This window comes from Polaromonas sp. AET17H-212, assembly GCF_002379085.1.
GTDB lineage: Bacteria > Pseudomonadota > Gammaproteobacteria > Burkholderiales > Burkholderiaceae_C > Polaromonas.
This window is the reverse complement of the sequence record NZ_NBZW01000002.1, coordinates 56,442-113,383: the sequence shown is the minus strand read 5'-3', so window position 1 is coordinate 113,383 and position 56,942 is coordinate 56,442. Positions and strand designations below refer to the sequence as shown.

49 protein-coding genes (1 of these 49 only partly in view) are annotated in these 56,942 nt (G+C 65.8%); 27 read left to right on the top strand and 22 right to left on the bottom strand.

Going from position 1 to position 56,942, the window contains the following annotated elements; translation table 11 throughout:
* The 5 genes from guaD to B7G53_RS02665 form a co-directional block, all read right to left on the bottom strand.
* Positions 1-732: the 5' portion of a guanine deaminase gene (gene guaD, locus B7G53_RS02685; protein WP_096663147.1), read on the bottom strand. The gene continues 561 nt to the left of window position 1, outside the view; only the first 732 of its 1,293 coding nucleotides appear in the window; the start codon lies at positions 730-732; its stop codon lies off the left edge, out of view.
* A 55-nt stretch (positions 733-787) separates the two neighbouring features.
* Complete coding sequence (locus B7G53_RS02680) at positions 788-1,150, bottom strand: 6-pyruvoyl trahydropterin synthase family protein (RefSeq protein ID WP_096663144.1); 363 nt, start codon at positions 1,148-1,150, stop codon at positions 788-790.
* Positions 1,147-1,779: a 7-carboxy-7-deazaguanine synthase gene (queE, locus tag B7G53_RS02675; RefSeq protein ID WP_096663141.1), complete on the bottom strand. Its 633-nt coding sequence runs from the start codon at positions 1,777-1,779 to the stop codon at positions 1,147-1,149. Before queE ends, B7G53_RS02680 begins: the two co-directional genes overlap by 4 nt.
* A complete protein-coding gene (locus B7G53_RS02670; protein WP_096663138.1) occupies positions 1,776-2,864 on the bottom strand; it encodes a BMP family ABC transporter substrate-binding protein in 1,089 nt (362 codons plus the stop codon). The genes queE and B7G53_RS02670 overlap by 4 nt, the downstream gene beginning before the upstream one ends.
* Positions 2,865-3,091: 227 nt before the next feature.
* A complete protein-coding gene (locus tag B7G53_RS02665) occupies positions 3,092-3,478 on the bottom strand; it encodes a surface-adhesin E family protein (protein WP_096663135.1) in 387 nt (128 codons plus the stop codon).
* A gap of 167 nt (positions 3,479-3,645) precedes the next feature.
* Between B7G53_RS02665 and B7G53_RS02660 the strand changes: the two genes are divergently transcribed.
* On the top strand, positions 3,646-4,458 hold the full coding sequence (locus tag B7G53_RS02660) for a response regulator transcription factor (RefSeq protein ID WP_096663132.1): 813 nt from the start codon (positions 3,646-3,648) through the stop codon (positions 4,456-4,458).
* Between the two features lie 21 nt (positions 4,459-4,479).
* Here the strand turns inward: B7G53_RS02660 and B7G53_RS02655 are convergent, their stop codons facing one another.
* The 6 genes from B7G53_RS02655 to B7G53_RS02630 form a co-directional block, all read right to left on the bottom strand.
* Positions 4,480-5,520 (bottom strand): adenosine deaminase, encoded by a 1,041-nt coding sequence (locus B7G53_RS02655; RefSeq protein WP_096663129.1) that lies wholly within the window; start codon positions 5,518-5,520, stop codon positions 4,480-4,482.
* A 96-nt stretch (positions 5,521-5,616) separates the two neighbouring features.
* Entirely contained in the window at positions 5,617-6,768 is a 1,152-nt protein-coding gene (locus B7G53_RS02650; protein ID WP_096663126.1) for a BMP family ABC transporter substrate-binding protein, read from the bottom strand.
* A 72-nt stretch (positions 6,769-6,840) separates the two neighbouring features.
* The gene (locus B7G53_RS02645; protein WP_096663123.1) at positions 6,841-7,761 is read right to left on the bottom strand and encodes an ABC transporter permease; all 921 of its coding nucleotides are present in this window, start codon (positions 7,759-7,761) and stop codon (positions 6,841-6,843) included.
* On the bottom strand, positions 7,761-8,846 hold the full coding sequence (locus B7G53_RS02640; RefSeq protein WP_096663120.1) for an ABC transporter permease: 1,086 nt from the start codon (positions 8,844-8,846) through the stop codon (positions 7,761-7,763). The genes B7G53_RS02645 and B7G53_RS02640 overlap by 1 nt, the downstream gene beginning before the upstream one ends.
* Positions 8,833-10,422, bottom strand: coding sequence for an ABC transporter ATP-binding protein (locus B7G53_RS02635; protein WP_096663117.1), 1,590 nt, complete (start codon positions 10,420-10,422; stop codon positions 8,833-8,835). Before B7G53_RS02635 ends, B7G53_RS02640 begins: the two co-directional genes overlap by 14 nt.
* 58 nt (positions 10,423-10,480) lie before the next feature.
* The gene (locus tag B7G53_RS02630) at positions 10,481-11,413 is read right to left on the bottom strand and encodes a LysR family transcriptional regulator (RefSeq protein WP_096663113.1); all 933 of its coding nucleotides are present in this window, start codon (positions 11,411-11,413) and stop codon (positions 10,481-10,483) included.
* A 237-nt stretch (positions 11,414-11,650) separates the two neighbouring features.
* On the opposite strand from B7G53_RS02630, the gene xdhA reads away from it, so the two are divergent.
* Together xdhA and xdhB are read left to right on the top strand one after the other, a co-directional pair.
* The gene (xdhA, locus tag B7G53_RS02625) at positions 11,651-13,129 is read left to right on the top strand and encodes a xanthine dehydrogenase small subunit (RefSeq protein ID WP_096663110.1); all 1,479 of its coding nucleotides are present in this window, start codon (positions 11,651-11,653) and stop codon (positions 13,127-13,129) included.
* A complete protein-coding gene (gene xdhB / locus B7G53_RS02620; protein WP_176491262.1) occupies positions 13,126-15,513 on the top strand; it encodes a xanthine dehydrogenase molybdopterin binding subunit in 2,388 nt (795 codons plus the stop codon). The genes xdhA and xdhB overlap by 4 nt, the downstream gene beginning before the upstream one ends.
* A gap of 48 nt (positions 15,514-15,561) precedes the next feature.
* Here the strand turns inward: xdhB and B7G53_RS02615 are convergent, their stop codons facing one another.
* Positions 15,562-16,728, bottom strand: coding sequence for a mandelate racemase/muconate lactonizing enzyme family protein (locus B7G53_RS02615; protein WP_096663107.1), 1,167 nt, complete (start codon positions 16,726-16,728; stop codon positions 15,562-15,564).
* Between the two features lie 103 nt (positions 16,729-16,831).
* On the opposite strand from B7G53_RS02615, the gene B7G53_RS02610 reads away from it, so the two are divergent.
* From B7G53_RS02610 to B7G53_RS02585, 6 genes are all read left to right on the top strand, one after another.
* Complete coding sequence (locus B7G53_RS02610; RefSeq protein ID WP_096663104.1) at positions 16,832-17,740, top strand: LysR family transcriptional regulator; 909 nt, start codon at positions 16,832-16,834, stop codon at positions 17,738-17,740.
* 228 nt (positions 17,741-17,968) lie between these two features.
* Entirely contained in the window at positions 17,969-19,465 is a 1,497-nt protein-coding gene (locus tag B7G53_RS02605) for a Do family serine endopeptidase (RefSeq protein ID WP_096663101.1), read from the top strand.
* A gap of 116 nt (positions 19,466-19,581) precedes the next feature.
* A complete protein-coding gene (locus B7G53_RS02600; protein ID WP_096663098.1) occupies positions 19,582-20,439 on the top strand; it encodes a hypothetical protein in 858 nt (285 codons plus the stop codon).
* Positions 20,440-20,444: 5 nt separating this feature from the next.
* A complete protein-coding gene (locus B7G53_RS02595; RefSeq protein WP_096663095.1) occupies positions 20,445-21,053 on the top strand; it encodes an isochorismatase family protein in 609 nt (202 codons plus the stop codon).
* Positions 21,050-22,387, top strand: a complete 1,338-nt coding sequence (locus tag B7G53_RS02590; protein ID WP_096663092.1) for a nicotinate phosphoribosyltransferase — start codon at positions 21,050-21,052, stop codon at positions 22,385-22,387. Before B7G53_RS02595 ends, B7G53_RS02590 begins: the two co-directional genes overlap by 4 nt.
* Positions 22,388-22,400: 13 nt before the next feature.
* Positions 22,401-22,856: a DUF1810 domain-containing protein gene (locus B7G53_RS02585; protein WP_096663089.1), complete on the top strand. Its 456-nt coding sequence runs from the start codon at positions 22,401-22,403 to the stop codon at positions 22,854-22,856.
* A gap of 17 nt (positions 22,857-22,873) precedes the next feature.
* On the opposite strand, the gene B7G53_RS02580 is transcribed toward B7G53_RS02585, so the two are convergent.
* Positions 22,874-23,773 (bottom strand): LysR family transcriptional regulator, encoded by a 900-nt coding sequence (locus B7G53_RS02580; protein WP_176491261.1) that lies wholly within the window; start codon positions 23,771-23,773, stop codon positions 22,874-22,876.
* Positions 23,774-23,869: 96 nt separating this feature from the next.
* Here B7G53_RS02580 and B7G53_RS02575 point away from each other — a divergent pair, with 96 nt between their 5' ends.
* The 4 genes from B7G53_RS02575 to B7G53_RS02560 all read left to right on the top strand — a co-directional run bounded on the left by B7G53_RS02575 (position 23,870) and on the right by B7G53_RS02560 (position 29,181).
* Positions 23,870-26,035, top strand: coding sequence for a thiamine pyrophosphate-dependent enzyme (locus tag B7G53_RS02575; protein ID WP_096663086.1), 2,166 nt, complete (start codon positions 23,870-23,872; stop codon positions 26,033-26,035).
* Between the two features lie 2 nt (positions 26,036-26,037).
* Positions 26,038-27,645: an indolepyruvate oxidoreductase subunit beta family protein gene (locus B7G53_RS02570; RefSeq protein WP_096663823.1), complete on the top strand. Its 1,608-nt coding sequence runs from the start codon at positions 26,038-26,040 to the stop codon at positions 27,643-27,645.
* A 29-nt stretch (positions 27,646-27,674) separates the two neighbouring features.
* On the top strand, positions 27,675-28,658 hold the full coding sequence (locus tag B7G53_RS02565) for a Bug family tripartite tricarboxylate transporter substrate binding protein (RefSeq protein WP_096663083.1): 984 nt from the start codon (positions 27,675-27,677) through the stop codon (positions 28,656-28,658).
* 103 nt (positions 28,659-28,761) lie between these two features.
* Positions 28,762-29,181 (top strand): acyl-CoA thioesterase, encoded by a 420-nt coding sequence (locus B7G53_RS02560; protein ID WP_096663080.1) that lies wholly within the window; start codon positions 28,762-28,764, stop codon positions 29,179-29,181.
* A gap of 47 nt (positions 29,182-29,228) precedes the next feature.
* Here B7G53_RS02560 and B7G53_RS02555 read toward each other — a convergent pair whose 3' ends face one another.
* The 3 genes from B7G53_RS02555 to B7G53_RS02545 form a co-directional block, all read right to left on the bottom strand.
* On the bottom strand, positions 29,229-30,545 hold the full coding sequence (locus B7G53_RS02555) for a glycerate kinase type-2 family protein (RefSeq protein ID WP_096663077.1): 1,317 nt from the start codon (positions 30,543-30,545) through the stop codon (positions 29,229-29,231).
* 88 nt (positions 30,546-30,633) lie between these two features.
* A complete protein-coding gene (locus B7G53_RS02550) occupies positions 30,634-31,590 on the bottom strand; it encodes a tripartite tricarboxylate transporter substrate binding protein (RefSeq protein WP_096663074.1) in 957 nt (318 codons plus the stop codon).
* 43 nt (positions 31,591-31,633) lie between these two features.
* Positions 31,634-32,725: a tartrate dehydrogenase gene (locus B7G53_RS02545; RefSeq protein ID WP_096663071.1), complete on the bottom strand. Its 1,092-nt coding sequence runs from the start codon at positions 32,723-32,725 to the stop codon at positions 31,634-31,636.
* Between the two features lie 101 nt (positions 32,726-32,826).
* Between B7G53_RS02545 and B7G53_RS02540 the strand changes: the two genes are divergently transcribed.
* Positions 32,827-33,762, top strand: coding sequence for a LysR family transcriptional regulator (locus B7G53_RS02540; protein ID WP_096663068.1), 936 nt, complete (start codon positions 32,827-32,829; stop codon positions 33,760-33,762).
* A gap of 31 nt (positions 33,763-33,793) precedes the next feature.
* On the opposite strand, the gene B7G53_RS02535 is transcribed toward B7G53_RS02540, so the two are convergent.
* Positions 33,794-35,035: a urate hydroxylase PuuD gene (locus tag B7G53_RS02535; protein ID WP_096663065.1), complete on the bottom strand. Its 1,242-nt coding sequence runs from the start codon at positions 35,033-35,035 to the stop codon at positions 33,794-33,796.
* A gap of 129 nt (positions 35,036-35,164) precedes the next feature.
* The gene (xdhC, locus tag B7G53_RS02530) at positions 35,165-35,971 is read right to left on the bottom strand and encodes a xanthine dehydrogenase accessory protein XdhC (protein ID WP_096663062.1); all 807 of its coding nucleotides are present in this window, start codon (positions 35,969-35,971) and stop codon (positions 35,165-35,167) included.
* Between the two features lie 151 nt (positions 35,972-36,122).
* On the opposite strand from xdhC, the gene B7G53_RS02525 reads away from it, so the two are divergent.
* Complete coding sequence (locus tag B7G53_RS02525) at positions 36,123-36,641, top strand: hypothetical protein (RefSeq protein WP_303621653.1); 519 nt, start codon at positions 36,123-36,125, stop codon at positions 36,639-36,641.
* 130 nt (positions 36,642-36,771) lie between these two features.
* On the opposite strand, the gene uraH is transcribed toward B7G53_RS02525, so the two are convergent.
* Positions 36,772-37,125, bottom strand: a complete 354-nt coding sequence (uraH, locus tag B7G53_RS02515; protein ID WP_096663059.1) for a hydroxyisourate hydrolase — start codon at positions 37,123-37,125, stop codon at positions 36,772-36,774.
* 88 nt (positions 37,126-37,213) lie between these two features.
* Here uraH and B7G53_RS02510 point away from each other — a divergent pair, with 88 nt between their 5' ends.
* The 7 genes from B7G53_RS02510 to B7G53_RS02480 all read left to right on the top strand — a co-directional run bounded on the left by B7G53_RS02510 (position 37,214) and on the right by B7G53_RS02480 (position 44,827).
* Positions 37,214-37,879: a GntR family transcriptional regulator gene (locus B7G53_RS02510; RefSeq protein WP_176491260.1), complete on the top strand. Its 666-nt coding sequence runs from the start codon at positions 37,214-37,216 to the stop codon at positions 37,877-37,879.
* An 8-nt stretch (positions 37,880-37,887) separates the two neighbouring features.
* Entirely contained in the window at positions 37,888-38,838 is a 951-nt protein-coding gene (puuE, locus tag B7G53_RS02505) for an allantoinase PuuE (protein WP_096663056.1), read from the top strand.
* A gap of 8 nt (positions 38,839-38,846) precedes the next feature.
* Positions 38,847-40,637, top strand: a complete 1,791-nt coding sequence (gene uraD, locus B7G53_RS02500; protein ID WP_096663813.1) for a 2-oxo-4-hydroxy-4-carboxy-5-ureidoimidazoline decarboxylase — start codon at positions 38,847-38,849, stop codon at positions 40,635-40,637.
* Positions 40,630-41,862 carry a M20 family metallopeptidase gene (locus tag B7G53_RS02495; protein ID WP_096663053.1) on the top strand — a complete coding sequence of 411 codons (1,233 nt, stop codon included), beginning with the start codon at positions 40,630-40,632 and terminating at the stop codon, positions 41,860-41,862. The genes uraD and B7G53_RS02495 overlap by 8 nt, the downstream gene beginning before the upstream one ends.
* 176 nt (positions 41,863-42,038) lie before the next feature.
* Complete coding sequence (locus B7G53_RS02490) at positions 42,039-43,082, top strand: ABC transporter substrate-binding protein (protein ID WP_096663050.1); 1,044 nt, start codon at positions 42,039-42,041, stop codon at positions 43,080-43,082.
* 133 nt (positions 43,083-43,215) lie between these two features.
* Positions 43,216-44,058: an ABC transporter ATP-binding protein gene (locus B7G53_RS02485; RefSeq protein ID WP_096663046.1), complete on the top strand. Its 843-nt coding sequence runs from the start codon at positions 43,216-43,218 to the stop codon at positions 44,056-44,058.
* A 1-nt stretch (position 44,059) separates the two neighbouring features.
* Positions 44,060-44,827: an ABC transporter permease gene (locus B7G53_RS02480; protein WP_096663043.1), complete on the top strand. Its 768-nt coding sequence runs from the start codon at positions 44,060-44,062 to the stop codon at positions 44,825-44,827.
* A 95-nt stretch (positions 44,828-44,922) separates the two neighbouring features.
* On the opposite strand, the gene B7G53_RS02475 is transcribed toward B7G53_RS02480, so the two are convergent.
* Positions 44,923-45,411, bottom strand: a complete 489-nt coding sequence (locus B7G53_RS02475; protein ID WP_255249888.1) for a cyanophycin metabolism-associated DUF1854 family protein — start codon at positions 45,409-45,411, stop codon at positions 44,923-44,925.
* 10 nt (positions 45,412-45,421) lie between these two features.
* Positions 45,422-47,758 carry a cyanophycin metabolism-associated ABC transporter gene (locus tag B7G53_RS02470; protein ID WP_096663037.1) on the bottom strand — a complete coding sequence of 779 codons (2,337 nt, stop codon included), beginning with the start codon at positions 47,756-47,758 and terminating at the stop codon, positions 45,422-45,424.
* Positions 47,759-47,959: 201 nt separating this feature from the next.
* Between B7G53_RS02470 and B7G53_RS02465 the strand changes: the two genes are divergently transcribed.
* From B7G53_RS02465 to B7G53_RS02445, 5 genes are all read left to right on the top strand, one after another.
* The gene (locus B7G53_RS02465) at positions 47,960-50,188 is read left to right on the top strand and encodes a cyanophycin synthetase (RefSeq protein WP_096663034.1); all 2,229 of its coding nucleotides are present in this window, start codon (positions 47,960-47,962) and stop codon (positions 50,186-50,188) included.
* A gap of 67 nt (positions 50,189-50,255) precedes the next feature.
* Positions 50,256-52,850, top strand: a complete 2,595-nt coding sequence (cphA, locus tag B7G53_RS02460) for a cyanophycin synthetase (RefSeq protein ID WP_096663031.1) — start codon at positions 50,256-50,258, stop codon at positions 52,848-52,850.
* Between the two features lie 180 nt (positions 52,851-53,030).
* Entirely contained in the window at positions 53,031-53,861 is an 831-nt protein-coding gene (locus tag B7G53_RS02455) for an urease accessory protein UreD (protein WP_096663028.1), read from the top strand.
* A gap of 126 nt (positions 53,862-53,987) precedes the next feature.
* Positions 53,988-54,791, top strand: a complete 804-nt coding sequence (locus B7G53_RS02450) for a M48 family metallopeptidase (RefSeq protein WP_096663810.1) — start codon at positions 53,988-53,990, stop codon at positions 54,789-54,791.
* 104 nt (positions 54,792-54,895) lie between these two features.
* Positions 54,896-56,107, top strand: coding sequence for a cation:proton antiporter (locus tag B7G53_RS02445; RefSeq protein ID WP_255249887.1), 1,212 nt, complete (start codon positions 54,896-54,898; stop codon positions 56,105-56,107).
* Between the two features lie 24 nt (positions 56,108-56,131).
* On the opposite strand, the gene urtE is transcribed toward B7G53_RS02445, so the two are convergent.
* The gene (gene urtE / locus B7G53_RS02440) at positions 56,132-56,824 is read right to left on the bottom strand and encodes an urea ABC transporter ATP-binding subunit UrtE (RefSeq protein WP_096663025.1); all 693 of its coding nucleotides are present in this window, start codon (positions 56,822-56,824) and stop codon (positions 56,132-56,134) included.
* Positions 56,825-56,942: the final 118 nt, after the last annotated feature.

Here is a 56,942-nt window from a genome sequence, read left to right as displayed (position 1 = left end):
CGCCTGCGGGTAGAGCTCGCGCACCCAGGCGATCTCGTCCTTGTTCTCGGCCACATGCGACTGGATCCAGACATCGGCGTATCGGGCGGCCAGCTCGCCGGCGCCGCGCAGCTGCGCTTCGCTGCAACTGGGCACAAAACGCGGCGTGATCGCGTAACCGATCCGGTCCACGCCGTGCCAGCGCGTGATCAGCGCCTCGGTGTCGAGCAGGCTTTGTTCGGTTTCATCACGCACGCCGTCAGGCGCGTTCTGGTCCATCAACACCTTGCCGGCCATCATGCGCAGGCTTTGCCGCTGCGCCTCGCCGAGCAGTGCATCCACCGATTCCGGGTGCGAGGTGGCAAAGGCCAGCGCCGTCGTGACCCCGTGGCGCAGCAACTCTGCTATAAAAAATGTAGCCGCCTCGGCACTGTAGGCGGGAGCGGAGAAACGCTTTTCATGCGGAAAGGTGTAGTTCTCCAGCCACGGCAACAGGCCTTCGGCGGGTGACCCGATCACGTCGAGCTGCGGGTAGTGAATGTGCATGTCCACAAAACCGGGCGCGATGATGCGGCCCGGCAGGTGGGTGATGTCCAGACCGGAAAAGCGTGGCGCCAGTGCGCTGTAGCTGCCCACAGCCTGCACCACCTGCCGGCCACCGGCGTCGGGGCCGACCACCAGCAAACCATCGGTCTCCAGCACGGCTTGCGCCGGCCCGGCAAAGTAGAAAATGGAGGCGCGATAGGCTTTCATGGCTGCAAGAATACTTCAGCGGCCCGCCCGGCCTATAAGCCGTATCCGATAAGGACTATAGGCTCAGCATGCAGCCGTCACCCACCGACTCGCGCCACACACGCACCGAGCTCAAGGCCGGCAGGCGCGGCTGCAGCTGGCCGGCGATGAAACGACACAGGTTTTCCAGCGTGGCCGGACCGAGGCCCGCCACATCGTCGAGCAGGCGATGGTCCAGCATCTGCCGCAGTTGCTCGAGTTCGCTCCGCACCCTGCCCAGATCCATCACCATCCCGGACTGCGGATCGGACGGGCCGCTCAGGAAGACTTCGGCGTTGTAGGTGTGGCCATGCACGCGCCGGCTGCTGTCGGCTTCGATCTCGCGCTTGAGCGTGTGCGCCGCATCGAAGAAAAACTTCTGACTGATGGTGTAGTTCATCGGATACCCGTGATCTTGTGGGTCTGCAGGCTCAGCCGCCAGGCGGGGCGCTGCATGCACAGGGCAATGCAGGCCTGGGTGTTGTCGCTGCGTTGGGGGTTGTCCATGGGTTGCAAATAACGCTGCGTGAAGTTGGCGGCTTCCAGCTCCGCCAGGTCAAAGCCGGCCTGCGGCCACACCAGCTTGAGCTCCTGCCCCTCGCGCTGGACCCAGGGCGCGCCGGCCTTGGGGCTCACGCACAGCCAGTCGATGCCGGCGGGGGCGGCAATGGTCCCATTGGTCTCGACGGCAAGCATGAAGCCGCGTGCATGCAGGGCTGCGATCAGCGCCGCATCGAGCTGCAGCAGCGGCTCGCCGCCGGTCAGCACCACCATGCGGTGCCCGGCACCGGTCGGCCACAGCGCTTCGATCTGCCGGGCAAGTGCATCCGCATCTGCAAACTTTCCGCCCAGCGTTCCGTCGGTGCCTACAAAGTCGGTATCGCAAAACCGGCAGACCGCTGCAGCCCGGTCCTGTTCACGACCCGACCACAGGTTGCAGCCGGCGAAACGGCAAAACACCGCAGGGCGGCCCGCGTTGGCGCCCTCGCCCTGCAGCGTGTAGAAAATCTCCTTGACCTGGTAACTCATGGCGTTTTCGCCAGCTTGCCCTGGACGCCCTGCACCAGGAAGTTCATGCCCAGGATCTGCTCGTCCGTGAACGTCTTGCCGGCGGCCAGCACCTCGCGGCCCTCGTTGTCCAGCAGCGCGGTGCGCGCCCGGAAGGGATGCAGCTTGCCGGCAGCGATGTCCTTCTGCCGCGCCAGCACTTCGTCAACCACTTTTTTCGGCACTTTGGGGCCAAAGCCGTCGACGCGGATCATGCCGTCCTTCACACCGCCCCACACCGCACCGCTTTTCCAGCTGCCGTCCAGCACGGCACGGGCACGGCGGGTGTAGTAGTCGCCCCACTGGTGCGTCACCGCCAGCAGTTGCGCATCGGGCGCCACCTTGCGCATGTCCGAATGGTAGGCAATGGCGAGCTTGCCGCGCTCCTGCGCCGCAGCCATCACGGCGGTGGAGCCGGTATGAAAAGCGATCACGTCCACGCCCTGGTTGAACAGCGTCATCGCCGCTTCGCGTTCGCGCGGCGGGTCAAACCAGGCACCCAGCCAGACCACCTTGACGCTCGCCTGCGGGTTGACCGAACGCATGCCCAGCGTGAAGGCGTTGATGCCCTGGATCACCTCGGGAATGGCAAAACCCGCGACGTAACCGGCGCTGCTGGCCAGCCGGCCCGCGGCAACCCCGGCCAGGTAGCGGCCTTCGTAATAACGGGCATTGGCCACCGCCACGTTCGGCGCGGTCTTGTAGCCGGTGACGGACTCGAATTTCACGTCCGGAAAGTCCTTGGCCACCTTCAGCGTCGGCTCCATGTAGCCAAAGCTGGGCGTGAAGATGAGCCGGTGGCCCTGGCTGGCCAGGTCGCGGATCACGCGCTCGGCATCGGCGCCTTCGGGGACGTTTTCAACATAGTTGGTTTTGACCCGGTCGCCGAGCGCCGCCTCAACGGCCTTGCGGGCGTCGTCATGCTGGCGCACCCAGCCGGCATCGGTCAGCGGCGCTACATAAACGAAGCCGATCTTCAGGGGCTCCTTCGCCGGCGCCGCAGCTTGGGGAAAAGCGGGTGAAATAAAACAGGCGGCCGCGAGCGCGGCAGCGAGGTTTTTGTACATGGTGATCCTCTACATGGCCCCGGAAAAACAAAAACACCAGCGCGCCGGGACAGCACGCGGGTGAATTGCTATTTTAGCGGGTCAGCCGCCACAGCCACGAGGAGCGCTCCCCTCCCCTACCAGCAGGGGCCGCGGATCTGGCTCTGCCAGTCCGCAGGCGCAGCGCCCCCTCGGGGGGCAGCGACCCACACGCAGTGGGGGAGCGTGGGGGCTCTATATCTGCGGGGCTAGTAAGCCACGCAGGCTATGTCCCACAACGCACCGTGGAAAGAGCCGTCCTGCACGGTTTCCCATTTGCGCGGCAACGGGTCCTTGAACACTGCCTGGCCATGGCCCATGGGCTCGGACAGCAGCGCCACCGAGAGCAGGCGCATGCGCTGGCCCTTGCAGTCGAATTCGCTGTGGTGCAGGCGCGAGAAATAGCCCCTCTCGTCGGTGATCTGCACCAGCTGGTAATCCATCAGCCACCACATCCTGACCATGCCGCCCTTGCCGCGCAGGGTGGTGCGGTCGATGTAGGTGACCACCACCGGATCGACCATGACCGGCGTCCATTGCGCGGCAGCGCCGGCACTCAGGCTCATCAGGGCAAGGACGGTGATCAGGCGTTTCATGGGTGCTGCTCAGGCGATGGAAGGGATCCTGCCGCAATGCGGCGAACCGTCCTGCACACACGGTAGCACACCAACGGCGCCCACCCGCCCCGAAACGACGATAATCAACCGGAAAACAGAGCCTTTTCGCCGGGCAGCCGGAGCGACAACCAAGAAAGCCAGCGACTATGCGGGACAGCGACGTTTACCAACTCACCTCCAAGGGCCAGCAGGAACTGCGCAGCGGTGCGACCACACTGCCGCCCGCTGAAATTGAACTGCTGATCCGCATCGACGGCATCCTGAGCTTCGCCCAAATCAAGGCAGGCATGCCCGCCGTCACCGCCGAGACGTTCTCGGACACCTTCCAGAGCCTGCTGAACCGCGGGCTGCTGGCGCAGGCAGAGGCCGATCCCTTTACCGAACAGTTCAACATCCAGCTCAACCAGTTCGCCCTGTCCAATGCCGAGGCCGAGGCCGACTCGGGCGCCGCTTCCCTCAAGAAGGCCGGCTATTACGTCAGCATCGCGCGCGGCCGCGGACCAGCCCGCAAGCTGGCGCCCGGAGAGATGCTGTCAGCCATCGTGGTGGACGACGAGCCCATGCTCGCCAAGTTCATCCAGACCTATCTCTCCTTCGAAGGCTTCCAGGTCCGGCTGGCAGGCAACCGCGCGGAAGTGGTGGCCGAATTCCGCAAGCCCCCGATTCCCGACCTGATTCTTCTCGACGTGATGCTGCCCGATGCCGACGGTTTTGACATCCTGCTTCGGGTGCGCCAGCACCCGGCCCTGAAAAACGTCCCGGTCATCATGCTGACCGGCAAGGCCACACGCGAGTCCGTGATCAAGGGCCTGGCCGGCGGCGCCGACGGTTATGTCACCAAACCTTTCGAGGCCGACGCGCTGATGCGGGCGGTCAGGACCGTGGTGGGTCTGCCGGAAAACCCGGCCGCCTCCAGCGCACCGGCCAGCCTCTGGGTCAACCGGGACGCCAAGTCCTGAGTTGCCAAGCCCGACAAGCTCCTAGCGAAAACTCTCGAAACAGGCGGCCAGCCGCTCCAGGTGGCCGCGTTTGGCCGCTGCGTCGGCGAAGCTGGCTTCGAAACTGTTGCGCGCCAGCATCCAGGCATGCTGCGCCTCCATGCCGGTGGCCGCAAAGGTCTGCGTGAAGTTCTCGTTCATGTAGCCGCCGAAATAGGCCGGATCGTCGGAGTTGACGGTCGCGGCCAGCCCGGCATCGAGCAACTGGCGCAGGTTGTGGCTGGCCAGGTCCGGGAACACACACAGCTTGAGGTTGGACAGCGGGCACACCGTCAGGGCGATGCGGTCTTTGGCCAGGCGCTGCATCAACGACGGGTCTTTGGCCGACTGCACGCCATGGTCGATGCGTTCGACCTTGAGCAGGTCCAGGGCCGTCCAGATGTAGGCCGGCGGGCCCTCCTCGCCCGCATGCGCCACCAGGTGCAGGCCGAGTTCGCGGCAGCGCGCAAACACACGCGCAAACTTCTCGGGCGGGTTGCCGACCTCGCCGGAGTCCAGCCCCACGCCGATGATCAGGTCGCGCCAGGGCAGCGCCTGCTCCAGCGTCTCGAAAGCTTCTTCTTCGCTGAGGTGGCGCAGGAAACACAGGATCAGCGCGGCGCTGATGCCGAGCTCGGCCTGTCCATCGGCGCAGGCACGGTGCAGGCCCTTGATCACGGTTTCCATGCTGATCCCGCGCGCCGTGTGGGTCTGCGGGTCGAAAAAGATTTCGGCGTGGATCACGTTGTCCTGCGCGGCCCGCTCCAGGTAAGCCCGCGTCATGTCGTAGAAATCCTGCTCGGTGATCAGCACGCTGGCGCCGGCGTAATAGATGTCCAGGAAGCTCTGCAGGTTGGTGAACGCATAGGCACGGCGCAGTTCATCCACGCTGGCGTACGGCAGCTGGATGCCATTGCGCCGGGCCAGCGCAAAAATCAGCTCGGGCTCGAGCGAACCTTCGATGTGGATGTGCAGCTCGGCCTTGGGCATCAGGCGCAGCAGCTCGGGCAATCGTTCGGGGGAAACAGGTCGGACGGAATTCATGTCGGCTCCAGAAACGAAAAAAGCTGCCCAAAGGCAGCTGGGACCCTCACCCCTGCCCTCTCCCTGGGGAGAGGGAGAGGAAGAGGGTGCGAGGCGTCAGTTGCCCGGGACTTTGCCTTCCACGCCCTTGACGTAAGACTTCAGGCCACCGAGAAACTTGTCGTCGGCCACGGCGTCCTTGGCCACCAGTTCCTTGCCGGTGTTGTCCATGATCGGGCCTTTCCAGATCGAGAAGCTGCCATCCTTGAGGCCGGCCTTGATCTCGTCGATGCGTTTCTTGGTGTCATCGGGCACGTCAGCGGCAATCGACACCATGTCGATGGCGCCTTCCTTCACGCCCCACCAGGCCTGGCCGGTTGTCCACTTGCCTTCAAGCGCGTCGCGCGTGGCCTTGATGTAGTACGGGCCCCAGTTGATCACCGCCGAACCGAGGTGGGCCTTGGGGCCGTAGGCGGTCATGTCCGAATCCCAGCCGAAGGCGCGCTTGTTCATTTTCTCGGCAGTCTGCAGCACGGCCGACGAGTCGGTGTTCTGGAACAGGATGTCGGCGCCGCCGTTGATCAGTGCGGTCGCCGCTTCGGTTTCCTTCGGCGGGTTGAACCACTCGTTGACCCAGACCACCTTGGTCTTGACCTTGGGGTTGACCGACTGCGCGCCCAGCGTGAAGCTGTTGATGTTGCGCACCACCTCGGGAATCGGCACCGAGCCGACCACGCCCAGCGTGCCGGTCTTGCTCATCTTGCCGGCGATCACGCCGGCCATGTAGGCGCCTTCGTAGGTGCGGCTGTCATAGGTACGCAGGTTGTCCGCGGTCTTGTAGCCGGTGGCGTGTTCGAACTTGACGTCCTTGAAGTCGGCGGCTACCTTGAGCATGGGTTCCATGTAGCCGAAGGTCGTGCCGAAGATCAGCTTGTTGCCCTGGCCGGCCATGTCGCGGATCACGCGTTCGGCATCGGCCGACTCGGGGACTTTTTCGACGAAGCTGGTGACCACCTTGTCGCCAAATTCCTTCTCGATCGCCTTGCGGCCGTTGTCGTGCGCAAAGGTCCAGCCGCCGTCGCCGACGGGTCCGATGTAGGCAAAGGCAATCTTCAAAGGCTCCACCTTGGCCGGGGCCGGTGCGGCCACAGGCGCGGGCGCCGGGGCAGGGGCGACCTCTTCCTTCTTGCCGCACCCGATGAGAGCGGCGGAAGCGACTGCTGAAAGGGCAGCCAGCTTGAGCAGTGAGCGTTTTTGTAGGTCAGTCATGTCATCTCCTGTAACGACGGTTGCGGTTAACGGTGGGCGAGGTGGCAAACCCCAGATTATGGGCCGGGAACATCATGAACCGGGGTAGAAAGGCTTGCCAATCGAAGTCGGCATGTTCAGCCTGATCCAGCGCGGGTTGCGCGAGATCAGCACCAGCACCACGATGGTCGCCAGGTAGGGCAGCATGGTCAGGAACTGGGGCGGCACATCCACGCCCAGCCCCTGCAGGTGAAACTGCAGCATGGTCACGCCACCGAACAGGTAAGCACCAAGCAACACCCGTGCCGGGCGCCAGGTGGCAAAGGTGGTCAGGGCCAGCGCGATCCAGCCCTTGCCGGCAATCATGCCTTCGACCCACAGCGGCGTGTAGACCACCGAGACATAGGCACCGGCCAGGCCGCACAGCGCGCCGCCGGCCACCACGGCCGCCAGCCGGATGCGCCGCACCGGGTAGCCGAGTGCGTGCGCCGACTCCGGGCTTTCACCGACCGAACGCAGCACCAGGCCGGCGCGGGTGCGGTACAAAAACCAGATCAGCGCTAGCGTCAGCGCCATGGCCAGGTAGACCATGGGGTGCTGGCGAAACAGCGCCGGCCCGACAAAAGGCAGGTCACCGAGCCAGGGCAAGGCGTACTGGCCCTGCTCGGGGAGCTTCTCCTGCACGTACTTGATGCCGGCAAAGGCCGAGAAGCCCGCACCAAACAGGCTCAGCGCGAGCCCGGTCGCGTACTGGTTGGTGTTGAGCCAGATCACCAGCACGCCAAAGATGGCGGCGAGCAAGGCGCCGGCCGCCATGCCGGCGGCAAAACCGAGCCAGATGTTGCCGCTGTGCACCACGGCGGCGAAGCCGGCAATCGCGGCGCACAGCATCATGCCTTCGGCGCCGAGGTTGACGATGCCGGCTTTTTCATTGATCAACAGGCCCAGCGAAGCAATCGCCAGCACGGTGCCGGCGCTCAGGGTGGCCGCCAGCAGCAAAGCGTAGGAGTCCATCAGCGGGCGCCTTTCATGACGGGTTTGACGCGGCCCGTCCAGCGCACGCGGTAGGTGATCAGCGTGTCGCAGGCCAGCAGGCTGAACAGCAGCAGGCCCTGGAACACCCCGGTCAGCGACTTGGGCAGGCCCAGGCGCGACTGCGCGAGCTCGCCGCCGATGTAGAACATGCTCATCAGGATCGCCGAAAACACCATGCCGGCCGGGTGCAGCCGCCCGACAAAGGCCACGATGATGGCGGCAAAGCCGTAACCGGCCGGCACATAGGGCGTGAGCTGGCCAATCGGGCCGGCCACCTCCAGCGCGCCGGCCAGCCCGGCAGCCCCGCCCGAGGTCAGCAGCGCCACCCACAAGGCCTTGCGCGATGAAAAGCCGGCGTAACGCGCCGCGGCGGGCGCCAGGCCACCGACCTGCTGGGAAAAACCGGCGCGGGTGCGAAACAGGAACAGCCACAAGGCCAACGCGCCGGCCAGACCGATCAACAGGCCGATGCTGACGCGCGAGCCGCTCATCAGGCGCGGAATCTGCGTCACCGCCTCGAAGGTCCTGGTCTGCGGAAAGTTGTAGCCCTGCGGGTCTTTCCAGGGGCCGAACACCAGGTAGCTGAGCACCATGTCGGCCACATAAACCAGCATCAGGCTGACCAGGATTTCATTGGCGTTGAAGCGGTCGCGCAGCAGCGCCGTGAGGCCGGCCCAGGCCATGCCACCCAGCACACCGGCCGCGATGATGGCCGGGACGATCCAGGGGCCGGTGGTTTTGTCGGCCAGCAGCGCCACGCCGCCGGCCGCCACCGCGCCGATGACAAACTGGCCCTCGGCGCCGATGTTCCAGACGTTGGAGCGAAAACACACGGCCAGGCCCAGCGCAATGATCAGCAGCGGCGTCGCCTTGACCATCAGCTCGCTCAGCGCATAAGGCGACTTGACCGGTTCCCAGAAAAAGATCTGCAGGCCGCGCACCGGGTCCTTGCCCAGCGCCGCAAACAGCAACACACCGATCACCACCGTGATCAGCAACGCCAGCAGCGGCGAGCCGAGGCTCCAGAACTTCGAGGGCTGCGGCCGGGCTTCAAGCTTGAGCATGGGCGCCCTCCACGGCATGGTCCGTCCACAATCCGCTCATCCACTGCCCGACCAGTGCCACCGTCGCGTCAGCGCGCGGCAGCGCCGGCGAGATCTGCCCCTTGGCCATCACGTAAAGGCGGTCGCAGATGTCGAACAGTTCTTCGAGTTCTTCGCTGACCACCAGCACCGCGCAGCCGTTGTCGCGCAGCTTGAGCAGTTCGCCGCGGATTTGCGCCGAGGCGCCCACGTCCACACCCCAGGTCGGCTGCGAAACAATCAGCAGGGTGGGTTGGGCCTCGATCTCGCGGCCGACCAGAAATTTCTGCAGGTTGCCGCCCGACAGCGACTGCGCCGCCGCCTGCGGACCGCCGGCCTTGACCTGGTAGCGTGCAATGATGCCGGCCGCCTGCGCCTGCAGGGCACCGAGCTTGAGCCAGCCGCCGCGGCCCACCGCATCACTTCGCGTGAGCAGCAGGTTGTGCGCCAGGCTCAGCGTCGGCACGGCGCCGCGCCCCAGCCGCTCTTCCGGCAGGAAATGCAGGCCACGCGCACGGCGCTGCATCGGGCCAAGCCGGCCCACGCCCTGCCCCGCCACCTGGATGCTGTCACCCGCCGCACGTGTGTCCTCGCCCGACAGCGCATACAGAAGCTCCTTCTGGCCGTTGCCCGAGACGCCGGCAATGCCGACCACCTCGCCGGCGCGCACCGTCAGCGCAATGTGCTGCAGGTCCACGCCAAACTGGTCTTCCCGCTCCAGGCTCAGGTCGCGCACTTCCAGCACCACGGCGCCGGCGGGCTGCGCGCGGTGCTCCAGCGCCGGCGGCTCGGCGCCAATCATCAGGCGGCTCAGCGAGGCGTTGGACTCCTGGCGCGGATCGCAGACGCCGGTGACCTTGCCGCCGCGCAGCACCGTGCAGGCCGTGCACAGCGCGCGGATCTCGTGCAGCTTGTGGCTGATGTACAAAATGCTGCAGCCGCGCGCGGCCAGCTGGCGCAAGGTGACAAACAGGTTTTCCACCGCCTGCGGCGTCAGCACCGAGGTCGGCTCGTCAAGAATCAGCAGCTTGGGCTCGGTCAGCAGCGACCGGACAATTTCCACGCGCTGGCGCTCGCCGACCGCCAGCGTGTGCACCGGCCGCGTGGGTTCGAGCTGCAGGCCGTATTCCTGCGTGGTGGCGATGATGCGGCGCGACACCTCGGCCAGGCTCAGGCTTTTGCCGAGGCCGAGCCAGACGTTTTCGGCGACGGTCAGCGTGTCGAACAGGCTGAAGTGCTGGAACACCATGGCGATGCCCAGCGCCCGCGCCTCCTGCGGGTTGCGGATCACCACGGGGCGGCCGTCGACCTCGACACTGCCGGCGTCGGGCTTGACCGCGCCGTAGATGGTTTTCATCAGCGTCGACTTGCCGGCGCCGTTTTCGCCGAGCACGGCATGGATCTCGCCGGGCAACACCGTCAGCGAGACATCGCTGTTGGCGACCACCGCCGGGTAGGCCTTGGTGATGCCGGTGAGCCGCAGGCGCGGCGCGGCAGCGGAAGGCGGGCCGGGCGGCGGGCCGGGCGGCGGGTCGGAGGGAACGGTGGAAGCGGACATTGTCTCTTGGTTTTTATATGTGTTAAGGCTCTAGCCCTTGTGCATCATGCGCAAGCAGCTATTCTTTTCGTAGCGCCGAAGCCACCGTCTTGACACGGTCGCGCAGCCATTTGGCCGACGCCGAAGCATGGGTGCGCTCATGCCAGAGCTGGTAATACATCATGCGGGGGAAGTCTACCGGGCAAGGCAGGATCTTCAGCGGCAGTACCCCGGTATAACGCTCGCAGTACTGGCGGCCGGTGGTCAGCACCAGCAGGCTGGAGGCCACCATGGCGGGAATCAGGCCGAAATGCGGGCAGCGCACGGTGATGTTGCGCTGCAGGCCCAGCTTGTCCAGGTGCTCATCAATCACGCCCTTGGCGCCCGGGTGGGTGGGCGTCGGCGCCACGTGTTCGGCGGCCAGCCAGCTCGCGCTGTCCCAGCCGCGGCGTGCCGCCGGGTGGTCTTTGGCCACCAGGCACACCACCTCGTCGCCGAACAGGCGCGCCATGTGCAGGTCGCCGGGCGGCGCCGGCCAGTTGCCGACCACGATGTCGATCTCGCCCTGCGCCAGCCGGGTGCGGTAGTCCGACTCGCCCGACAGCGGGTGAATGTCCACATGGCACAGCGGCGCCAGGTGCTTGATCTGCGCCACGAGCTGCGGCAAAAACAGCGGATCCATGTAGTCGCTGCAGGCCAGGCTGAAGGTGCTGGTGGCGGTGGCCGCATCGAACCCGCGTGCGTCGCTGAACAGCACCTCGGCCGCCCGCAGAATGCGCGCCGAGGGATCGATCATGCGCAGGCCGGCGTCGGTGGGCACCATGCCGGCGCCCGAACGCACCAGCAGCGGATCCCCCGCCAGTTCGCGCAGGCGCTTGAGCGCGGCGCTGACGGCGGGTTGGTACATTCCAAGGCGGATGGCGGCGCGCGAAACGCTGCGTTCGGTCAGCACGGTGTTCAAGACCCTTATGAGATGGAGGTCTATCTTGTCGAATAAGGCCTGGTCTTTCATACCTTTTTGTGCATCGGCCTGATATGGCGATGGGTATACCCGCCTCGTGCGATTGGGTTTACCCTAGGAGCCTGTCTGACTTGGGGCGTCGAAAGCGAAAAGCGGCCCCAGCGAGGACAGTTTTTGCCGGATTTGCAGACCCATAGCCCAGCTATGGGACAAAAAGACGGTGAAAAATGGACCGCTGCGGTCGATTTGCAGCCGACGATTCCCAAGTCCGACGGGCTCCTACTAAATATGGACATTCAATCGCCTCTTAAAACCATTCATTTCATCCGGGGTGGCGAGGTGGTCGCGCTCGCCAATGTACCACCCAGCCGCACGCTGCTGGAGGTGCTGCGCGAGGACTTGGGGCTCACCGGCACCAAGGAAGGCTGCGGCGAAGGCGACTGCGGCGCCTGCACGGTGGTGGTTGGCGAGGCCGAAGGCGGCCGCATGTCTTACCGGGCGGTCAACAGCTGCATCAAGCTCGCGCATTCGGTGGACGGCCAGGCGCTGTGGACGGTGGAAGACCTCGCTGCCGCCGACGGCACACTGCACCCGGCGCAGGAGGCGATGGTGCAGTGCCATGGCTCCCAATGCGGCTTCTGCACCCCCGGTTTTGTCATGAGCCTGTTCGGCATGTACCAAAACCACGTTTGCCAGGGCCGCGCCATCACGCGCGAGCTGGCGCAGCAGGATTTGTCGGGCAACCTCTGCCGCTGCACCGGTTACCGGCCGATTCTGGACGCGGCGCAGCAGATGGCGGCCTTGCCGACCGTGGCTGTTGACGAAGCCGATATGCTATCAAAACTGGAGCTGCTGACCAAGAACCGGCAAGGGCTGGAGGCCGATTTGGCTTATAACGCGCCGCGCACGCTGGCGGGCCTGCTGGCCGCCCGCGCCGCCCAGCCCGACGCCCAGATCGTCGCCGGCTGCACCGACGTCGGGCTCTGGGTGACCAAGATGCACATGCAGTTCAACCATGTACTGGACGTCACGCGGGTGGAAGAACTCAGGCGGGTCGAGCATTACGCGCACCACGTTGCCATCGGCGCGGCCGTCACGCTGGCCGATGCCTTTGCCGCGCTGGTGGCCGACCGGCCGCAGCTGCAGGCCTTTGCCCAGCGCTTTGCCGGCCTGCCGGTGCGCAACGCAGGCACCCTGGGCGGCAACGTGGCCAACGGCTCGCCAATCGGCGACTCGATGCCGCTGCTGATCGCGCTGGGCGCCAGCATCGTGCTGATGAGTGAGCGCGGCCACCGCGAGCTGCCGCTGGAAAGTCTCTACACCGGCTACCGCAAGAACCTGGTGGCCAAAGACGAGGTGCTGGCCTGGATCAAGGTGCCCAAACCCGTGCCTGGGGAAATGCTCAAGGTCTACAAGATTTCCAAGCGGTATGACGACGACATCTCGGCCGTGTGCCTGGCGATCAAGCTGCAAGTGGAAGACGGCAAGGTCCTTTCCGCCTCGGTAGGCGCGGGCGGGGTCGCCGCCACGCCAGTGCGCGCTTCGCACACCGAAGCCGCCCTCACCGGCCGGCCCTGGTCACAGGACACCGTGCGGCAGGCCATCAGCGCCCTGCGCGCGGAGTTTTCGCCGATCTCCGACATGCGCGCGTCCGGCGCCTACCGCAGCGAAGTGCTGGGCAATTTGCTGCAACGCTTCTGGCTGGAGAGCCAGGGCCTGCAGCAGATCAACCTGGAGTCCTTTGTATTGCTGGAGGAAGCGTCATGAACGCCCGGGAAAAGAACCACGACGAAGGCCCGATGACCCGCGCCGACAACCCGACCGTGCCCGTGGTCCCCCTGCCGCCCGTGGCAGCTCCCGCCGCGGCAACCAGGCCCGCACGCGGCGCCGCCGGCCAGTCACACAAACATGAAAGCGCGCGCGCGCAGGTGGCCGGTGCCGCGACCTATGTGGACGACATCCTGGAGGCGCGCGGCACCCTGTACGCGGCGCCCATCCTCTCGACCGTCGCCCACGGCCGGCTGCTCGGTGTGGATACCGTCGCCGCGCTGGCCATGCCCGGCGTGCGTGACGTGGTCCTGGCCGGCGACATTCCGGGCGACCCGTTGCTGGCCACTTTTGTACATGACGAGCCGGTGTTTGCGTCCGACACCGTCGAGCACATCGGCCAGGTCATCGGCCTGGTGGTTGCCAGCTCGGTGATGCAGGCGCGGCGCGCCGCACGAAAGGTCAAACTCGACATCGAGGAACTGCCGGCCATCCTGAAGGTGCGCGATGCGCTGAAAGCTGAAAACCATGTGTTGCCGCCGGTGTTTGTCAGACGCGGCGACGCGGCGCAGGCGCTGGCCTCGGCCCCGCACCTGCTTTCCGGCCAACTCGAGGTCGGCGGCCAGGAACATTTTTACCTCGAAGGCCAGATCGCCTACGTGCTGCCGCAGGAGCAGAACCAGTGGCTGGTGTATTCGAGCACCCAGCACCCGGGCGAGGTGCAGCACTGGGTGTCGCATGCGCTGGGCATCAGCAACCATGCGGTGCGTGTGGAATGCCGGCGCATGGGCGGCGGCTTCGGCGGCAAGGAAACCCAGGCCGGGCACCTGGCCGTGTGGGCCGCGATCGCCGCGAACAAACTCAAGTGCCCCATCAAGCTGCGGCTGGACCGCGACGACGACTTCATGGTCACCGGCAAGCGCCACCCCTTTGCCTACGACTACAGCGTGGGTTTCGACGACACAGGCCGCCTGCACGGTCTCAAACTCATGATGGCCGCCAATTGTGGCTTCAGCGCCGACCTCAGCGGCCCGGTCGCCGACCGCGCGGTTTTTCACACCGACAACGCCTACTTTCTCGAGGACGTGGAGATCGCCTCTTACCGCTGCAAGACCAACACGCAGAGCCACACGGCGTTTCGCGGCTTCGGCGGGCCGCAGGGTGTGGTGCTGATCGAAACCATTCTCGGCGACATCGCGCGGCATCTGGGCCTGGACCCGCTCGATGTGCGCAAGCGCAACCTCTATGGCGTGGAAGACAGGAACACCACCCACTACCAGATGAAGGTCGAAGACAACATCCTCCATCCTCTGCTATCAAAACTGGAGCGGTCTGCGAACTACCGGAGCCGGCGAGAGGCCATTTCGGCATGGAATGCCAAAAGCCCGGTGATCAAGCGCGGCATTGCCATCACGCCGGTCAAGTTCGGCATTTCCTTCACCGCCACCTTGTTCAACCAGGCCGGCGCGCTGGTGCATGTCTACACCGACGGCAGCGTGCAGGTGAACCACGGCGGCACCGAGATGGGCCAGGGCCTGAACACCAAGGTGGCGCAGATCGTTGCCGACGAACTCGGCGTGGCCTTTGACGACGTGCTGGCCACGGCCAGCGACACCAGCAAGATACCGAACGCCTCGGCCACCGCCGCCTCGGCCGGCACCGACCTCAACGCGCGCGCCGCCCAGTACGCCGCGCGCAACGTGCGTGACAACCTGGCGCAGTTTGTGGCCGGACTGGACGGCTGCGGCGCCGGCGCAGTGTCTTTCGCCGGCGGCCTGATCAGCTCGCCCAAAGGCAGCCGACCTTTCCCGGAGGTGGTGCGCATGGCCTACGCCAACCGCATCCAGCTCTGGAGCGACGGTTTTTACCGCACGCCGAAAATCCACTACGACAAGACCACGCTGACCGGCCGGCCGTTTTATTACTTTGCCTACGGCGCCGCCTGCAGCGAGGTCGCCATCGACACGCTCACCGGCGAAAGCCGCGTGCTCAAGGTCGACATCCTGCACGACGTCGGCACCAGCATCAACCCGGCCATCGACATCGGCCAGATCGAGGGCGGTTTTGTGCAGGGCATGGGCTGGCTGACGACCGAGCAGCTGGTCTGGAACGAGAAAGGCCTGCTGAGCACCCACGCGCCCAGCACCTACAAGATCCCGGCAACTGGCGACATCCCCGAACACTTCAAAATTGATTTCTGGCCCGAGCCGAATCGCGAGGACAACGTCTTCGGCAGCAAGGCCGTCGGCGAGCCGCCTTTCATGCTGGCCATCAGCGTGCTGGAGGCGCTGAAGGAAGCCGTGGCAGCGGCCCGGCCGGGTGCGGTGCGACTGGAGTCACCGGCGACGGCTGAACATGTGCTGAAGGCCTTGAAAAGCGCCTAACGGGCCGAGAGCGCACACCTGCCCGACGCAGACCTCAGAGTCATGCTGTCAGCTGGCCAGCGCTTTCATCACCGCATACAGATCCGCCTTGCCCTCGAAACCAATGCCCGGCAGTTCAGGCAGCGTGACGTAGCTGTTCTCGACCTTGACGCCGTCAGGAAAGCCGCCATAGGGCTGGAACAGGTCCGGGTAGGACTCGTTGCCGCCCAGGCCCAGCCCCGCCGCAATCGCCAGCGACATCTGGTGGCCGCCGTGCGGGATGCAGCGTGTGGGCGACCAGCCGTGTTCCTTCAGCATGTCCAGCGTGCGCAGGTACTCGACCAGGCCGTAGCTGAGCGCGCAGTCGAACTGCAGCCAGTCGCGGTCGGGGCGCATGCCGCCGTAACGGATCAGGTTGCGCGCGTCCTGCATGGAAAACAGGTTCTCGCCGGTCGCCATCGGTTTGTCGTAATGGTTGGCCAGCTCGGCCTGCAGGGCGTAGTCCAGCGGATCGCCGGCTTCCTCGTACCAGAACAGGTCGTAGGCCGACAGGGCTTTGGCATACGCGATCGCGGTCTTCAGGTCGAAGCGGCCGTTCGCATCGACCGCCAGCTTCTGCCCCGGCGCCAGCATGCCCAGCACCGCCTCGATGCGCCGGCAGTCGTCGGCCAGCGACGCGCCGCCTATCTTCATCTTCACCACCGCATAACCGCGGTCCAGGTAGCTGCGCATCTCCGTCATCAGCTTGGCGTCGTCCTTGCCCGGGTAGTAGTAACCGCCGGCGGCGTACACGAACACCTTGCGCTTGGGCGTGCCGTCGCCATACCGTTCGGCCAGCAGCTGGTACAGCGGCACACCTTCGATCTTGGCCACGGCGTCCCAGACGGCCATGTCGATGGTGCCCACGGCGACCGAACGTTCGCCGTGCCCGCCCGGTTTTTCGTTGGTCATCATCGTCGCCCAGACCTTGTGCGGGTCGAGGTTGTTGCCGCTCTCGGCGAGCAAGCTGTCCGGCGCGGCTTCCAGGATGCGCGGCGCAAAACGCTCGCGGATCAGCCCGCCCTGGCCGTAACGCCCGTTGGAGTTGAAGCCGTAACCGATGACCGGCTTGCCGTCACGGATGACGTCGGTGACCACCGCCACCAGGCTCAGCGTCATCTTCGAGAAGTCGATGTAGGCGTTGCGGATGTCGGACTTGATGGGCTGGGTGACTTCACGGATATCGATGATCTTCATGGGAGGGCTTCGCGCTGAGTGAGTGATGGGGCTATCATCGGCGCCTCCCGCCCCGGCGTCCAATGCCGGTTTTTTCTTGTTCCATGCCCGCAAAGCACCGCCCATGAACCTGACCTGGTTGGAGGATTTCCTGGCGCTGGCCAGCTCTGGCAATTTCTCGCGCGCCGCCAGCGACCGCCACATGACGCAGCCGGCCTTCAGCCGCCGCGTGCGGGCGCTCGAAGAATGGCTGGGCGTGGCGCTGTTCGACCGCAGCACGCACCCGGTCACGCTGACCGAAACCGGGCAGTGGTTCCAGTCGGTGGCGCAGGACATGCTCGCGCGTGTGGCGCGCGTGCCCGACGAGGCGCGGGCGGTGGCCGACGCCAGCTCCGCCACCCTGCGCTTTGCCTCCACCCACGCGCTGTCCTTCACTTTCCTGCCGACTTGGCTGCGCGGGCTGGAGGCCGGCTCGCCGATGGGCCCGATCCAGCTCGTCTCGGACGTGATGCAGCAATGCGAGGCCCTGATGCTGCAGGGGCGCATCCAGTTCCTGCTGTGTCACTGGCATGAACAGGTACCGGGCCGGCTGGACCCGGCGAGCCACCGCTCGGTGAAGGTCGGTGGCGACACTCTGGTGCCGGTGTCAGCGCCGGGGAAAAACGGCAAGCCCCAGCACCTGCTGGCGGGCAGCGGCAAACGCGCGCCCATCCTGGCCTACAGCAGCGAGTCCGGGCTGGGCCGCATCGTGCGCGCCCTGCGCAGCGGCGCGCTTGAACAATCCCGCAGCGAGCCGGTCTTCACCGCCCACCTGGCGTCGGTCCTCAAAACCATGGTGCTGGACGGGCGCGGCGTGGCCTGGTTGCCGCTCAGCCTGATCGCCGAGGACCTGGCCAGCGGGCGCCTGGTCGCCGCCGGCGGCCCCGAGTGGTCGATTGAGCTCGACATCCGGCTGTTCCGCAGCAGCGCTGCGCTGCCGCCGGCGGCCGAGACCTTCTGGCGCCGGGTGGCGGGCCCGCCCGGCTCAAGCTGAGACGTCCCGGCGACGCGTCGCCCCGATCAAAGGACGCGAAACCGGAGACGGCAATGCCCCGCGGCCCGGCGCCGGCTGATTGGCATTGGCCGGCAGAAAGTGAAGCGCCCGAAACACCTGCGCCCCGCGGCCAGATGCCATTGCGCTAGATCAAGCAGGCAACCGCCATGGCGTGTCAGCATTTCATGCTTGTGGATCTTGCGCATCGTCTGCCCGAAAGGATGAGCCATGAAACAGAGAATGTTGCTCCTGCCGCTGGTCGCCGCAGGTCTGGTCGTGGCCACCACCTCCGCAGCCATCAGCCTCGACCCGTCCACCTGGTTCAGCCGGAACAAGCCAACAGCCCCCGGCCCCGCCGCACAGGTCACCAGCGCCCCGGTGGCGCCGGCACCCGTGATTGCGCTCCCCCCCGGTGTCACGCCGAACTACCGGGCCATCGTGCAGCAGGCCGGGCCGGCCGTGGTCGGTGTCACGGTGGCCGGAACCCACAAGCTGACGCCCGAGGAGATGCCACTGGACCTGGACGATCCCTTCTTCCAGTTCTTCCGCGGCTTGCCGGGTTTTCAGTTCCGCCTGCCGCAACGCGGCAACGCGGTGCCGTTTCGCAGCGAGGGCTCGGGCTTCATCATCAGCAGTGATGGCCTGATCCTGACCAATGCACACGTGGTGCGCGAGGCCAGGGAAGTGACTGTCAAGCTCAGCGACCGGCGCGAATTCAGGGCCAGGGTCATGGGGGCCGATCCGCTGACCGACATTGCGGTACTGCGGGTGGACAGCAAAAACCTGCCTGCCGTCCGCCTCGGCGACGCGCAGCAGTTGCGGGTCGGTGACCCGGTGCTGGCCATCGGCTCGCCTTTCGGCTTTGAGCAAAGTGCCACCCAGGGCATCGTGAGCGCCATGGGGCGATCGCTGCCGGGCGACTCGTCCGTCCCCTTCATCCAGACGGATGCGGCGGTCAACCCCGGCAACTCCGGCGGCCCCCTGTTCGACGGCAGTGGTGCCGTGGTCGGCATCAACGCCCAGATCTACTCACGGTCGGGCGGTTTTCAGGGTCTGTCGTTCGCCATTCCAATCAACGTGGCGCTCAAGGTCAAGGACCAGATCGTGAGCCAGGGCAAGGTCTCCCATGCTCGGCTGGGCGTGACCGTCCAGGACCTGAACCAGACGCTGGCTGAGGCCTTTGGCCTGAGCCGGCCAGACGGCGCCCTGATCGCGAGCGTCAGCCCGGACAGCGCTGCCGCCGCGGCCGGGCTGAAACCCGGTGATGTGGTGACGGAAATCAATGGCGAGCCCATCGTGCGCTCGGGCGACCTGAGCAGCCGCATCAGCCTGGCCGCCCCCGGGGACACCATCCGCCTCAAGATCTGGCGCGACCGAAGCACGCGTGAGCTGTCGGCCAAACTCGGCCGTGCCGAAGATGGTGCCAAGGCGCAGGCAGAACCGGGCGCCGAGGGGCCGCGCGGACAACTCGGCTTGATGCTGCGGCCACTGAAGCGAGAGGAACGCGTGCAGCTGAAGATCGACAACGGCCTGGTCGTCGAAGACGTGTCCGGGCCGTCGGCACGCGCCGGGCTGGTGCCAGGCGATGTGCTGCTGGCCATCAACGAGCAGCCGGTCAACTCGGCCGATCAGGTGCGCAGCATCATGGACAAAAAGCCCAAAGCCGTGGCGCTGCTGATCGCCCGCAACGGTACGCGCCTGTTCGTTCCCGTGGTGCTCGACTGAAGGCGGTCGTGTCACACGGGCGTGGGCCGTTGCAACAAGGTCTGCCGATGCTGCAGCCTGACGGGATCACCGGGAAGGTGCTGCACAGTGGCGAGTGACAGGCAACAGGAGATGCCATGAGCAAATTACCGGTGGCCGTGATCGGTGCGGGACGCCTGGGTCTCGCGTGTGCCGAAGGCCTGATCGACGAGACTGAACTGGCGCTCGCTGGCGTGGTGCGCCGTCCCGGTTCGCTGGCCCCCCTGCCTGGCCGCCTGCAGCGTTTTCCGGTCGCGTCGCATGTCAGGGAGCTCGAAGGGGTTCGCGCCGCACTGGTCTGCGTACCCGCCGATGCCGTGCTCGGGGTGGCGCGCGAACTGCTGCAGGCACGTATTCCCGTCATTGAATGCGCCGCTTTCGAAGGCAAGGCACTGGCGGCGCACCATGCCGCGCTGCACGAGGCGGCGGACAACCACCGTGTGGCCGCGGTGGTCGGGGCCGGCTGGGACCCCGGCGTGCTGCCGCTGCTGCGCGACGCCTTCGAGATGCTGATTCCGCGCGGCCACACCGCGCTGCACCGGCACCCCGGCCTGCACCTGCACCACAGCGCAGCCGTGGCGGCTGTGCGCGGCGTCAAGGGCGCACTGGCCGGTGACTACCGCGGTGACCAGGGAGAGTTGCAGCACTATGTTTATGTCGAACTGGAGCGCGGCGCGGAACTGGCGCAGGTGCAGGCGGCCATCGCGGCCGACCCGCTGTTTGCCGGTGAAGTCACCCAGGTGTTCCAGGTGGAGCATCTGTCCGAGCTTGAGGACGGGAACGGACTCGGCGTGGTGCTGGAGCGCCGCGGCAGCGCCGCCCACGGCCCGCACCAGAGCCTGCTGCTCGAGGCCCGCTTCGACGCCACCGCCTTCTCGGCGCGCGTCATGCTCGATGCCGTGCGCAAGCTGCCCGACCTGCGCCGGGGCGCGCACCGCTACGCCGTGGGGCTCTGAGCACCATGGCCGGCGAGCTGCGTCCCATCCCGCTGCGTGCCGGTGATGCACTGCTGATTGTGGACGTCCAGTCGGACTTCCTTCCCGGCGGCAGCCTGGCCGTCCCCCGCGGCGACGAGGTGGTCGCCGTGCTCAACGGCTGCGTGCAGGCTTTCCGGCAAGCGGGCCTGCCCGTGGTGGCCACACGCGACTGGCATCCACCCGACCATTGCTCGTTCCGGCCTCAGGGCGGGCCCTGGCCGCCGCACTGCGTGGCCGGCAGCGCCGGCGCCGGCTTTGCACCGGGGCTGCAACTGCCCGCGCAGGCGATCGTGATCTCCAAGGCCACGCAACAGCAAAGCGATGCCTATTCCGGCTTGGAGGGCACGGCGCTCGACCAGCGCTTGCGCCAGGCCGGCGTTGGCCGGCTCTTTGTCGGCGGGCTGGCGACCGACTACTGCGTGCTCAACACCGTTTGCGATGCCGTGAAGCTGGGCTACCAGACGGTGCTGCTGCTGGACGCCATCCGCGCCGTCGATGTCCACGCCGGTGACGGCGAGCGCGCCATTGCCCGGATGCTGCGGCTGGGTGCGCTGGCCGCGAGCTCGCAACACATCAGGGCGGGCGCAGCATGAACGGGCGCACCAGTCTGCTGCTCACCGACCTCTACCAGCTCACGATGCTGCAGGCCTATTTCGACCAGCGCATGGCCGACACGGCGGTGTTCGAGTTCTTCGTGCGCACGCTGCCGGACAACCGCAACTTCCTGGTGGCCGCAGGGCTGGAACAGGTGCTCGATTTCCTCGAGGACCTGCAGTTCACACCGCAGGAGCTGGCCTGGCTCGCCGCTTGCGGGCGCTTGCACAGCCGCTTCGTCGATTCGTTGCGCGAGTTGCGCTTCACCGGCGACGTTCAGGCCATGCCGGAAGGCACGATTTTCTTCGCCGACGAACCGATACTGCGCGTGGTCGCGCCGCTGCCCCAGGCGCAACTGGTCGAAACACGCATCATCAACCTGCTGCAATTCCAGACCCTGGTGGCCTCGAAAGCCGCGCGCATCCGGCTGGCGGCGCCCGAGAGCCTGCTGGTGGACTTCGGGCTGCGCCGTGCGCACGGCGCCGAGGCCGGGCTGCTGTCGGCACGGGCCAGCTACCTCGCGGGCTTCAACGGCAGCTCGACGGTGCTGGCCGCCATGCAGTGGGGCATCCCCATTTTCGGCACCATGGCCCACTCCTTCATTCAGACGCACGAGCGGGAGAGCGATGCCTTCGAGCATTTCGCGCGCTCTCATCCGCAGGCATCAACCATGCTGATAGACACCTACGACACCGAGGCGGCCGCGCACAGCCTGGTGCCGCTGGCCCACAGGCTGGCGCGCGAGGGCATACACATCCAGGCCGTTCGCCTGGACAGCGGCGACCTGGCCGGGCACGCGCGCAAGGTGCGGCTCATACTCGACCAGGGCGGGCTGACGCAGACCACCATTTTTGCCAGCGGCAACCTCGATGAATACAGGCTGGCCGAATTCATCGCCGCCGGCGCGCCGATTGACGGCTTTGGGGTCGGCACGCGCATGAACACCTCGGCCGACCGGCCCTATCTCGATTGCGCCTACAAGCTGCAGGAATACGCCGGCGTGGCGCGGCGCAAGCGCTCTGAAGGCAAGGCCACCTGGCCCGGCCGCAAACAGGTCTACCGCAGTTATGGCGCTGACGGCTGCATGAGCGGCGATGTCCTGACGACGGCCGACGCGCCGGCGTGCGGGCAACCGCTGCTGGTCCCGGTGCTGCGGCAAGGCCGGCGGCTGTCCAGCTCACCGGCGCTGGATGCCGTGCGCGATCATGCCCGCGCCGAGCTGGCCAGGCTTGCCGGGAACCTGCGGACCCTGACACCGGCCGCTTCGCCCTATCCCGTGCGCATTGCGGAGCCGCTCAGCCGGCTGGCCGCCGAGATCGACAAGCGCGCCTGATCCGGAAAAGAAAATGGAACATGCCAAGCCGCCGCAGGACGCCGTGAACCCGACTGACCCGCACCAGCTGCAGCGTTTCGTGGCGGCGCAGGCGCCGGTCTACCGCCAGGTCTGCGCCGAGCTGGCGGCCGGCGCAAAGACCGGCCACTGGATGTGGTTCATCTTTCCGCAGCTCAAGGGCCTGGGCCACAGCGCCCTCGCGCAGCATTTCGGCATCGCCTCGCGGGCCGAGGCGCAGGCCTATTGGCAGCATCCTGTCCTCGGGCCGCGGCTCAGGCAATGTATTGAACAGGTGCTGGCGGCAGACGGAAAAACCGCGCAGGACATTTTTGGCGCGACGGACTGCCTCAAGTTCCACTCCTGCCTGACCCTGTTTGCCCAGGTGGCGCCGCAGGAACCCCTGTTCCAGCGTGCCCTGGCCAAGTATTTCGCCGGGAAGACGGATCCGGGCACCCTGAAACTTCTGTGACGGCTGCCGAGGCCGCCCTATTCCCGGAACAGGTCCTCGATCACCCCGCGCAGCCAGCGGTTGCCGGGGTCCGCTTCAAAGCGTTTGCTCCAGTGCAGCGACACCGTGAAGTCGCGCAGCGGAAACGGCGGCTCGATGACGCTGTAGCCGCCACCGGCCGCAAAAATGTTGGCGATGTTGCGCGGCATCACGACCGCCAGGTCGGTGGCCTTGACGATGGACGGCAGCACCATGAAATGTTCGGTGGTCAGCCGCAGGCGTTCTTCCAGCTGCAGCATCTGCAGGATGCGCAAGGTGTCGGAATGGGTGCGCACCGCCACAAACTCCAGCTGCTGCAGGGCGTCGAGCAGCGCCTGGCCGCTGCGCCGGCGCCGCGCAAAAGGGTGGCCTTCACGCAGCAGCACGATGTAGCGGTCCTTGAGCAGCTGCACGCGCTGCGTGTCTTTCACCGCCGGCAAAAAGCCGAACGCAAAGTCGATGCGGCCGTTGTCCAGCGCCGGGGCGATGTCGCTGCTGGCCCGCGGTGAGGTTTCAATACGCACCCCGGGTGCCAGTTCGCGCAGCGCCGCCATCAGCTCGGGCAGGAAGCGGCCCTCGCCGATGTCGCTCATGTGGATGCGGAACACCTTGCGCGAGCGCAGCGGCTCGAACAGGACTGCTTCGTTGAGCGCCTGCTCCAGCATGGCCAGCGCGCTGCGCACCGCGTCGGCCAGGCGGTCGGCCCGGGGGGTGGGCTGCACGCCGCCACCGGCGCGCACAAACAGCGGGTCCTTGATCAACAGGCGCAGCCGCGTCAGCCCCTGGCTGGCGGCGGGCTGCGTCAGGTCCATCAACTCGGCGGCGCGGCTCACGTTGCGCGTGCGGTACACCGCGTCAAACAGCCGCAGCAGGTTCAGGTCGATGTCTTTTATATGCATTAAATGAATACCAGATAGTCTCGTTATTTTATTGATGGATAGTCGAATGGGGCCCAAACTCGCTGCTTCCCACGAAAATAAAACCCGGAGACAGCCTTGGAAGTTTCATTCAGCAAGGAAATCGAGTCGCTGCGCATGGGCGCGGGCGACACTTTCCACGGCGAGGGCATCCTCGCGATCACCAAGGCCCTGCTCCAGTCCGGCGTCGCCTACGTGGGCGGCTATCAGGGCGCACCGGTGTCGCACCTGCTCGACGTCATGGTGCAGGCCAAACCCTACATGGACGAACTCGGCGTGCATGTCGAGGCCTGTTCCAACGAAGCCTCGGCCGCCGCCATGCTGGGTGCGTCCATCCACTACCCACTGCGCGGCGCTGTGACCTGGAAGTCCATCGTCGGCACCAACGTCGCCGCCGATGCGCTGTCCAACCTGTCCTCGCCCGGCGTCACCGGCGGTGCGCTGATCGTCGTCGGTGAAGACTATGGCGAAGGCGCCAGCGTGATCCAGGAGCGCACCCATGCCTATGCGCTGAAGTCATCGATGTGCCTGCTGGACCCGCGGCCCGACCTGGGCAAGATGGTGGACATGGTCGAACACGGTTTTCGCCTGTCGGAAACCTCGAACATGCCGGCCATCCTGGAGCTGCGCATACGCGCCTGCCATGTGCGCGGCAGTTTCGAATGCAAGGACAACCGGCCGCCGGCGATCTCGACGCGCCAGCTGATGGAAGAACCCGCGGCTTTCGACTACGCCAAACTCGCACATCCGCCGGTCACCTTCCGCCACGAAAAACTCAAGTTCGAGGAACGTATTCCGGCGGCGCGCCGCTACATCGTCGAACAACAACTCAACGAGTTGATGGACGGGCCGCGCCAGGACCTGGGCATCATCGTGCAGGGCGGGATCTACAACGCGCTGATCCGTGCGCTGCAGCAGTTCGGCCTGTGTGACGCCTTTGGCCAGACCGAGATTCCCATTCTCGTGCTCAACGTGACCTACCCGCTGGTGCCCGAGCAGGTGGCCGAATTTGCACTCGGCAAACGCGCGGTGCTGGTGGTCGAGGAAGGCCAGCCCGAATACATCGAGCAGGAAATCGCCACCTTTTTGCGCCGCCGCGACATCAACACGCCACTGCACGGCAAGGACATGTTGCCATCGGGCGGTGAATATTCGGTGGAAGTTGTTGCCAGCGGCCTGGCCGCCTTTGTTGCGCGTTACGCCACCGATGTCGACACCTCTTCGGCCACCACCTGGCTCCAGGGCAATGCCGAACGCCGCAGCGCGGTGGGCCGCGCGATCGAGGCGCAGCTGAACCAGCCTTTGCCGGCGCGCCCGCCCGGTTTTTGCATCGGCTGCCCGGAGCGGCCGGTGTTTTCGGCGCTCAAGCTGGCTCAGCAGGACGTCGGGCCGGTGCACATTGCGGCCGACATCGGTTGCCACGCCTTCGGCACCTTTGCACCGTTTTCCTTCGGCCACTCGATTCTGGGTTACGGCATGAGCCTGGCCAGCCGCGCCGGCGTCTCGCCCATGATGGCGCGGCGCACGCTGTCTATCATGGGGGACGGCGGTTTCTGGCACAACGGCCTGCTGACCGGCGTGCAGTCGGCGCTGTTCAACGGCGACGATGCGGTGCTGCTGATCTTCAAGAACGGCTACACCTCGGCCACCGGCACGCAGGACATCATCTCCACGCCCAGTGATGACGCCAAGTTCAACGCCAGCGACAAGCTGCAAAGCCTGACCGACACCAACAAGACGATTGAGAACACCCTGCAGGGCCTGGGCATCCAGTGGCTGCGCACCGTGCACACCTACCATGTCGAAGAGATGCGCCAGACGCTCAACGAGGCCTTCACCACCGACTTCAACGGCCTGAAGGTCATCATTGCCGAGGGCGAATGCCAGCTCGAACGCCAGCGCCGCATCAAGCCCTGGCTGGCCGGCCTGCTGAAAAAAGGCAAACGCGTGGTGCGCGTCAAATACGGTGTGGATGAAGACATCTGCAACGGCGACCACGCCTGCATCCGCCTGTCCGGCTGCCCGACGCTGACGCTCAAGGACAACCCGGATCCGCTCAAGGTGGATCCGGTGGCCACGGTGATCGACGGCTGCGTCGGCTGCGGCCTGTGCGGCGCCAACGCGCATGCAGCCACGCTGTGCCCCTCGTTCTACCGCGCCGAAGTGATCCAGAACCCGAAGTGGCATGAACGGCTGCTGGGCAGCGTGCGCGGGGCACTCGTGAAAGCAATGCAAACCGCATGAACATGAACCCACAAAAACCCATCACCCTCCTGATCTGCGCCCTCGGCGGCGAAGGCGGCGGCGTGTTGACCGAATGGCTGGTCGACATTGCGCTGGCCAGCGGTTACGCGGCGCAAAGCACCTCGATTCCCGGCGTGGCCCAGCGCACCGGCGCGACCACCTATTACCTCGAAGTGTTCCCAGTGCCGCTGGCCGAACTTCAGGGCAAACGGCCGGTGTTCAGCCTGAACCCGGTGCCCGGCGCGCTGGACGGCATCGTCTCGTCCGAGCTGCTGGAAACCGCGCGCCAGATCGGCAACGGCATGAGTTCGCCGCTGCGCACACTGGTCATCAGTTCCAGCAGCCGCACCTTCACCACGGCCGAACGCATGGAGCCGGGCGACGGCCGCACCGACAGCGCGCCGCTGCTGGAAGTGGTGCGCGCGCAAAGCCGCGAGCACCATGTGTTCGACATGGGCGAGATGGCCAAAACCAGCGGCACCGTGGTCAGCGCGGTGATGCTGGGCGCGATTGCCGGCAGCGGCCTGCTGCCTTTCGCGCGCCAGGCGTATGAGACCGTGATCCGGCACGGTGGCAAGGGCGCCCAAGCCAGCCTGCGCGGCTTCGCCCAGGCCTTTGAACGGGTGGGCACACAACGGGCGCAGACGGCGCTGGTCACCAGCTTGCTATCGGAAGAAGAGCTGCTGGCGCCCGTCCCTAAAGGGCTGGAGGCCGATCTGGCTTCTCTTTTTCCGCCGGCCGTGCACGACATGCTGGCGCTGGGCCACGCCCGCATGCTGGACTACCAGGACCGCGCGTACGCCGACCTCTATGTTCAGCGCCTGCGGCAGGTGCTGGCCGCCGAGGTGCAGGCGGATCCGGCGGCGGCGCAGGGTTATGCCACCACGCGTGAGATGGCGCGCTGGCTGGCACTGTGGATGGCGTTTGACGACATCGTGCGCGTCGCCGACCTGAAAAGCAGCGCCAGCCGCTGGCAACGCGTGCACGGCGAAGTCAAGGCGGGCGCCGGTGACCTGCTGCAGGTCTACGACCACTTCAAGCCCGGCGCCGCGGAATTCGCGGCCCTGCTACCGGCTGGCCTGGCCGCGCGTGTGACACGCTGGGACCGCCAGCGCGTGGCGCGCGGCAAGGCGCCGTGGGCCCTGCCGCTCAAGGTCGGCACCCACTCGGTCTTCGGCATGCTCTCGCTGCGCCTGCTGGCCAGCCTGAAGTGGCTGCGCGTGCGCGGCAGCCGTTTTGCCACCGAGCAGGCGCTGATCGAGCAATGGCTGGCCGGCGTCGTGCGCGGCACGCAGGCACACTGGCAGCTCGGCCACGAGATCGCCTTGTGCGGCCGCCTGATCAAGGGTTACGGCAGCACCAACGAACGCGGCAAGGACAACCTCATGCATGTGCTGGAGCACTTGGCCACCGGCGCGTCCTTCGCATCGAACGAACTGCGCGCAGCCGCCATCGCCGCCGCCCGCAGCGCCGCCCTGCTCGATGAAGCCGGCAAGGCGCTGGACCAGACGCTGCTGAGCCATGGCGCGCCGGCGCGACCGGTGAAAGCACAACCGATCAGATGGGTCGACAACCCACACCGCAAGCCGCGTGCCGCCAAGAGCACCTGATTTTTTACCCACCCCAGAGGAGACACACTATGAGCCCATTCTTCCAACCCGGCCGCCGCACCCTGCTGGCACTGGCGCTGATCGCCAGCAGCCTGTTTTCCGCAGCCCAGGCGCAGACCTGGCCGGCCAAGCCGGTCAAGGTCATCGTCAACTTCCCGCCGGGCGGCGCGGCCGACCAGCTGGCACGCGCCATCGGCACGCCGCTGGCCGAAGCCCTGGGCCAGCCGGTGGTGGTGGAAAACCGCGGTGGCGCCAACGGCAACATCGGCGGTGAAGCCGTGGCCAAGGCGCCTGCAGACGGCTACACCCTGCTCATGAGCTCGGGCGGCATGGTGTCGGTCAACCCGCACCTGTACCCGAAGATGTCCTTCAACCCGGCCAAGGACCTTGTGCCGGTGGCGGCCGCGGCGCGCGTGCTGGTGTTCCTCGAAGTCAAACCCTCGCTGCCGGTCAACAACGTGAAGGAATTCCTGGCCTACCTGAAGGCCAACCCCGGCAAGTTGTCCTTCGGTTCACCGGGCAATGGCAGCTCGCCGCACCTGGCGGCCGAGATGCTGAAGGCGCAGACCAACAGCTTTGCGGTGCACGTGCCCTACCGCGGCGCGGCGCCGGCCATGCAGGACCTGCTGGGTGGCCAGCTCGACTTCATGTTCGACCCGGGCATCGGCCTGCAGCATGTGAAGGCCGGCAAGCTCAAGCTGCTGGCCGTGGGCAGCGCCAAACGTTCGCCGCTGTTTCCGGATGTGCCCACCCTCGACGAGGTCGGTCTGAAAAACTTCGACGCCGACACCTGGTTCGGCTTTTATGCGCCAGCCGGCACACCGCCGGCCATCGTGAGCCGGCTGAACCAGGAGATCAACAAGATCCTCGCCACCCAGCCGGTGAAAGACCGCATCATGGCGATAGGCGGCATTCCAGCGCCGATGTCGCCGTCCGACTTCAACATGCGCGCCGCCATTGACGGCACACGTTTCGGCGCGCTGATCCGGGCGCGGAATATAAAAGGCGATTGAGCCCCCACCGTCGCTCACACCCACCGTTCGGGCTGAGCCTGTCGAAGCCCCCTTCGACAAGCTCAGGGCGAACGGACCGGAAGCCTGACGACATAATGAACCCATGAGCAAACAGATCACCCACACCATCCGCGTTGAGTTCGGCGACTGCGACCCGGCGCGCATTGTGTGGTTTCCGAATTTCTTCCGCTGGATAGACGCGGCCTCGCGGAATTTCTTTGTGCAGTGTGGCGTGCCGTCCTGGCAGGAGACGGAAAAAACGCTGGGCGTGCTCGGTACGCCGCTGGTGGACACGCATTCGCGTTTCCTCCGCACCGCCACCTACGGCGACATGCTGGACATCCACACCTCCATCCCCGAATGGCGCGAGAAAAGTTTTGTGCAGCGTTACCGCGTCATGCGCGGTGCGGAGGCCATCATGGAGTGCGAGGAGGTGCGCATCTTCGCCGGCCGCCGGGCCGACAACCCGGAAGCCATCCGCGCCCTGCCGATTCCGCCGGAGATCCGCAGCCTCTGCGAATGATTCTGCAGAAAAATTGCTTCCATCCCTTGCTGGATGGTCGTCTTCAGCTACAAAATCAATAGCGCGCGAAAGTCATTGACATTGGTGTGGGTAGGTCCGGTGATCACCAGATCGCCCAGCGGCTCGAAGTAGCCATAGGCGTCGTTGCGGTCCAGGAAGCCGTTGATCTTCATGCCCTGCGCCACCGCGCGCGTCAGGGTGTCGGGCGCCACAAAGGCACCGGCGTTGTCTTCCACGCCGTCGATGCCATCGGTGTCCGCCGCCAGTGCGTACACGCCGCGCTGCCCCTGCAGCGCGAGCGCCAGCCCCAGGCAGAACTCGCCGGCGCGCCCGCCGCGGCCTTTGGCGGCCCCCGCTAGCAGCGGCCGGACCGTCACGGTGGTTTCGCCGCCGCTCAGAATCACACAGGGTTTGCTGAAGGGTTGGCCCCGGAGCGCCACCGCACGCGCCAGCGCCGCATGCACCTTGCCGACCTCGCGCGACTCGCCTTCCATTTCGTCGCTCAGAATGTGCGCATCCAGGCCCGCCGCGCGCGCCACGGCCGCGGCGGCCTCGAGCGACTGCTGGGGCGTGGCCATCATGTGGACCTCGTGGCCGTCAAACGCCGGGTCGCCCGGCTTGGGGGTTTCCAGCGCCCCGCTTTCCAGCCGCGACAACACGTCTGCTGGCACGTCAATGCCGTAACGTTTCAGGATGGCCAGCGCGTCGCCGCAGCTGCTGGCGTCGGGCACGGTCGGGCCGCTGGCAATGATGGACGGGTCGTCGCCCGGCACATCGCTGATGGTCAGCGTGACCACGCGCGCCGGCGCGCAGGCCGCGGCCAGGCGCCCGCCCTTGATGCACGAGAGGTGTTTGCGCACGCAGTTCATCTCGCCGATGTTGGCGCCGCTGTTGAGCAGTGCCTTGTTGATGCGCTGCTTGTCTGCCAGGCTCAGGCCTTCGGCCGGCAGCGTGAGCAGGGCCGAGCCGCCGCCGGAGATCAGGCACAACACCAGGTCATCCCGGGTCAGGCCTTGCACCATGGCCAGAATGCGCTGCGAAGCGGCCAGGCCGGCCGCGTCGGGCACCGGATGGGACGCTTCGACCATCTCGATGCGCTGCGGCAGACCTCCGGACCGCGGCGGAATGTGGTGGTAACGCGTGATGACCAGGCCTTCGAGCGGGGCGTCCGCCGGCCACAGCGCTTCAACAGCCTGCGCCATCGAGCCACCGGCCTTGCCGGCGCCGATGACAATGGTCCTGCCCTTGGGCGGTGGCGGCAGGCAGGCGGCCGTGTTGTGCAGCGGCATGGCACGCGTGACCGCGGCCTGGTAAAGATGCTCGAGAAATTGGCGCGGATGGGTGGCAGGATGGGGTGCAGTCATTCAATGTCTCCTGCCCCGTATTGTGCCGCCGTAACCCGCCGGTAACCCGCTGCCTGAGAGCGTAACCGCCAGCGGGCCGGCGATCCGTTTACTTCTTGCCCAGACCCAGACGCTGTGCGCTTTCGGTGTACAGCCGGGTTTTTTCCTTCATGAACGCGTCCATCTGGTCCACCCCCACGTTGACCAGCTCGAAACCGCTTTTGGCGGCCAGCTCCTTCATCTCCGGGTCATTGTTCAGGGCCGCCCACATGTCCGAAATCTTCTTGCGGGTCTCGGGCGGCGTGCTGCGGGGCACACCGATGCCGCGGTAGGCACCGTCCACCCAGTCCACACCGAGCTCCTTGAACGTCGGCACATCCGGCATCAGCGGATGACGCTTGTCCATGGCCACCGCCAGCGGGCGAATCCGGGTCTTGTTGTTGATGGCAAACGCGGTGTAGGTCATCGCACCGTCGACCTGCGCGCCCATGACCGAGGTGGCCATGTCGCCCGTGCCCTTGAACGGCACATAGATGGTCTTGACGCCAAACGCCGCGTTGAAGCGCTCATGCGCTGCATGGTTGGCCGAGTTCTGGCCCGAGCCGCCCAAACTCAGCTTGCCGGGGTTGGCCTTGGCCGCCTTGATGAAGTCCGCGAAATTCTTGATCGGGCTCTGCTCGGGCACCACCAGGATGTCGGGCGTGTAGTGGAACCAGAACACCGGCGTGATGTCCTGCGTCTTGTATTGCACCAGGCCCTCGATGGGCTGGAACACGATGTGCGGCAGGTTCACACCCACGATGTTGAGCCCGTCGCCGGGCAGGGTGTTCATCTGCGACCACATCAGCGCGCCGCCGGCACCGGCCTTGTACTGGATGATGGTCTCGATCGCCGCGCATTTCTTTTTCAGCACCATCTGCTGGTGGCGCGCCGACAGGTCCGACTCGCCGCCGGGCGGAAACGCCTGCCAGTACTGCAGGTTCTTGTCCGGGCAGGCCTGCGCCATGACGGCGGGCGCTGCGGCCAGGCAGGCGATGCCTATCCATTTTCTGATGTCAACTTTCATGCTGCTGTCTCCTTGTTTTATGAAATGCCACGGGGAAAAAGTGTCAGGCCGCGCGCGCCTGCTGCGTGCCGCCCTGGGCGAGCAGCGCACACACGGCGGCGGTGACCTGTGCGGTGGTGGCGTTGCCGCCCAGGTCGCGCGTGTGCAGGGCCGGGTTGGCGGTGACGGCCTCGATGGCCTGCATCAGCTGCTGCGCCGCGATGTTTTCACCGAGATGCTCGAGCAGCATGACGCAGCTCCAGAACGTGCCGACCGGATTGGCCAGGCCCTGGCCCATGATGTCGAAGGCCGAACCGTGGATGGGCTCGAACATCGAGGGGTAGCGGCGCTCGGGGTCGATGTTGCCGGTGGGCGCAATGCCCAGGCTGCCGGCCAGCGCCGCGGCCAGGTCGCTCAGGATGTCGGCGTGCAGGTTGGTCGCAACAATCGTGTCCAGCGAGGCCGGGCGGTTCACCATGCGTGCGGTGCAGGCGTCCACCAATTCCTTGTCCCAGGTCACGTCCGGGAACTCTTTGCTGATCTGCAGCGCGATCTCGTCCCACATCACCATGGCGTGGCGCTGGGCGTTGGACTTGGTGACCACGGTCAGCAGCTTGCGCGGACGCGACTGCGCGAGCTTGAAGGCGTAACGCATGATGCGCTCGACGCCGGCGCGCGTCATCATCGACACATCGGTGGCCACCTCGATTGGATGGCCCTGGTGGGCACGCCCGCCGACGCCGGAATATTCGCCCTCGGAGTTCTCGCGCACGATGACCCAGTCGAGCTGCGCCGGCGTGCAGCGCTTGAGTGGCGCATCGATGCCGGGCAGGATGCGCGTGGGCCGCACATTGGCGTACTGGTCGAAGCCCTGGCAGATCTTCAGTCGCAGGCCCCACAGCGTGATGTGGTCGGGAATGTGCGGGTCACCCGCCGAGCCGAACAGGATGGCGTCCTGGCCGCGCAGGGCGTCGAGGCCGTCGTCGGGCATCATCACGCCGTGTTCGCGGAACCAGTCGCCGCCCCAGCCAAAAGAGGTGAATGTGAAGCCGAAATTCTGTGTGGCGGCCAGGGCCTGCAGCACCTGCTCGCCGGCCGGGACCACTTCCTTGCCAATACCGTCGCCCGGGATGCAGGCAATTTTGTAAACCTTCATGACATGTCCTTGAAATCATTGACTAACAAGACTGGACTCTAACGCTTGCCAGATTCAACAGAGCGCCTTAAAGTTATTGCATTGTTTACTTTTAGTTAATAATGAGCACACCGGCCTCCGCCCCTTCCGAGATGGCATTTTTCAGCCTGCTGGCGCGCAGCGGCAGCTTGTCGGCCACGGCGCGCGAGCTTGACGTCACCACGCCGGCGGTCAGCAAACGCCTGGCGCTCATGGAAGCGCGGCTGGGCGTACAGCTGCTGAACCGGACCACACGCCGCATCAGCCCCACGCCCGAAGGCGAGATCTACCTCAGCCATGCACGGCGCATCCTGGCCGAGATCGCCGACATGGAGCAGCTGGTTTCCAGCGCGGTGGCGGTGCCCAAGGGCCTGCTGCGCGTCAATGCCACGCTGGGTTTTGGGCGCAGCCACATCGCCCCGCTGATCTCCGGCTTCGTGAAACAGCACCCGGACATGCAGGTCCAGCTGCAGCTCACAGTCAACCCGCCGCCGGCCAGCGAGGACGCCTTTGATGTGTGTGTGCGCTTCGGCGAGCCGCCCGATGCGCGCGTGATCGCCCGCAAGCTGGCCCCGAACCGGCGCCTGCTGTGTGCGGCCCCCGCCTACCTGGCCAGACACGGCATGCCCAAGGTGCCGCACGACCTGACCCAGCACAACTGCATCGGTATCCGCCAGGGCGACGAGGCCTACGGCATCTGGCGCCTGGAATCGGGCAAACGCACGGAAACCGTGAAGGTGCGCGGCAACCTGAGCACCAGCGACGGCGAGATTGCCGTCAACTGGGCGCTGGCCGGGCATGGCATCGTGATGCGCGCCGAGTGGGACGTTGCGCGTTACCTGCGCAGCGGCCGGTTGCGCCAGGTGCTGGAGAACTACCAGACCCCGCCGGCCGACATTCATGCGGTCTGGCCGCAGCGCCATCAGGTGTCGGCACGCGTGCGCGCCTTTGTGGACTACCTGGCGGGCCACTTCGAGAAATCGTCCACGCGGGCCGCCGGCCTGGTCACCCGCTGGTAACAAGCGTGGTCAGGGGGTGGCCAGGACGATCTCAGGGTGTCTTCGCACCCGCTTCGAACCACTGCCGGACCAGGGTCCGTTCCGCCTCGGTGATGCCGGTGGCGTTGTTCATCGGCATGGTTTTGCTGACCACCACCTGCTGGTAGACCGCCTGCGCATGCTGCCTGAGCAGCGCCGGCGAGTCGAGGCGGACGTTTTTCATCTGCACCTGCGCGCCGTGGCACAGGTAACAGCGCTGCTCCAGCACTTTTTGCAGGCTTGCATAGCCATTTTGGCCTGCAGCCCCCGCCAATCCTGCGCCACCAGCTATTGAGTCAGTAGCAAATCCGGCGCTGGCCGATTGCGGCGGTGGCTTCATCCAGACGATGGCGCCGAGGATCAGGACCACCCCGACCAGCGCATAGGGCAGCGGGTTGCCGTTGCGGCCCAGCTTGTAGCCGTGGCGCATGACAAAAAACTGGCGTATCAGCGCACCGGCCAGCATCATGACAATCAGCACCAGCCAGTTCTGCGGGTGGCTGTAAGTGAAGCTGTAGTGGTTGCTCAGCATCGCAAACAGCACCGGCAAGGTGAAGTAGGTGTTGTGCACGCTGCGCTGCTTGCCGCGCTGGCCATGCACCGGGTCCACAGCCTCGCCGGCCTGGATGCTGGCCACCACCTTGCGCTGGCCGGGGATGATCCAGAAAAACACGTTGGCGCTCATCGCGGTGGCGATCATGGCGCCCACCAGCAGAAACGCGGCGCGCCCGGCAAACCAGTGGCAGGCCAGCCAGGACGCCACACAGACCAGCACCAGCACCAGCGCGCCGACGATGGCATCCCCATTTTTACGTTTGCCAAACAGCTGGCAGATGCCGTCGTAAAGCATCCAGAACACCACAAAAAAAGACAGCGCCACGCCGATGGCGGCGCCGGGCGACCAGTCCATCAGCGATTTGTCGACCAGGTAGGTGCCGGCGTTCCAAAGGTAGGAGACGGTGAACAGCGCAAACCCGGTGAGCCAGGTGCTGTAGCTCTCCCAGTAAAACCAGTGCAGGTGGGCGGGCAGCGTGGGCGGCTTGACCGCAAACTTGACCGGGTGGTAGAAACCGCCGCCGTGCACGGCCCAGAGTTCGCCGCTGACGCCCTGGCGCTGAAGGTCTTCGTCAACCGGCGGCGTCAGGCTGGAATCGAGAAAGACAAAATAAAACGAGGAGCCAACCCAGGCAATGGCGGTGATGACGTGGACCCAGCGCAGCAACAGGTTGGCCCAGTCAAGAAGATAACTTTCCATGATCTCAACCTATGCAGCGACGCGGCGCTGCCTTGTGCACGCTGCTCACCACTGCGGGCGCTGTAAGCAGACAAAGGCCACGAACAACAAGGTGCTCCGCTGCGACCGAATCGCAAAAGTGTATGCGATCTATGTTGTACGGGCATGCAACAACTGTGCCGCGACCGCCACGGCAATCACTTCCGGCTCCTTGCCTTCGATACCGGGCAGGCCGATCGGGCAGGTCACATGCGCCAGTTCTTCAGCGCTGAACCCACGCGCCTCCAGCCGGTGGCGGAAGGTCGCCCATTTGGTTTTGCTGCCGATCAGGCCGATGTAAGGCAGGTCGCCCCGCTCGCGCTGGCGCCTCAGGCATTCGGCCACGATGTCCAGGTCTTCGGCGTGGCTGAAACTCATGATCAGCACGCGCGACTGCGGCGCCAGGCCCGTCACCGCACGCTGCACCGGGTCGGAATGCTCGCACACCACCTGCTCCGGCACCGCCTCGGGGAAAATGCCGTCGCGGCTGTCGATCCAGCTCAGCGCAAACGGCAGGCGCGAAAGCACCTGAATCAGCGCAAACCCCACATGCCCCCCCCCAAAAAGCGCAACAGGCTGTAAATTTGTATCCAGCCGGTGGCGCAGGTCCGGCACGTCGTCGGGCCCGACCGGTTCAAAGCGCAGATGGACCACCCCGCCGCAGCATTGCCCCAGCGACGGGCCGAGCACAAAGCGGGTGGACGCCTCACCCGGCAGCCCCTGCAGGCGCGCACGCGCTCTCGCCATCGCCTCGTATTCCAGATGGCCGCCGCCTATGGTGCCGACCGCCATGCCGGCAAAAACCGCCATCCAGGTGCCGGCCTCGCGCGGCACCGAACCTTCGGTGGCGGTCACCTCAACCAGCACGGCCGGCTCCAGCGCCAGCCGGGCCAAAAACAAATCCTTGAGCTGATTCACGGTAGAAACCCTCTGATACACGGCCCTCCGTCAGGGTCCGCAGAACGCATAATTCAGCCTCGGCGCAGCAGGTTTTTTTGTTACATAACCGGCGCCCGGGCCGACTGCACAATAGCAGCCGTGACTGCCTGACAACAACCCTAGGGTACATATGCCTGCATCCTCCAGCCATCGCCGCTTCTGGCTCATGGCACTGCTTTCGACCGCCGCCGGAGCCATCGTCTCGGCCTGCAAGTCTGCGCCACCGCAGCCAGAACCGGGCCCGTCTGAAGCGAACGCATCGCCCAATGCGGTCGCCCCCGTCGCGAGCCAGGCCGGCTCGGCGCGCAGTTCAGCGGCACCGAACGCCCGCGCCTACCGCCAAAGCGGTGCCAGCCACCTTTACGGACTGCACGCCGACCGGATCTACAAGGGGAGGATGCCGCCCCTGCTGTATGCCATCGGTGTGCTGAATGTGGAAATCAACCAGGCCGGTATCGTGACCCGCCTTGACTGGATGCGGGCGCCGCGCCATGCGCCTGAAGTGATTGCCGAGATCGAACGCATGATCAAGGCCGCATCGCCTTTTCCGGCGCCGGTGCGGATTGGCAAGGTCGTCTACACCGACACCTGGCTCTGGCACAAAAGCGGAAAATTCCAGCTCGATACGCTGACCGAAGGGCAGAATTAAGCCACCACGCTTGTCACTGCGTGTACTGCGCTGCCCCCCGAGGGGGCCGCTGCGCCTGCGGACCGGCAAAGCCAGATCCGCGGCCCCTGCTTGAATAAGCCCTCCACTCAGTTCACGCTTGCCGGCGAGTTCAGGATCCCCGATACGTGGAATAACTCCAGGGACTGACAAGCAGCGGCACGTGGTAATGCTGGCTGGTGTCGGCCACGCCGAAGTCCAGGCTCACCCTGTTCAGGAAATTCGGCTCCGGCAGCGTCACGCCGCGCGCACGGAAATATCCCGCCACGTCAAACACCAGCCGGTACGTGCCGCGCTGGAGGCTGCTGGTGTCATAGAGCAGACCGTCGGGGTTGCGACCGTCGCTGTTCAGGCGGAACGATTTCACCAGCGTGGCCTGATCGCCATCGGTGGTGTACAGCTCGACGAACATGCCGGCCGCTGGCGTGCCGTGCATGGTGTCCAGCACATGTGTGCTCAGGCCCATGTCAATTCCTTGTTTGCAGTGCATCGGTCCACCCGATGGTCTACTGAAAGTGTATACACTTTTGGGCTTTCCGGCTATCATTTGCGCCATGGAATCGTCCACCACCAGCGCCATTGTTGAAGCCCTGACCAAGGCCATTGTGGAGCACCGGCTGCATCCGGGCACCAAGCTGGCCGAGCAAAAACTGGCCGACCATTTCGGGGTGTCGCGCACGCTGGTGCGCCAGGCCCTGTTCCAGCTGTCGCAAAACCAGCTGATCCGGCTCGAGCCCGCGCGCGGCGCCTTTGTCGCGGCGCCTTCGGTCAATGAAGCGCGCCAGGTGTTTGCGGTGCGCCGCATGCTGGAAGCCGAGATGACCCGGACGTTTGTGCGCAGTGTCACACCAGCCCGGATCAAGGCCCTGAAAGAACATGTGGCGCAGGAAAAAATGGCGGTGGACCGGCAGGATGCGCCGGGTCGCGCCGAACTGCTGGGTGACTTTCATGTCCGTATGGCCGAACTGATGGGCAACGAGGTGCTCGCACAGATGCTGGGCGACCTGATTTCGCGCTGCTCGCTGATCACGCTGATGTACCAGAGCGCCAGCGCCGCCGAACACTCACACGACGAACATGCCGACATCGTCAGGGCGCTGGCCGCCAGGAACGAGGAGCGCGCCGTGCGCCTGATGGACGAGCACCTGCAGCATGTCGAGGAAAACCTCAGCTTTGACCGCCCGCTGCCGACCAACGATATTTCCATGGCCCTGTCTTGAACCTGAGCATGACCACCTACGACACCACCCTGCCCTACCCCAGAGACCTGGTGGGCTATGGCCGCACGCCGCCGCATGCGCAGTGGCCGGGCCAGGCCCGCATTGCCGTGCAATTCGTCCTGAACTACGAGGAAGGCGGCGAGAACGCCGTGCTGCATGGCGATGCCGGCTCCGAACAGTTTCTCTCCGAGATGGCGAATCCGCCCAGCTACCCCGAACGCCACCTGAGCATGGAAGGCATTTACGAGTACGGCGCGCGGGCCGGCGTCTGGCGCCTGCTGCGCGAGTTTGAAAAACGCCAGCTGCCGCTGACCGTGTTCGGCGTCAGCATGGCCCTGCAACGCCACCCCGAGCTGACCGCCGCCTTCGTCGCGCTAGGCCACGAAATCGCCTGCCACGGCCTGCGCTGGATCAACTACCAGGGCGTGGACGAAGGGGTCGAGCGCGAACACATGCGCCTGGGCCTGGAGATCATCACGCAGATGACCGGCCAGCGGCCGCTGGGCTGGTACACCGGCCGGGACAGCCCGCGCACGCGGCGGCTGGTCGCCGACGACGGCCAGCTGGCCTACGACAGCGACTACTACGGCGACGACCTGCCACTGTGGATGAAGGTGACGCGCACCGACGGCAGCGTGGTGCCGCGGCTCGTCGTGCCCTACACGCTGGACACCAACGACATGCGTTTTGCGCTGCCCCAGGGTTTCTCGCAGGGCGACGACTTTTTCACCTACCTGCGCGACAGCTTCGATGCGCTGTATGCCGAGGGCGACCCGAATGGCCTGAACGCGCCCAAGATGCTCAGCATCGGCATGCACTGCCGCCTGCTGGGCCGGCCCGGGCGCATCGTGGCGCTGCAGAAATTCCTCGACCATGTCCAGCAGCACGAGCATGTCTGGATCTGCCGCCGCATCGACATTGCTCGCCACTGGCAGCAAGTCCATCCCTTCAAAGAATGACCAAGACCATGACCGCTTCCCTGACCCTTGAACAACTGAACACCGCACCGGCCCCTGAAGCCGCGGCCTGGCTGGCTGGCCTCTATGAACATTCGCCGTGGATCACCGAAGCCGCGCTGGCCCAGCGCCCTTTCCGGTCGCTGGCACACCTCAAACACCTGATGGCCGGCATCGTCCGCGAAGCCGGCCGCGAGGCCCAGCTCACGCTGATCCGCGCCCACCCCGAGCTGGCCGGCAAGGCCATGGTGAGCCGCGCGCTGACGGCCGAATCGACCAACGAACAGGGCAAGGCCGGCCTGACGGACTGCACACCCGACGAGTTCGCTCGCCTCCAGGCGCTCAACACCGCCTACAACACGCGGTTCGGCTTTCCCTTCATCCTTGCCGTGCGCGGCCCGCGCGGCACCGGCATGAGCCGGCAGGAGATCATCGCCACCTTTGAGCAGCGACTGGCCAACCACCCCGACTTCGAGCTCGGTGAAGCCTTGCGCAACATCCATCGCATCGCCGAGTTGCGACTCAACGACAAGTTCGGTGTGGCGCCCCGCCTGGGCAACCAGGTCTGGGACTGGCAGGAAGAGCTCAGCAAATTCAGCGACCCGGGCTACCTGGAAAAAGGCCAGCTCACGGTGACCTACCTGACCGACGCGCACCGCGCCGCCGCCCGGCTGATCGAGCAGACCATGCGGGACAGCGGCTTTGATGAGGTGAGCGTGGACGCGGTCGGCAACGTGGTGGGCCGCTACCGGGCCGCCGCGCCCGGCGCCAAAATCCTGATGACCGGCTCGCATTACGACACCGTGCGCAACGGCGGCAAGTACGACGGGCGCCTCGGCATTTTTGTACCCGTGGCCTGCGTGGCCGAGCTGTCGCGCGCGGGCCAGCGATTGCCTTTCGATTTTGAAGTGATTGCTTTTGCCGAAGAGGAAGGCCAGCGCTACAAGGCCACCTTTCTCGGCTCCGGCGCGCTGATCGGCCAGTTCAACCCGGCCTGGCTGGAGCAGACGGATGCCGACGGCATCAGCATGCGCGAAGCCATGCAACACGCCGGCCTGCCGGCCACGCTGGAGGCCATCCGCGCCCTGCAGCGCCAGCCGGCCGACTACCTGGGTTTTGTCGAGGTGCATATCGAGCAGGGCCCGGTGCTCAACGAACTCGACATGCCGCTGGGCATCGTCACCTCCATCAACGGCGGTGTGCGTTACACCTGCGAGGTCACCGGCATGGCCAGCCACGCCGGCACCACCCCCATGAACCGCCGGCGCGACGCGGCGCTGGCCGTGGCCGAACTCGCGTTGTATGTGGAGCAGCGCGCGGCGCGCGACGGCGACTCGGTCGGCACCATCGGCATCTGGACGGTGCCCGGCGGCTCGACCAACGTCGTGCCCGGGCGCTGCCAGTTCACGCTGGACCTGCGCGCGCCCAACGACGCACAGCGCGACGCGATGGTGGCCGATGTGCTGGCCGAACTGAAAACCATCTGCGAACGCCGCGGCGTCCACCACACGACCGAACAAACCATGCGCGCCGCGGCGGCGCCAAGTGCCCCGGACTGGCAACAGCGCTGGGAAAAGGCGGTGGACAGCCTGGGTGTTCCGCTTTACCGCATGCCCAGCGGCGCGGGCCACGACGCGATGAAGCTCCACGAGGTGATGCCGCAGGCCATGCTGTTCGTGCGCGGCCAGAACTCCGGCATCAGCCACAACCCGCTGGAAAGCACGACCAGCGACGACATCGACCTGGCCGTCCAGGCATTCCAGCACCTGCTGACCCAATTTGGCGGAACCAAGCATGACTGATGACGAACAACTGGATGCCTGGGTGGACGCACACTTCGACGAGGAAGTGCGCTTTCTGCAGGAACTGATCCGCGTCCCCACGCCCACGCCGCCCGGCAACAACGCCCCGCATGCCGAACGCACGGCCGAGCTTCTCCACGCTTTCGGTTTCGAAGCGGAAAAACACAAGATCGCGCCGGTAGAGGTCAAGGCCTACGGACTGGAGTCCCTGACCAACCTGATCGTGCGCCGCCGTTACGGTGAAGGTCGGACCATCGCCCTGAACGCCCACGGCGACGTGGTGCCGCCCGGTGAAGGCTGGACCCAGGAACCTTATGGCGGCAAGGTCGTGGACGGCAGGATCTACGGCCGGGCCTCGGCCGTCAGCAAGTCCGATTTCGCCACCTACACGTTTGCCGTCCGCGCGCTGGAGGCACTGGGCATCCCGCTGCAGGGCAGCGTGGAACTGCATTTCACCTACGACGAGGAGTTCGGCGGGGAAATGGGTCCCGGCTGGCTGCTCAAGAACAAGCTCACCCGGCCGGACCTGCTGATCGCCGCGGGTTTCAGCCATGAGGTGGTGACCGCGCACAATGGCTGCCTGCAGATGGAAGTCACGGTGCACGGCAAGATGGCCCATGCCGCCATCCCCGACACCGGTGTGGATGCACTGCAGGCGGCGGTGCACATTCTCAATGCGCTGTACGCGCAGAACACGCTGTACCAGAAGATCAACTCGAAGGTCGAGGGCATCACCCATCCCTACCTGAACGTCGGTCGCATCGAAGGCGGCACCAACACCAACGTCGTGCCGGGCAAGGTGATGTTCAAGCTGGACCGCCGCATGATTCCCGAGGAAAAACCGTTTGAAGTCGAACGCGCGATCCGCACGGTGATCACCGAGGCCGCCAAAGAGTGCGAAGGTGTCCGCGTCGAGATCAAGCGCCTGCTGCTGGCCAACGCGCTCAAGCCCCTGCCGGGCAACCAGCCGCTGGTCGACGCGATCCAGAAGCACGGCCAGGCGGTCTTCGGGGAGCTTATCCCGGCGATGGGCACGCCGCTCTACACCGATGTTCGCCTGTACGCCGAGGCCGGCATACCGGGCGTGATTTACGGCGCCGGGCCGCGCACGGTGCTCGAGTCCAACGCCAAACGCGCCGACGAACACCTGGTCCTCGACGACCTGCGCGGTGCGACCAAGGTGATTGCGCGCACCCTGCGCGAACTGCTGGCGCCCCCGCCATGAACCCCTGGCGCCGGCAGCCCTCCCCATGCAGCACGGTGCGGGCCGCTTCAGGGGATATCCCGATGGCTGCGCCGCGCACCCGACCCACAATCAGGGATGCACATGGTGCCTCCAGACACCAGCCGGGCATTTTTCTTGCTTGACGTGATACATCCCTACCTTTCCCTGGAGCATCCATGACCAAACGCGCTTTCCTCAAGACCTTCGCCGCCCTGGCCGTCACGGTCGCCACCGCTGTGTGCGGCCATGCCTACGCCCAGAACACGCCCATCAAGTTCCAGCTGGACTGGCGCTTCGAAGGCCCGGCAGCGCTCTTCGTCACGCCCGCCGCCAAAGGTTATTTCAAGGACGCCAAACTCGACGTGACGATTGACGCCGGCAACGGTTCGGGCGGCACCGTCACCCGCGTCGCGTCGGGCAGCTACGACATGGGTTTTGCCGACCTGGCCGCGCTGATGGAATTCCACGCCAACAACCCCGACGCCGCGAACAAGCCGGTCGCGGTGATGATGGTCTACAACAACACGCCGGCTTCGGTGATGGCCCTGAAAAAATCCGGCATCAAGACCGTCGCCGATCTGAACGGCAAAAAACTCGGCGCACCGGTGTTCGACGCCGGCCGCCGTGCCTTTCCGATTTTTGCCAAGGCCAACGGCATCAGCGGCGTGCAGTGGACCGCCATGGACCCGCCGCTGCGTGAAACCATGCTGGCGCGCGGCGATGTCGATGCCATCACCGGCTTCACCTTCACGTCGCTGCTCAACCTGGAAGCGCGCGGCGTGAAAGCCGAGGACGTGGTGGTGCTGCCTTACGCCGACAACGGCGTCAAGCTCTACGGCAACGTGATCATCGCCTCGCCGAAAATGATCAGGGAGAACCCTGCCGCGGTGAAAGCCTTCCTGCTGGCCTTCACCAAGGGCGTGAAGGAAGTCATCGCCAAACCGGCGGCCGCCATTGAAGACGTCAAGGCACGCGACGGCATCATCAACACCGCGCTCGAAACACGCCGCCTGCAGCTGGCCATCGACACCGTGATCAACAGCCCCGACGCACGGGCCGAAGGTTTTGGGCGGGTCAAGGGCCCGCGCCTGACACTGATGGCCTCGCAGGTGTCGGACGCCTTCAACACCAAGACGCGTGTCAATGCCGACAGCGTGTGGAACGGCTCCTTCCTGCCCACGGTGGCCGAGCTCAACATCCTGCCCGCCGCGAAGAAGTAAGCAAGCAACCGCGACATACGGCGCCTGCCCGCGACCCGCGCCGGCAGACACCTTGAACGGCACGGCCGGCCTTTCCCTGAAATGCCGGCCGTTGTCCTGAACGTCCCGAGCGAATCACAAAACTCAAAGATCCATGCAAGCACCTCCCGACGGCCATTTTGTTGACTTCAGCGACGTCTGGCTCGCCTACAACGACGAGTTGCTGGCGCAGAACCACTTCGCTGTGGAAGCCATCGACCTCAAGGTGCGCGAGGGCGAGTTCATTGCCATCGTCGGGCCCTCGGGCTGCGGCAAGTCCACCTTCATGAAGCTGACCACCGGCCTGAAGATGCCGTCCAAAGGCCGCATCACGATCGACGGCCAGCCGGTGACCGGCCCGCTGAAGATTTCCGGCATGGCTTTCCAGGCGCCCTCGCTGCTGCCCTGGCGAACCACGGTGGACAACGTGCTGCTGCCGCTGGAGATCGTTGAGCCCTTCCGCAGCCAGTTCAAATCCAAACGCAAGGAATTCGAGGAGCGCGCGCGCAAGCTGCTGCAAAAAGTCGGCCTCGGTGGTTACGAGGACAAGTTCCCGTGGCAGCTGTCGGGCGGCATGCAGCAGCGCGTGAGTATTTGCCGCGCGCTGATCCACGAACCCAAGATGCTGCTGCTCGACGAGCCCTTCGGCGCGCTCGATGCCTTCACGCGCGAGGAGTTGTGGTGCATCCTGCGCGACCTCTGGACCGAGCAGCGCTTCAACGTCATCCTGGTCACGCACGACCTGCGCGAGTCGGTCTTCCTGGCCGACACCGTGTATGTGATGAGCAAAAGCCCGGGGCGTTTTGTGGTCAAACGCGAGATCGACCTGCCGCGCCCGCGCGATCTCGAGGTGACCTACACCCAGGCCTTCGGTGACATCGTCCACGAGCTGCGCAGCCACATCGGCGCCATCCGCACGCCCGTCATCAACCCGGCTCCCGCCGCTGAAGGCAAATAGCATGAGCAAAAAACAGATTGAACGCTGGTCCCCGTTTGTGCTGCTGCTGGCCATCCTGGCAATCTGGCAGGGGGTGGTCGTGGTGTTCGGCATCGCCGAATACATTTTTCCCGCGCCGCTGGCGATCGCCCAGTCCATGGCCGAGTTCGCCGGCCCGATCGCGCAGGCCGCCTGGAAAACCTTCTGGGTCACCATGGTCGGCTTCGGCCTGTCCATCGTGGTCGGCGTGATGCTGGGTTTTCTGGTCGGCTCCTCGCGCCTGGCCTATGCCGCGGTCTACCCGCTGCTGGTCGCCTTCAATGCCGTGCCCAAGGCGGCGATTGTGCCCATCCTGATCGTCTGGTTCGGCATCGGCGTCGGCCCCGGCATCCTGACCGCCTTCCTGATCTCGTTCTTCCCGATCACCGTCAACATGGCGACCGGCCTGGCCACGCTGGAGCCGGAGCTGGAAGACGTGCTGCGCGTGCTAGGCGCCAAGCGCTGGGACGTGCTGGTCAAGGTCGGCCTGCCGCGCTCCATGCCCTACTTCTACGGCTCGCTCAAGATCGCGATCACGCTGGCCTTTGTCGGCACCGTGCTGGCCGAAATGACCGCCGGCGACTCCGGCATCGGCTACCTGATGCTCAGCGCCGGCTCGCAGCAGCGCATGGCGCTGGCCTTTGCCGGGCTGGTCGTGATCGGCGCGATGGCGATGGTCATGTACGAGCTGTTCAGCTACATCGAGAAACACACGACCGGCTGGGCGCATCGCGGGACGCAGGGCGGCTGAAATCCATAGCGCCTGCTGACCACTATGCCTGTCATCCCGGACTCGATCCTGGCTCGCGCAGCATGGATTGTGGGTCAAGCCCACAATGACAAATCCTAGAGGAAACGCTCGAGCAAGCGCCGTGAAGCACGATCCAGCGCGCCCATGTCCTTCACGCTGAAGTGCACACCGTGGCCGGCGGCAATCAGCAGCGACTCGCGGTTCAGGCGGCGGATGTCTTCCTCGCCCTTGAGCACAAACGAGGTCTCGCCGCGGTCGGTTTCGACGACCCATGTGCTGGGTGTGCCGAAGCTCGACACGCTGATGAGCCGCGTGATCTCGGGCACAAAGTCGCGCAGGGCGAGTTCTTCCTCGAGCAGGCTGCGCTGCGGCAGCGGCAAATCATCCAGCCGCTCCAGCCAGACCAGTTCATGGCCCTCGCTGCTGATCAGGGAGATGCCCTCATCGGGCGCGGCAATCGGGAAAGCGCGCACCGGCACCACGCCCAGGTGCTGCTCGCCGTTGTCTGCAACCAGCAGCAGTTGGCCCGAGGCCTGCCGCTCCAGCTGGAAAGCGGGGCTGGCTGAAGTGGGGGGGGTGGTCATGCGGACTCCTTCAGACATGGCCGTTGTGCTGGGCGGTATGGGTCACCTGCGAGGTCGCCAGGGCGATGCGGCCTTCTTCGGCATCGACATTGCCCTCGCTGTCGACCTGGCGCGCCTGGGCTTCGTAGAGCCGCCAGTAGGCGCCCTGCTTCGCCATGAGTTCGTCGTGCGGTCCGACCTCGACCACCTGGCCGCGGTCCATCACCACCAGCCGGTCGGCCTTGCGCAGGGTGGACAGGCGGTGCGCGATGGCAATCGTCGTGCGGCCCTGCACCAGGTTGTCGAGGGCTTTCTGGATTTCCTGCTCGGTCTCGGTGTCCACCGACGAGGTCGCCTCGTCGAGGATCAGGATGCGCGGGTCAATCAGCAGCGCGCGCGCGATCGAGATGCGCTGGCGCTCGCCGCCCGACAGGCCCTGGCCGCGTTCGCCGACCAGCGAGTCGTAGCCCTGCGGCAGGCGCAGGATGAACTCGTGCGCATGGGCGGCACGGGCCGCGGCCACGATGTCGGCGCGGCTGGCGCCCGGTTTGCCGTAGGCGATGTTCTCGGCGATGGTGCCGAAGAACAGAAAGGGTTCCTGCAGCACCAGGCCGATGTTGCGCCGGTAGTCGGCCACGGTGAAGCGCCGGATGTCGGTGCCGTCCACGCTGATGCTACCGTCGGTCACGTCGTAGAACCGGCAGATCAGGTTGACCAGGGTGCTTTTGCCGGAGCCGCTGTGACCGACCAAGCCGATCATCTCGCCCGGCTGGATGGTCAGGTCCAGGCCGCGGATCACCGCGCGGTTGCCGTAACGAAAGCCCAGTCCGCTCATCTCGATGCGGCCCTGCATGGGCGCCATCGGCACCGGGTTGGCCGGCTCCGGCACGTTGGAGACGTGGTCGAGGATGTCAAAAATGCGCTTGGCGCCGGCCGCCGCCTTTTGTGTGACCGAGACAATGCGGCTCATGGAGTCCAGCCGGGTGTAGAAGCGGCCGATGTAGGCAATGAAGGCGGTCAGCACACCGACCGTGATCTGCTGTTTGGACACCAGCCAGATGCCGAAGGCCCAGACCACCAGCAGGCCGATTTCGGTCAGCAGCGACACCGTGGGCGTGAACAGCGACCAGACCTTGTTGAGCTTGTCGTTGACCAGCAGGTTGTGCCGGTTGGCGTCGCGAAAGCGCTGGGCTTCGCGCTTTTCCTGGGCAAAGGCCTTGACCACGCGGATGCCGGGAATGGTGTCGGCCAGCACATTGGTCACTTCGGACCAGACCCGGTCTATTTTTTCAAACCCGGTGCGCAGGCGGTCGCGCACCGTGTGGATCATCCAGGCGATGAAGGGCAGCGGCAACAGGGTGACCAGCGCCAGCCAGGGGTTGATCGAAAACAGGATGGCGGCGGTCATCACGATCATCAGCACATCGGTCGCAAAGTCGAGCGCGTGCAGCGACAGGAACACGTTGATGCGGTCGGTTTCCGAGCCGATGCGGCTCATCAGGTCGCCGGTGCGTTTGCCGCCGAAATAGTCCAGCGACAGCTCCAGCAGGTGGTCAAAGGTGGCCGTGCGCAGGTCGGCGCCTATGCGTTCGGACACCAGCGCCAGCAAATAGGTGCGCGCCCAGTTCAGCGCCCAGCCGAGCAGCGCCGCCGCCAACAGGGCACCGAGGATCGCCAAGACCTTCCAGGACTCGATCTGCTGGCCGTTCTGGAACGGGATCAGGATGTCGTCCATCAGCGGAATCGTCAGGTAGGGCGGCACCAGGGTCGCGGCGGTGGAGGCCAGGGTCAACAAAAACCCGGAAAGCAGCTGCCACTGGTAAGGCCGGGCAAAGCGCCACAGGCGCAGCAAGACCCAGGTGGACGGCGGCGTGTGCAGTTCGCGGGCGCAGGTCGGGCACTCGTCGCTGTCCGCCGGCAGCACCGTATCGCACAGGGGGCACAGGGCCATGTCGTCGCCGGCGGCAGCCGCACCGGGCGCCAATTGCTGCTCAAAAAGGCGCAGCAGCCGCAGCGCCTGCACATTGACCGCCAGCGTAAACCGCCAGCTGGCCAGGCGCTGCCCCCCCTGGTGAAGTTCCAGCGTGCCGACACCGGCATGGTCGAAATGACGCAGTGACAGGGGCGGCAGGTGGCCGGAGGCATCCGCCGGGCGCAACGGCCAGTTGGCCCACAGGCCGGTGTCGGGGTCGCGGGCCATCAGGCGGCGGTCGGTCAGTGCCAGCAAGCCCCGGGAAAAACGAAGTTGTTGATTCAGGTCAACCAGCACCGTACATAACACGTTCTCATGGTTTGCGAGTTGAGCGCGCAGGTCGGTCTGCGCTGAACCAGCCTCGCTGGAGGCGTCGACCGGATGGGAATGTTGCATTGTGATGTGGAAGCCGTAAAAACCGGTGCCCCCGAAACAGTGGGGTCAAATGAGGGATTTTCGCCCAATCGGCGCCGGCTGATGCAAGATTCGGTCACCGGACCGGAAAACCTGCCCGAACAAACAGAAACGCCCGTTGTAGGCGCCTATTCAGAAAAGAACGTTGCCCCGGCCCGGCCGGTTGACCGAATTCATAAAAACATGAGCAAACAGGACGACATCCAGCTTCTGCACATCAACTACCTGCGCGGCCCCAACATCTGGACTTACCGCCCTGTGCTGGAAGTCTGGATGGACCTCGGCACGCTGGAGGACTTCCCCTCCAACCTGCTGCCGGGTTTCAGCGACCGCCTGGTCGCCCTGCTGCCGGCCCTGCTGGAGCACCACTGCGGCGTCGGCGAGCGCGGCGGCTTCATCCAGCGGCTCTACGAAGGCACCTGGGCCGGCCATGTGCTGGAGCATGTCGTCATCGAACTGCTGAACCTGGCGGGTATGCCCACCGGTTTCGGCCAGACCCGCAGCACCTCGAAACGCGGCGTTTACCGCATGGTGGTCCGCGCCCGCGACGAGCAGGTGGCACGCAGCGCGCTGGCCGAGGGCCACCGCATGCTGATGGCCGCCGTCAACAACGAGCCCTTCAGTGACGCCGACCTGCAGGCGGCGGTTGGCCGCGTGCGCGACAAGGTCGACGAGTGTTACCTTGGTCCCAGCACGGCCTCCATCGTCGCTGCTGCGACCGAGCGCCGCATTCCGCACATCCGTCTGAACGACGGCAACCTGGTCCAACTGGGTTACGGCGCCAGCCAACGCCGCATCTGGACGGCCGAGACCGAACTCACCAGCGCGATTGCCGAAGGCATCGCCGGCGACAAGGACCTGACCAAAAGCCTGCTCGCTTCCTGCGGCGTACCCGTGCCCGAAGGCGAGATCGTCGACAGCGCCGAAGCCGCCTGGGAGGCCGCGCAGGAGATCGGCCTGCCGGTGGTGGTCAAGCCCACCGACGGCAACCACGGCCGCGGTGTGTCGCTGGACCTGACCACCCGCGAGCAGGTTGAAGCGGCTTTCCGCGTCGCGGAACCGCAGGGCAGCGAAGTGATGGTCGAGCGTTTTGTGCGCGGCCACGAACACCGGCTGCTGGTGGTTGGCGGCCGGGTGGTCGCCGCTGCACGCGGGGAGACCGCGACGGTCCGCGGCGACGGCCGCGCCAGCGTGGCCGAACTGGTCGAAGCGCAGCTCAACACCGACCCGCGGCGCGGCGCCACCGAAGACTTTCCGCTCGGCCTGATCGAGCTGGCCCGCGACGAAGCCATCCTGCTGGACCTGCAGCGCCAGGGACTGAGCCCCGCCTCGGTGCCGGACGCCGGACGCCAGGTGCTGATCCAGCGCAACGGCAATGTGGCGATCGACTGTACCGACGAGATTCACCCCGACGTCGACCATATCGTTTCGCTAGCCGCCCGCGTCGTCGGCCTGGACATCGCCGGTGTGGATGTCGTGGCGCAGGACATCTCCAAACCCCTGCATGCCCAGGGCGGCGCCATTGTGGAAGTCAATGCCGGTCCCGGCCTGCTGATGCACCTCAAGCCGGCCGAAGGTGCGCCGCGGCCGGTCGGCCGCGCCATTTGTGACCACCTGTTTCCCGAAGCGCCCGAAGGCACGCACAGCGGCCGCATTCCCGTGGTCGGCGTGGCCGGTTCGGCCGGCACGCACCATGTGGCGCGTCTGGTGGCCTGGCTGCTGCAGCTGTCAGGGCGGCACACCGGCCTGGCCTGTCGCGACGGCCTGTTCCTCGACGGGCGTTGCCTGGATGCCAGCGACTGCACACACTGGGAGGCCGGCCAGCGCCTGCTGATCAACCGTGCCGTGCAGGCCGCGGTCTTTGAGAACGGGGCCGCCACCATTTTGCGCAGCGGCCTGGTTTATGACCGCTGCCAGGTCGGGGTGGTCACCGACCTCGGGGGCGCCGAAGCGCTGGACGAATTCGATGTGACCGGCGAAAAACAGATGTTCAAGGTCATGCGCTCGCAAGTCGATGTCGTGTTGTCCGACGGTGTGGCCGTGCTCAACGCCGCCGATCCGCTCATCGTCGAGATGGCCCGCCTGTGTGACGGCGAGGTGATCTTCTATGCCGCCGACCCGGGTTTGTGCGCCATCGCCATCCACCTGGACGGCGGCGGCCGGGCGGTTTTCATGCGCCAAGGCCAGGTCGTGCTCGCCACCGGGGCCAGCGAGGTTTTCTTGCCCGGACTGGACAAGCTGGTCGTCTGGCAGGGCCGGCATGTCCCGACGGCCGAAGACAGCCTGCTCGCGGCCATTTCAGTGGCGTGGGCGCTCGACATCCCGCTCAACCTGATCGGTGCCGGCATTGAAGCCTTCAACCTGGAAACGGCCGCCGAGCGCTCCACCCGGGAAGAAAAGGTCGCCTCATGAACACCTTGAACACCGGTTCCCTCGCAAAACGTCCCTCCCGTGACCCCCAGCCCGGAAAGACACACCGATGAAAGTTACCCGCATCCGTGCGCTGCGCGGCCCCAACCTCTGGAGCCGCCATACGGCGCTCGAGGCCATCATCACCTGCACGCAGGCCGAGTGCGCCATCGACGCCCTGCCCGGCTTTGAGCCACGCGTGCGTTCACTGTTTCCCGCCATAGGCGCGTTGCGTCCCAGTGGTTATGTGGGGCCCGTGTCGCTGGCCCATGTGCTGGAATCGGCGGCGCTGGCCTTGCAGGCCCAGGCCGGTTGCCCCGTGACTTTCAGCCACACCGCCGCCACGCTCGAGGACGGTGTTTACCAGACCGTGGTCGAATACAGCGAAGAGGCGGTCGGCCGGCTGGCGATGGAGCTGGCCCAGGCGCTGGTCCATGCCGCACTCAATGAAACCAGCTTCGACATGGAAGCCGCGATCGCCCAGTTGCGCGACCTCGACGAGGACGAACGCATCGGACCCAGCACCGGCGCCATTGTGGACGCGGCCGTCGCCCGCGGCATTCCGTACAAGCGCCTGACCAAGGGCAGCCTGGTGCAGTTCGGCTGGGGCTCGCGCCAGCGCCGCATTCAGGCCGCCGAACTCGATGCCACCAGCGCGGTGTCCGAATCGATTGCCCAGGACAAGGATCTGACCAAAAAGCTGCTGCTCGCCGCCGGTGTGCCGGTGCCCATGGGCCGGCCTGTCGCCGACCCTGACGAAGCCTGGGCCGCCGCCTTGCAGATTGGCCTGCCGGTGGTGCTCAAACCGCAGGACGGCAACCAGGGCAAGGGCGTCACGGTCAACATCGTGGACCGTGACCACCTCGAGATCGCCTTCCGTGCAGCGGCCGAATACGGCACCGTCATGGTGGAAAAATTCCTGCCCGGCAACGACTTCCGCCTGCTGGTGGTCGGCAACAAGCTGGTGGCCGCCTCGCGGCGCGAACCCCCGCAGGTGCTGGGCGATGGCCTGCACACGGTGCGTGAACTGGTCGACATCGTCAACCAGGACCCGCGCCGCGGCGAAGGCCATGCCACCTCGCTGACCAAGATCCGTTTTGACGACATCGCCGTGGCCCGCCTGCACGTGCAGGACCTCACACCAGACTCGATTCCGGCGCGCGGCCGGCGCGTGATCCTGCGCAACAACGCCAACCTCAGCACCGGCGGCACCGCCACCGATGTGACCGGCGACGTGCACCCCGACGTCGCCGCGCGTGCGGTGGCCGCCGCGCAGATGGTGGGCCTGCACATTTGCGGCGTGGACATCGTCTGCGAAAGCGTGCTGCGACCGCTCGAAGCGCAAAACGGCGGCGTGGTCGAGGTCAACGCCGCGCCCGGCCTGCGCATGCATTTGTCGCCGTCCTATGGCAAGGGCCGCGCCGTTGGCGGCGCAATGATCAACGAGCTGTTTGCACCGGGCGATGACGGCCGCGTGCCGGTGGTCGCCGTGACCGGCACCAACGGCAAAACCACCGTCACCCGCCTGATTTCGCACCTGCTGACCGCCAGCGGCCTGCGCTGCGGCATGACCAACACCGACGGTGTTTATGTCAACGGCCGCCAGACCGACAGCGGCGACTGCAGCGGCCCGAAAAGCGCGCGCAACGTGCTGATGCACCCCGACGTCGATGCCGCCGTGTTCGAAGTGGCACGCGGCGGTGTGCTGCGAGAAGGCCTGGGCTTTGACCGCTGCGAAGTGGCGGTGGTCACCAACGTCGGCACCGGCGACCACCTGGGCCTGAACTACATCACCACGGTCGAAGACCTGGCGGTGCTCAAGCGCGTGATTGTGCAGAACGTCGCACCGACCGGCTACGCCGTGCTCAACGCGGCCGACCCCATCGTTGCGGCCATGGCGCCCACCTGCCCTGGCAACGTGATCTTTTTTGCTGTCGACCGGCACCACCCGCTGATGGCCACCCACCGCGCCCAGGGCAAACGCACGGTCTACGTGGACGGCAACGCGCTGGTCGCAGCCGAAGGCGCCTGGCGTGAACGTGTGCCGCTGCACAGCATTCCGCTGACACGCAACGGCAGCATCGGCTTCCAGGTCGAAAACGTCATGGCGGCACTGGCCGCCGCCTGGGCCGTCGGTCTGACCTGGGACACCCTCAAAAGCGGACTTGCCAGCTTTGTCAACGATGCGCACAACGCGCCCGGCCGCTTCAACGTGATGGACTACCGCGGCGCCACCGTGATTGCCGACTACGGCCACAACCCCGACGCCATGCGCGCGCTGGTCAGCGCGGTGGAAGCGATGCCGGCCAAACGCCGCAGCGTGGTCATCAGCGGCGCGGGCGACCGCCGGGACAACGACATCCGCGACCAGACCATCATCCTCGGTCACGCTTTTGACGATGTCCTGCTCTATCAGGATGCCGCCCAGCGCGGCCGCGCCGACGGCGAGGTCATGGGCCTGCTGCGCGAAGGCCTGGTGGGCGCCAGCCGCACCACCCACATCGAGGAAATCCATGGCGAGTTCCTGGCCATCGACACCGCACTGGCCCGCTTGGAGCCGGGCGACCTGTGCCTGATCCTGGTTGACCAGGTGCAAGAAGCGCTGGCGCACCTGGCCAAACGGGTGAAAGAAGCCAGCGATCTGAAGCAAGTCGCGCTGGCCTGAACGCGGGGTCAGCCTTGACGCCGCGGCCAGCATCTCAAAGCTGCATTGAGGCGCGCCCGCCAGCCCGGCGAAATTTATGGAAATAATAGCCACAGCCCAATAAAAACGCGCGCAAGCAGCTATAAATTCAATAGCGTTCTTGAGGCAGAATCGCGGCGGGCCGCGGGGTAAACTCCATCGATGGCCTGGAACGCAACGCTCTCCCTCGACTACACCTTGCAGGCCGGCAAGACCGTCGCCCACTTCCGCCATGACGGCCCGTTGCGCATCCTGCAAAGCCTGTACCCCGAGGGCGACGCCGTGTGCCACAACGTGCTGGTGCACCCACCGGGCGGCCTGGTGGGCGGCGACACGCTGGACATCGCGGTCACGGCGGCCGCCGGCAGCCACGGCCTGATCACCACGCCCGGCGCCACGCGCTTTTACCGGTCGGCGGGTGAAACCGCCCTGCAGCGCACGCGCCTGCGCCTGGAAGCCGGCGCGCGCGCCGAGTGGCTGCCGATGGAAGCGCTGTGTTACAGCGGCTGCCTGGCCGAAAACCACCTGACGCTGGATCTGACGCCCGGGGCCGAACTGCTGGGCTGGGACATCACCGCGCTGGGCCTGCCCAGCGCCAACCTGCCCTTTGAGCAAGGCAGCTTTTGCCAGCACATCGAGTTGCCGGGCGTCTGGCTGGAACGCGCACGCATCCGGGCCGACGACCTGCTGCTGATGAACAGCCCCCTGGGCCTGGCCGGCCAACGCTGCATCGCCACCCTGTTTTTTGCCGCCGGCAGCAAGCTCGAGCGCCAGCGCCGGCAACTGGCACTGGATCTGGCGCGGCAGGTGCTGGAGGCGCATCCGCTGAGCGCCGCCGCGGGCGCCACCAGCCCCGATGCGCAGGTGGTGGTGGTTCGGGTGTTGGCGCCACTGGTCGAGCCGGCCATGGTCCTGCTCAAGCAGGTCTGGAAGGTCTGGCGCCAGCACTTCTGGGGAAAAGACGCACCCAGCCCGCGCATCTGGTCGGCCTGATCGTCAGGCGGCATTTGCCGCCTGCGACCTACACCATGTTTGCTGGCCGTCCTACCGGGTGCGGAGCGCCAGCGGCGCAAAATCGGAAGCGCCATTGCCCCTAAAACATTGATCTGCGAGACGCTCATGAAAACCTTTCTGACCCCTGCCCTGGTGGCCATCACCCTGCTCTTCACCGGATGCGCCAGCACCACCGAAGGCGGTGCCGTCGGTGCCTCGCGCTCGCAGCTCCTGCTGGTGTCGTCTGCGGAGCTGGACCAGATGGCGGCCCAAAGTTACGCCAAGCTCAAGGCCGAAGCCAGCGCCAAAGGCATCCTCAACACCAATGCAGCCATGCTGGCCCGCGTGCGTGCCGTGGCCGCCCGCATAGCACCGCAAACGGCGGTGTTCCGTGCCGACGCACCGCGCTGGCAGTGGGAAGTCAACCTGATCACCAGCGACCAGCTCAATGCCTTTTGCATGCCTGGCGGAAAAATCATGTTCTACACCGGCCTGGTGTCCAGACTCAACCTCAGCGATGACGAAATTGCCGTCGTGATGGGCCACGAAATTGCCCATGCCCTGCGTGAGCACTCGCGCGAACAGGTGTCCCAGGCGGCGGCCGCGCAGACCGCCATCGGCATCGGCACCCAGTTGCTGGGTCTGGGTGGCGGCACCTCACAACTCACGGAAGCCGCCTACGAAGCGCTGGTGGCCACGCGTTTCAGCCGTTCGCATGAAAGCGAAGCCGACCGCATCGGCCTGGAGTTGACGGCACGCGCCGGCTACAACCCCCAGGCCGGCGTCAGCCTGTGGCAGAAAATGGCCAGTGCAGGCAGCACCGGTGGCGGCGACTTCCTGAGCAGCCACCCCAGCGACAGCAGCCGCGTGCAGCAGATCCAGGCCTTGCTGCCAACGGTGATGCCGCTGTACCAGGCAACGCGCCGCTAAACTTGTCATTCCGAACCTGACGCGCAAGCCCCCACGTTGCCGCGTTCGGGGCAGGCACGGCGCGCCCGGTGCACGCATCCAGCAACAACAACACGGGAAAAGCCATGCCTGCCGCGATGACCACGACCGAGATCTACCTGATCGCCATGGCGATCATTTTTACGGTGCCCTACCTGATCTGGCGGGTCTTCAAGACCGACTACTACGCGCCGCTGGTGGTGGTGCAGATCATTGCCGGCATCCTGCTCGGGCCCGGCATCCTGGGCAAGCTCTACCCCGACTATTACGCCTTCGTGTTCAGCGCGCCGGTTGTGCAGTCGCTCAACGGCATCGCCTGGTGGGCGGTGATGGTGTTTGTCTGGATCGCCGGCATCGAGCTCGACCTGAAAAAAGCCTGGGCCCACCGGCGCGAGAGCACCATCACCGCCGGCCTGGCGCTGGGCACCCCGCTGCTGTTCGGCTGCGCGGCCGCCGCCGGCATGCTGATGTACGAGGGCTGGGTCGGCCCGCAGGGCATGCGCTGGCAGTTTGTCATGGGCGTGGGCATGGCCTGCGCCGTCACCGCCCTGCCCATCCTGATCCTGCTGATGGAAAAGCTCGCCATCCTGCGCCAGCCCATCGGCCAGCGCATCCTGCGTTATGCCAGCCTGGACGACATCGCGATCTGGGGCGTGCTGGCCCTGATCCTGATGGACTGGGAGCGTGTCGGCCGCCAAGCCGGCTTTCTCGCGGCCTTTGGCGTCCTTGCTTACTCTTTTCGAAAACTCATGGTCTGGCTGCCGGAACGCGACCGCTGGTACGCCGGCCTCATCTGGCTCATCATCTGCGCCTTTGGTGCGGACTGGGCCGGCCTGCACTACATGGTGGGCGCCTTCCTGGCGGGCGCGGTCATGGACGGCGAGTGGTTCAACCAGGAACACATGGACCTGCTGCGCCACCACGTGCTGCTGGTGATGATGCCGGTGTTTTTCCTGAGTACCGGCCTGCGCACCAACTGGTCGGTGGGCGGCGAAGCCGTGTTCATCGCTGCAGCGGTACTGCTGGTGGCCTCGGTGGCCGGCAAGCTGATCGGCGTCCACATCGCCGGCAAGCTGCTCAAGTGGGCGCCCGGTGAAAGTTCCATCATCGGCTGGCTGCTGCAAACCAAGGCGCTGATCATGATCATCTTTGTCAACATCCTGCTAGACAAAGGCATCATCACCAACGAAACCTTCACCGCCCTGCTCTTGATGGCGATTGCCAGCACCATGCTGACGGTGCCGGTGGTCGCTCCCAGGCTTCAGCGCATGAAGGAAATTATTTTCCGGTCGAAGTGAGGACGCGGCCGGCTTGGCCGGTCGCTAGATCGCGACCAGTTGCCGCACGCCGTTGGCCTGCATGTCCTTGCCGTTGCCGCGCGCAATGAACTCGCCGCGTTCCATCACCAGGTAGTCGTCGGCCAGTTCTTCCGCAAAATCGTAGTACTGCTCGACCAGCAGGATGGCCATGTCGCCGCGGTCGGCCAGCATACGGATGACACGGCCGATGTCCTTGATGATGCTGGGCTGGATGCCCTCGGTCGGCTCGTCCAGGATCAGCAGCTTGGGCCTGGCCGCCAGCGCGCGCGCAATCGCGAGTTGCTGCTGCTGCCCGCCCGAGAGGTCGCCACCACGGCGGTTCAGCATCTGCTTGAGCACCGGGAACAGCTCGTACAGCTCGGCAGGAATCGGTGTGCTGGCGCTTTTGTAGGCCAGCCCCATGCGCAGGTTTTCCTCCACCGTCAGGCGAGCGAAAATCTCACGGCCCTGCGGCACAAAACCGATGCCGGCGCGCGCGCGTTCGTAAGGGGTGGCGTTCTGGATAGCCTTGCCGGCGAATTCAATGGTGCCGGTCTTGATCGGCACCAGGCCCATCAGCGACTTGAGCAAGGTGGTTTTGCCGACGCCGTTGCGGCCGAGCAGCACGGTGACCTTGCCGAGGTGGGCTTCCAGACTCACGTCGCGCAGGATGTGGGAGCCGCCGTAGTACTGGTTGATGTTTTTGACGTTTAGCATTTCGTGTTTCTCGTCAAGTCTGTTGTCTGCGTGGCAAGCCGGGTCTCGCCCCGGCGGGCGAGGCACTTTTCTTTGCGTCGCCAAAGAAAAGTACCCAAAAGAAAGGCGACCCGATGGT

Bases quoted from the DNA above. Each gene is read 5' to 3' on its own strand.
- B7G53_RS02485 (WP_096663046.1), top strand. From the start codon at position 43,216: ATGCAAGCACCTCCCGACGGCCATTTTGTTGACTTCAGCGACGTCTGG.
- B7G53_RS02635 (WP_096663117.1), bottom strand. From the start codon at position 10,422: ATGTCCGCTTCCACCGTTCCCTCCGACCCGCCGCCCGGCCCGCCGCCC.
- B7G53_RS02585 (WP_096663089.1), top strand. From the start codon at position 22,401: ATGGAACATGCCAAGCCGCCGCAGGACGCCGTGAACCCGACTGACCCG.
- cphA (WP_096663031.1), top strand. From the start codon at position 50,256: ATGAAAGTTACCCGCATCCGTGCGCTGCGCGGCCCCAACCTCTGGAGC.
- B7G53_RS02595 (WP_096663095.1), top strand. From the start codon at position 20,445: ATGGCCGGCGAGCTGCGTCCCATCCCGCTGCGTGCCGGTGATGCACTG.
- B7G53_RS02640 (WP_096663120.1), bottom strand. From the start codon at position 8,846: ATGCTCAAGCTTGAAGCCCGGCCGCAGCCCTCGAAGTTCTGGAGCCTC.
- B7G53_RS02470 (WP_096663037.1), bottom strand. From the start codon at position 47,758: ATGCAACATTCCCATCCGGTCGACGCCTCCAGCGAGGCTGGTTCAGCG.
- B7G53_RS02580 (WP_176491261.1), bottom strand. From the start codon at position 23,773: ATGCATATAAAAGACATCGACCTGAACCTGCTGCGGCTGTTTGACGCG.
- B7G53_RS02590 (WP_096663092.1), top strand. From the start codon at position 21,050: ATGAACGGGCGCACCAGTCTGCTGCTCACCGACCTCTACCAGCTCACG.
- B7G53_RS02475 (WP_255249888.1), bottom strand. From the start codon at position 45,411: ATGACCACCCCCCCCACTTCAGCCAGCCCCGCTTTCCAGCTGGAGCGG.
- B7G53_RS02670 (WP_096663138.1), bottom strand. From the start codon at position 2,864: ATGTACAAAAACCTCGCTGCCGCGCTCGCGGCCGCCTGTTTTATTTCA.
- B7G53_RS02600 (WP_096663098.1), top strand. From the start codon at position 19,582: ATGAGCAAATTACCGGTGGCCGTGATCGGTGCGGGACGCCTGGGTCTC.
- B7G53_RS02655 (WP_096663129.1), bottom strand. From the start codon at position 5,520: ATGAATTCCGTCCGACCTGTTTCCCCCGAACGATTGCCCGAGCTGCTG.
- B7G53_RS02660 (WP_096663132.1), top strand. From the start codon at position 3,646: ATGCGGGACAGCGACGTTTACCAACTCACCTCCAAGGGCCAGCAGGAA.
- B7G53_RS02555 (WP_096663077.1), bottom strand. From the start codon at position 30,545: ATGACTGCACCCCATCCTGCCACCCATCCGCGCCAATTTCTCGAGCAT.
- B7G53_RS02550 (WP_096663074.1), bottom strand. From the start codon at position 31,590: ATGAAAGTTGACATCAGAAAATGGATAGGCATCGCCTGCCTGGCCGCA.
- B7G53_RS02445 (WP_255249887.1), top strand. From the start codon at position 54,896: ATGCCTGCCGCGATGACCACGACCGAGATCTACCTGATCGCCATGGCG.
- B7G53_RS02495 (WP_096663053.1), top strand. From the start codon at position 40,630: ATGACTGATGACGAACAACTGGATGCCTGGGTGGACGCACACTTCGAC.
- B7G53_RS02540 (WP_096663068.1), top strand. From the start codon at position 32,827: ATGAGCACACCGGCCTCCGCCCCTTCCGAGATGGCATTTTTCAGCCTG.
- B7G53_RS02545 (WP_096663071.1), bottom strand. From the start codon at position 32,725: ATGAAGGTTTACAAAATTGCCTGCATCCCGGGCGACGGTATTGGCAAG.
- B7G53_RS02630 (WP_096663113.1), bottom strand. From the start codon at position 11,413: ATGAAAGACCAGGCCTTATTCGACAAGATAGACCTCCATCTCATAAGG.
- xdhB (WP_176491262.1), top strand. From the start codon at position 13,126: ATGAACGCCCGGGAAAAGAACCACGACGAAGGCCCGATGACCCGCGCC.
- B7G53_RS02455 (WP_096663028.1), top strand. From the start codon at position 53,031: ATGGCCTGGAACGCAACGCTCTCCCTCGACTACACCTTGCAGGCCGGC.
- B7G53_RS02510 (WP_176491260.1), top strand. From the start codon at position 37,214: ATGGAATCGTCCACCACCAGCGCCATTGTTGAAGCCCTGACCAAGGCC.
- B7G53_RS02565 (WP_096663083.1), top strand. From the start codon at position 27,675: ATGAGCCCATTCTTCCAACCCGGCCGCCGCACCCTGCTGGCACTGGCG.
- B7G53_RS02650 (WP_096663126.1), bottom strand. From the start codon at position 6,768: ATGACTGACCTACAAAAACGCTCACTGCTCAAGCTGGCTGCCCTTTCA.
- B7G53_RS02615 (WP_096663107.1), bottom strand. From the start codon at position 16,728: ATGAAGATCATCGATATCCGTGAAGTCACCCAGCCCATCAAGTCCGAC.
- B7G53_RS02680 (WP_096663144.1), bottom strand. From the start codon at position 1,150: ATGAACTACACCATCAGTCAGAAGTTTTTCTTCGATGCGGCGCACACG.
- B7G53_RS02645 (WP_096663123.1), bottom strand. From the start codon at position 7,761: ATGGACTCCTACGCTTTGCTGCTGGCGGCCACCCTGAGCGCCGGCACC.
- B7G53_RS02450 (WP_096663810.1), top strand. From the start codon at position 53,988: ATGAAAACCTTTCTGACCCCTGCCCTGGTGGCCATCACCCTGCTCTTC.
- uraD (WP_096663813.1), top strand. From the start codon at position 38,847: ATGACCGCTTCCCTGACCCTTGAACAACTGAACACCGCACCGGCCCCT.
- B7G53_RS02665 (WP_096663135.1), bottom strand. From the start codon at position 3,478: ATGAAACGCCTGATCACCGTCCTTGCCCTGATGAGCCTGAGTGCCGGC.
- puuE (WP_096663056.1), top strand. From the start codon at position 37,888: ATGACCACCTACGACACCACCCTGCCCTACCCCAGAGACCTGGTGGGC.
- urtE (WP_096663025.1), bottom strand. From the start codon at position 56,824: ATGCTAAACGTCAAAAACATCAACCAGTACTACGGCGGCTCCCACATC.
- B7G53_RS02465 (WP_096663034.1), top strand. From the start codon at position 47,960: ATGAGCAAACAGGACGACATCCAGCTTCTGCACATCAACTACCTGCGC.
- B7G53_RS02610 (WP_096663104.1), top strand. From the start codon at position 16,832: ATGAACCTGACCTGGTTGGAGGATTTCCTGGCGCTGGCCAGCTCTGGC.
- B7G53_RS02570 (WP_096663823.1), top strand. From the start codon at position 26,038: ATGAACCCACAAAAACCCATCACCCTCCTGATCTGCGCCCTCGGCGGC.
- xdhA (WP_096663110.1), top strand. From the start codon at position 11,651: ATGGACATTCAATCGCCTCTTAAAACCATTCATTTCATCCGGGGTGGC.
- B7G53_RS02560 (WP_096663080.1), top strand. From the start codon at position 28,762: ATGAGCAAACAGATCACCCACACCATCCGCGTTGAGTTCGGCGACTGC.
- uraH (WP_096663059.1), bottom strand. From the start codon at position 37,125: ATGGGCCTGAGCACACATGTGCTGGACACCATGCACGGCACGCCAGCG.
- B7G53_RS02490 (WP_096663050.1), top strand. From the start codon at position 42,039: ATGACCAAACGCGCTTTCCTCAAGACCTTCGCCGCCCTGGCCGTCACG.
- B7G53_RS02525 (WP_303621653.1), top strand. From the start codon at position 36,123: ATGCCTGCATCCTCCAGCCATCGCCGCTTCTGGCTCATGGCACTGCTT.
- queE (WP_096663141.1), bottom strand. From the start codon at position 1,779: ATGAGTTACCAGGTCAAGGAGATTTTCTACACGCTGCAGGGCGAGGGC.
- B7G53_RS02605 (WP_096663101.1), top strand. From the start codon at position 17,969: ATGAAACAGAGAATGTTGCTCCTGCCGCTGGTCGCCGCAGGTCTGGTC.
- B7G53_RS02535 (WP_096663065.1), bottom strand. From the start codon at position 35,035: ATGGAAAGTTATCTTCTTGACTGGGCCAACCTGTTGCTGCGCTGGGTC.
- B7G53_RS02480 (WP_096663043.1), top strand. From the start codon at position 44,060: ATGAGCAAAAAACAGATTGAACGCTGGTCCCCGTTTGTGCTGCTGCTG.